Genomic DNA, 50,234 nt, shown 5'->3' with positions numbered 1-50,234 from the left:
GATGGTTTTCAACGTATTCATGCATTTTTTCTGCTGAAATTGGTGAAAGCCATTGTTCAAATGATGTTTTTCGTGTATTCTTATCCATACGTTGGTCCTTTATATTGGATTTGGATAGGTTACTACCGCCAAACCATTATAAAGGATTTTTTCGTGCCTGGAATATATTACAGAAAATTCAGTTTAAATATTAGCGTGGAATTATTTTAATGCGACGCTAGTGATGATATGAGAATAAAACTATTGCCATTAGCTCAAAATAAAATTTGACTGGACACTAAATGGTGTCATATAATTAAGACACCATTTAGTGTCTAATTTATAAGGGAGAGGGGATTTTGAGCGAGAAAAATCTAGAGCGTGATGTTTATGCTGCTATTGCTGATCCAACAAGACGTCAATTAATACGTTTGCTAGCAGATGCGAAAGAATTACCTCTTCACGAATTAACGTCTCAATTTCAAATGGGTCGCACAGCAGTTTCTAAGCATTTGGCTATCCTTAAAGATGCTGATCTCGTAATTGCTCGAAGGGTTGGTAGAGAAACGAGGTATCGGTTGAATGCCGGTCCGTTGAAGGAAATTCAAGATTGGGTATCGTATTACGAAGAATTCTGGAAAGAAAGAATGGCTATATTAAATCTTTTATTGGAGGAAGAAAAATGACAGCAGATGTATCTTTAGATTATCAATTTACAAGTTCAATTGAGAAAGTTTGGAACGCATTAACGGATTCAGACACGCTTGCAAAATGGATCTGGAAAAATGACTTTAAACCAATCGTAGGACATCAATTCCAATTCCGAGCTGAACCCAATGAATGGTGGGATGGAATTGTCAATTGCGAAGTACTTAAAGTGGAAGAACCTCATACATTATCTTACACTTGGGCAAGTGCCGGAGAAACAACTACTGTGACATGGACGTTGACAGAAGGTTCAGATGGAACTACACATTTACATCTTGATCAAAGCGGATTCAGTGAAGCAACGAAAGCTCGTCAAGGAGCAATCGAAGGAGCTAAATACGCTTGGGTTAACAATGGTAATCAGCTTGAAAAAGTGTTAGCAGAACTTTAAAAATATGATTTCTTCATCTTGATACGTGCTTTTCAAGATCAAAAGTAGGTATCAAATAAGAAATGAATAAAATAAACTGTTCTTCAACAATTGGACGCTTTCGGAACAAGGAAAGCGTCATTTTTTTAACTTCTTTCAGCAAATGCTGAAAGAAGTTAAAGCCTCCGGCGGATGTCATAAACATAACAAATCCAGTTGTAGTTGTGCTAACATGACAATACTAGATGGAATGGAGAGAATATCCGATGAAAATAAATCAATTAATTGCTAACAATATCAATCGTTTAGATGTCGTCTTGCCGGAAGATCAATCTTTAGGAATTGCTGGTTTGTCCGGCTCTGGTAAAACTACATTCTGTCAAACAATTGGTGAAGAATCCAAGAAGCGTCTCGTTTCTTTATTGCCAAAGGCTGAATATCAGTATTTATTCCCTACTATTATGGAAACGAATTTCAGTGCCATCAAGATGGAAGAGATGCCTTTAGTCCTTTTTCTCGGGAAATCATCCATTTCTGCCAATCCACGTTCAACGGTTGGTACTCATACAGGTGTTTTTAAAGAGATACGTGAAAAGCTGGCGGATAAGTTTGATCTTTCGCCTGAAGTCTTTTCCTTTAATAATGCATTAGGCTGGTGTCCTGCTTGTAAAGGGCGTGGCACGACTAAAAATGTCGAATGTAAAAAGTGTGAGGGTAAGCGCTATAATCCAGAAGTTGAACACTATAAGCTTGAATTATGGAATCAACCACATAGTATTTCCGATATTAACAATTTAAGTATAGAAGCGATTTATTCTCTTTCAGTGGAATTAGCGATTAGCGAAGAAAGACAACGTATTCTTACAAATATTATGAATATGAATATTGGTTACTTAACGTTAAATCGAATTATGGGGACTTTGTCTGGTGGGGAATTAACACGACTGTACTTAGCAGAGTTTATGGCAGCTAGTGAAAATACCGTGATTATTATAGATGAAATTTCTGTTGGTCTTGATCACCAAACGCTGTTGAAAATTTTAGAGCAGATTAAACAATTAGGTTTCAAAAACCAAATTTGGCTTATTGATCATTCTGATACCGTGCTAAATACAGCAGATGAGCAACTGTTCTTTGGGCCTGGCAGTGGGAAATACGGCGGTAAAATTGTCGAAGTATCACCACGTCCAGAGCCAGTCTATTGGGAACGAAATCAGGCAATACCTACAGACTATTATCAATTTCATGATCTTTACTGTCGTAATATTGAAATGGCTGACATTGAGATTCCTAAAAATAGACTCGTAACTGTTACAGGTGAGTCTGGTTGTGGGAAATCGACTCTTGTCAATGAGTGTATTTCCAAGGATTTCCAAAAACGATATCCAAAAGATAAACTGGTCATGGTAGGACAAGACCGAAATCAGTCGATTACTAGCCGTTCAACGGTTGCAACGTTTCTTGATATTAAAAAGAAAATGACGAAATACAGTGACGACATTGATGATATTTTCCAACGTTCCATTGAGGACATTATAGAGGATCTTCCGAATGAAGACATCGCTCATAAACGCTTAAGTTTATTAATTAAGCTTGGACTTGGCTATTTGACGTTGGAAAGAAAAACACAATCTTTATCAACAGGTGAATTTCAATGTGTTCATTTAGTGTCTGAGCTGTTTTCGAACGCAAGAAACCCCCATACACTGTTTATTTTTGATGAACCTTCCAAAGGTTTATCACAAAATATTTTAAATCAATTCATTGATAGTGTTAGGGACATTCTACAAGATGAATCCGTCTCTATTATGATGATTGAACATAATGCCTATATGATAGACAGCTCTGATTTTATCGTTGATTTTGGGGAGAGACAGCAGGAACCTGTTCGACATCTTGATGTTGTCAGTCATGATGATTATTTCAGTCAGCATAACAGTACAAATAGTGATGCTTCCTTGCATATATCGTCAACACTAGCTTCAAAAAATGGTATTCATTACTTAGAAGACAATCATATTAGCTATTTTAAAAATGCTGAAAACATTTATAAAGGCGGTATTTTAAAAAGTTTATCATCCATGGCTCGTTTAATTTATGGTGAGTACGAATCTGCAACAATTGCACCCGTCGTTGCCATTGATTTAGAAAGACACTTGTATAGTCAGTATAGCTTTTTATACGAAATTGGTGGCCTGATCAACCATATCGTGGCTGCGCATCCGACGAATAAAGATACAAGAAGCTTCGATTTCTTTAGTCAAGAAAATCATTGCCCAAGCTGTTCGGGTCGCTTGGAAATTGAAAAATTTGATTTCGATATAGTCATTCAAGACAAAACTGTGCCATTTTGGGATGGCTTATTACATCCAGACGTGATGGAAGTATTAAACTATTATCAATATCCGAAATTGCAATTCCTTTTTGATGAGATTAAGAATGAACTGGGTCAAGATATTAGTAAAAGCTACAATGACATGACAGATGAAGAAAGACATACATTCCTATATGGTTATTGGGAAAAATCATTTTATGATAAAGCGAGTAAGTCCTCAAAAAAATGGGAAGGTTTTAATTTTATTCTTGGACGTTATATCGTCATTTCGAAATCATTGATTAAAGAGCAAATGAAAGCATCAAAAGAGATGATTGCCTGTCCAATCTGTCAAGGAGCGGTCCTAAACCATAAGAAAAAACTAACGTTTGGAGACACTGATATTCGCGAGCTAATTCATCAACCGATTGATCAGGTCATAAAAACAGCAGGGAACTTACCAGAGCTTGAAAAACTAAAAGCACTTGTTGGTGGCGATATGACTCTTACGGAAGATGTCTCCTTACTTCCTAGAGAAACACAAGTATCGTTGAAAATGCTTGAATTAGATCTAGCAAGCTTCGCCGGTTATGAAATAGTACTAAATAATGTTTTACCATTCTGGGACAAAATTAAAGACAATATCGAAGCAATAAGCAGCAAAAATCTGATTACAATCTGTGATTTTGCCAATATTGACAAAACGAGAGAAACCATCATTGATCAGTATTTCACGAATGGAAAACACAAAAAACTAACGTACGTCTATGAAGCATTTGGCTACAAAAAAATTGTGACACAAATTAATAAAATTAAAGCAAGTCATAAATGTCCATTCTGTAATGGGAAGAAAGTCATTTCAGAAGATAATCTCCATGATGGCGTCTATAAATTATCCGTACCATGTGTTCGTTGCTATGAAAGTGGTATTAATGATGAAGGGCGTAAGGAAATTGTCGATGGTGTAGACGTGCAAACATGGTTAACTGGCAAAGTAAGTGACGTTGTGGTAGAAAGCTTACGAACGGAGGCTGTTGCAGATATTCCAATTTTCAACCGTATTCGTGAGTTGAATAAACGAGATATGATGGCGATTTACCAATGCCTTGAGCAAAATAATTAAAGCAAGCCTTTTGGTTCAGCTTTGATGAGGAACCGTTGATTTTCGCGTAGAGTGACGACGAGTTTGCGCTGAAAGCCCCGCACGAGGAGATTGAAACCAAGCCCGTGGAAAGCGTCCAATCGAAGTGAAAATCATCTATTTTTTATTCATACACATTAATTTATATATTCTTTTGTCGACAAGCTAAACTCATTTGTAATAATAAAATTGCAAATGAGTTTTTATGCTATTCTGAGGAGGAGCTTGAAAAAAGTTTATTAGTATAAAGGGGACAGATATGAATGACCGAATTAATAGATTGGAAAACGAGTGCTCAAGGGCATAAATTTATAGCTTCATTTAGCGGCGGAAAGGATAGTGTCTTAGCTCTCTATAAAGCAATGAAGGTTGGAGAGGCGATTGGACTGATCGTCATGCTGGAGGAAGAAGGTAAACGTTCCAGATCTCATGGAATGCCTCCGGAGCTCATACGTGCTCAAGCTAAATCTATAGGTTTACCCGTTTATACTGCAGCAGCAAGCTGGACAGAATACGAAAATGTATTCATGCACCTTTTAGAAAAAGCTAAAAATCAAGGTGCCGAAATATTAGTAACGGGAGACTTAGATATGCCCGAACATGGCTGCTGGCATGACAAGGTTACGCAGAATGCTGGGTTAAAGCTAGGCATGCCTTTATGGGAAATGAATCATCGTGAAGCTGTCGATGAGTTCATAAACCTAGGATTTGTTACAATCATTGTAACTGTAAATATATCATTAGGAATGCGAGAGGACGATTTAGGGCGACCGTTAACCCATGAATACGTAAAAGAGCTTGAAGCTCGTGGTATCGACCCTTGCGGAGAAGGTGGAGAGTTTCATACAACAGTATTAGATGGACCAATTTTCAGCCATCCTATTCCAGTTCGTAAATGTGAGGTTATTAAAAACGGAGAATATGCTTTTTTACCTTTGGAACTAGACCAAAACTAAAACTTATAAGGTACGCACAGAAGAATATAGTTGCAAATTGGGAAATAATATTGTATTTAACGTGGGACATTGTCTATCTATTTGAGGCCTGTTTCATGTTTTTTCACCTGCAGTAAAGAATGTTTGAATTTAGGACTATTTGTATTTCGTAACGCTAAAGGACTTAGGTTAACCACAGGTATAGTTAACGAACTTTTTCGACATAATCAATCTTGAACATTCGTGTTTGAGTTGTTAAAATGCGATTTCTCCATCGGCTGAACACTTCGCTAATTGCATAAAACACGAACATTTTAGATACCAGTAAAATCTTCAACTGACTGTATAATTTACTATCTCAAAGAGTTGGGATGAAAAATATTAGTACTGTAAATAATGGATATTTTGTTTAGGAAAATATGAAAAGGGTCACCGGAGGATAGTGACCCTTAGTAAATATTCGAAGGGAAAGAATAAGTTTATATTATCCTAAAAATTATGGGCACGGGAGGCGGTATTGGGTATTAATAGAATCCGATGAAGCTAGTGCCGACAATAATCAATAGAATGAATAGAACAACGATTAGCGCAAATGCTGAACCAGTACCATAACCGCCGCCAGTTCCGCAGTAATCAGACATAGTAATTACCTCCTTTCTACAATCTATAATATGAATTGTTGTTAAAAGGAATTGCGATATTTAACTACTCATTAAATTAAAATTTTCAAAAAAAGTTTTAGAAATAAAATAAGATCACTCTTGTAAAAGTGACCTTGAATTATGGTGATAAATGCTAAATATTAAAAGGCAGTGCATACTAGAATGATTGTTTTGATCCTCTTATTTCACAAAAGCCCACTCTAGCTTACTAATGAATAAAATTTAACTAGGTTTAATGTATTCTCCTGTTGAAGCATTAAAGCCCGCTGCTTCTATTTTTGTCTGGTCACTATTCCAACCTATCACTAATAGAAGGGGAACATTTCTCTCTGTATCTTTTCTAAGCATAAAATTATACCCTTTAGCCCAATCTTTACCAGGATAAACACCGCCAATTTTTAGAGCTTTTTGCAGCAATTCAGGTGAATCATACTTAATATCTTTCATTTGTATAAACTCTTTTTTAAGGTAAGGAGAAGTACCATCCCCCGTTAAATCATTTGTATCATCTATTTTTCCGTCATGAATGGTTACTAAAAAAAACTTATTAGTATCTGGCACTCCAAATTGAATATTCCAATGCTTTCTTTTACCGTTACTTCCAATTGACTTCCCAGGCTTATCTAAATCTATATTTATTGCCTGTAATAATTGAGCATTTTTATGCCATTTCAATGCAGGCGGATAGGCTAATTCAATCGCTTGCTTTATTGATAATTCTTGCTGCTCATCGACTTCCACTTGGTCTTCAGTTGATGGTAGTGTACGAGCAGATACTTTCTCAACAGCACCAACTGAAATAAACAAAAGTAAGACAACAAACACTATTTTTTTCATTTTCTCGCCACCTTTTTAGGGATATTGTTTACAAAGTTTATTCATTTATTCTGCGTCGTTCTTAAAACAACAGAATCAATAAGCTATTACTTGTCGAACAATTATTCCAATTATAAAAAGGGATATACTGGATTTTATAGAATACTATTAACCAGCCTATAAAATTTTAAATCAGGAGTGATGAATTTGGAAGTTACTCAAGAACAAAAGTCGTTATTCAGTAAAGTTGGTTATCTCTATTTACCAGCTAACAATATTGATGAAGCAATTGAATGGTACCAAAATAAACTTGGATTTCATCTAAAAACACCGAAGTTTCAAGATGATATTGGTTATGTAGCAGTATTAACACCGCCAGAAGGATATGTTGTATTACTCCTTGTAGAAACAAAGGATCTTACAACAGCAGATTTTTTACGCGACGGTCGCACGTATCAAACGTTTACTTTGAATTGTCCAGACCTTGAATATACACATACATCATTAAAAAATAGTGGTGTAGAAGTTACTGAAATTGTTATGCGAGGGGAAAATGCTAAATACTTTGTCTTTACCGACCCATCAGGTAATCATATTGAGGCTGCTTGGTCTGTATGGGATTAGGAGTAATCAAAAAAACCTTATTTTCAACAGGGAGTTTTCAAATTAATGTTGATTTATAACTTTAACTTTGCGATGTCTGTTCTATAAGAATGCTTTTCAGCACAACAGAAACTAATATTGAGTACTGACGCATATAATTTGATAAAAATCATCTCGCTAGTAAGGGGTGATTTTTTATTGGACATTTTAGTTAAACTCGATTTAAAGATTAAAATAGTGTACTTAAGTTGTTGGTTTTAGTTAGATCAAAAATCATCGAGGGTTGCAGCGAATTTTAACTCAAACCTCGTGGATATTGGAAGAATCCTATGAAATTGATACTATCTATATTCTGTTTTCATTGAAGAAAGCGTGACAAGTAGGGGAGTGTGAAATGATATTGCCTAGAAGCAAAAGAACAAAAAAGGCATCTCATCCATAGATGAAACACCTTTTCTTGAAGTTATTGAGTTAATCGTTGGATAAAAGTATCTAATTGTACAAGTGTGACATTGTCTTCCACGCCGAACATATTGTTACCTTTACCAATCGTAATTTTATTGGATGAGAGAATGGCTACATAATTGTAAGCCCAATGCGTCCTTGGAACATCAACAAATTGTAACGCAGTTCCTTGTTGTTTTAAATGGAATGCTTCCACTAAAACTTTCGATAATTGACCACGTGTTATAGGGGAACCTGCATTAAATTTTCCGTTTACATCACCCGTAAAAACGCCGAGTTTTTTTAGTGCTTCCGCAGCACCTGCATATTTAGACGATGGGCTTACATCAGGAAAACTTGAATTGGTGTTACTAGTATCTAAATGTAATTGATTAGCCAGTTTAAGTGCTACCTCTCCACGCGATGCATAAACGCTAAAGTCGATTTCAGTACCTTTTACTTCTCCCAAATCATTATCAGTGAAGTTTGCAATGCGTTTTGCCCCTACGTAACGAGATCCCCAGTAATAAGGATCATTAATTTTATCGATTTTAACCCCAGAACTTGTAGTAGCTGAAATAAAATTGCTGTCACCTATGTATATGCCAACATGGGAAACACCGCTTCCCGAAGTATTAAAAAACACAAGATCACCAGTCTTCAACTGATCTTTAGCAATCGAAGTACCTTGCTGATATTGAGCTGTAGATGTACGTTGTAGGGAAATCCCTAACTTAGAAAAAACAATTTGTGTATATGCTGAACAATCTACACCCGTCTTAATATCCGTTCCTCCATATTGATAAGGAACACCTATATATGCTTTTGCTGTATTTGTTATATCATCTATTGTTGCCGCTTTCGCATCATGAATACCCATGCCTGTGAAGAACATAAACGATGCGAAAATGGGTAGTAACCATTTTTTCTTCAATTAAACCTTACTCCTTTCAAAAAGCTTTCGACTTTGAATAATGTAAGAATAGCATGAAACAGGCAAGAGTTATTTTTCATTAATATTACCGATTCCCCTTAAACAGCAAAATTGAAACCTTAATTTTAACTGTGTAAAACTTCTGCAATAATCATGGGCAATTTTACTAAAAATAGTTGTAATAATTGGATAGAAAGGGTCTAAAGTGTTAATTTGGATGTTTCATCTAACTGAAAAACCGTTATTTTTCTATAAAATTCATTTTTTCGTATCATCATTACATACTTATCTCACGGTTTTTCTTACTTAGAATGTCTAGGGGAGTATAATTTGAAGGAAAAATCATAGAAGAAATCTATGGTTATTATAGAAATTATAGAATTGATATATAGAAATTCGATTCTAATAATTCTTTATAAGCAATAGTTATTGTTTGTGACTGCGTCTTGCACTCACCTTTGTCTGCATAAAAATTGATAGTAAATAAGGGGATTCATATATTGTGTTAAAACTAGCACATAATAAAATTCGACATGTTGCCTTACAGAATAAAGTTGTATCAGCTCAAGAAGCGGCATCTTGGATAAAAGTAGGAATGAATGGCTTTACGAGGGCAGGCGATGCAAAAATAGTACCACTATCGCTTATAGAAAAAGCACAGCGGGAAAAATTCCAAGTTGATGTTTAAACAGGAGCTTCACTTGGTCCAAAGGTAGATCAACAGATGGCTGAAGCTGGTATTATTTGTAAACGAGCACTCTGGTGATCCAGCAATCTGATGTACAAGGGAAGAGAAATCCGATTCCTTTAAATAGTGCAGGGGAGCGAATCGGAACAGTTGGTATCCCATTAGATACTAGTAAGGTACGTGGCATCGTGCTATCTGAAAAAACAGATGCTCCATCAACAATTGTACAGTCAGATGAGGAAACAATTAAAATGGCAGAGCATTTTGAAGTTGGGGAAGTAGGCGGTTATATATCGAATGAAAACAAAGGGGAAATGTATGGCCTCCAAGCTGTTTTAAACATAGATTGAGGAGAGTGAAAAAACTGGTATTGGTCACTTCAATTATCAATAGCAATCGAAGTTCTTGGAAAAAGTGATTTATGAAATGGATTCATTTGTATAATCAATAGAATTTGCTATCTCAATAAGGACTTCAGAAGTTACTTTATCCGACACATCTCGATCAACACCAAACATATATTGCCAACCATCTCTTTCAAAGACCAACATATTAAAACCAAATCTTGGATTATTTATATATGCTGCATCACTTCCATTTTTTAACTTCAATACTTTAGAAATATACTTTTTGAATGGAATTTTATGCTGAACTGGACGAACATCTATTTTAAAATGATTTTGAGGGAATTGATCACTTATCATTGTTAATTCAAATGTATCATTCATATCTCCATCTAAATTATTAAATCTTCCAAAACGGTGTGTGAAACTTATTGGTGGTACTCTAAGTGGTAGCTTCAGTTCTTTTTTATAATGTTGTTCAAAATCCTTTAACGCAGATTCTACAGTTTTATATCCTATTTTAGGAAAAAATTCTTCAAGTGGTTGTGGGGAATCGCTTGATTGCGCATTTACTGTTTCGTTTATGGATATATTAATTAATGCGCCAGTTAATAACAAAACAATAAGAAACCGTTTTTTCATTTTATCGCTCCTACATGATATTATTAAAGCATATTTTCTCCAATTGAATAGTAACTATTCTTATTTAGTTAAACTGCTCAATTTAAGCGTGATTTTATCTAAGTAAACAATTATATAACGAGTCTGGATAAGAAATCGTGTTCGGCATGGGTGTCAGTGATAACTCTGAATATAAATAATTCGACATCGAAAATAGCAATACTTAAATGTGTGTAATTTTAAATTCTAAAAGCAATTAATTGAGCGAGAAAATCAAAAGACTGGGACATAAGTATATTTATCAGAAAAGCGTGAGAAATCAATGTTTCTAAAATTGGTTTCTCGCGCTTTTTATGGTTTTGACCAGTTATATCTTGGCCTCTTGTAATTTCTAATGAATGCTAATCCCTGTACTGTAGTTTGAAGCCACTGTTTTTTATGCAACCATTCATTAAAGATTGGAATTTGAATATTTTATTCGTTTCTGTCGTGAAACCTGTTCATTTCCTTTATAAAAAATTAAAAATTCCTTAATTAGCAACATTATTTTTGAAATAGTGATAAATTGTAGATAAAGTTAAGAAGTTTCCTGCTTATTTGAATCAATTATGCCTCGGCAAAATTGCGTCCGGAATTGGCTTTGCGCTTAGGCAGCAGATGTTTTTTGTGCGAAAGCGCAGTGCTAACGTAGCGTCAGCAATAGCAACAGCACGAGGGCCAACACGATGTTAATCACTCAGGCGTTTTCGTAGGATGTGAAGTTCTTAGTCTGAGTTCCTCTATTTCAGTTGATGTTTAGACACCCGCTGAAAGAAGTTAAAATTATTGATAAATTTGGAGGCTTTTATGTCATATTTAATCACTCTATTTGAACAACACAGTTACATGATTTTATTTATAGGAATCTTTTTAGAACTCCTGGCGCTTCCTATATCTGGGGAATTTTTAATGAGCTATGCAGGATACTTTGTTTATCAAGGGCACATGAATTATTTTTTGGCAATTCTTACAGTTTTTTTATCTGCAGGGGCAGGGATTACGATGACTTATTGGATAGGGAAGGTAGGGGGCTATAAACTAATTGAGAGGTATGGTAAATATGTACATCTAGGACCCGAAAGATATAGAAAAATAGCTGCTTGGTTTGAACGAACAGGCAGTAAATTTTTAGTTTTTGCTTATTTTATCCCTGGTGTAAGGCATTTTACTGGTTATGTTTCAGGTATTTCAAAAATGCCTTATCGAAAATTTATCATACCTGCATATACGGGTGCCTTTTTATGGGGAATTAGTTTTATTACGCTTGGAAAAGTATTAGGGCCAAAATGGGATACATTCCATCAAGCAGCAAGTAAATATTTTATTATTTTTCTTATAGTTTTGGCTGTTCTGTTAGTAGGCTATATCGTCTTTCGGTTTTATAAAATTCAAATTAAAAACTCTTTTATTCATTTGTTAACATGGTTAACAAACCGATTAAGAACAATAAGGGCCACAGAAATTTTTCTTATATTCCTAACTTCTGTTCTAATTGGGATGGTGATTTTGATGTTTGGGATAGCACAAGAATATTTAGAAAATGATGTTGCCCAGTTTAATCAAATTACCGAATATATTGTTCATTCTTCGGTTTATATGAACTGGATGAGAGGATTTTTAATATTTCAACAGCCTTTCGTATTTACAGGCATTATAGCTGTAACTATCCTAAGTATTTGGATAAAGAAACAGCACAGGTTGCTAGAATATCTTCTACTCATTGTTTCCATATTGGGAGGAATACCTTTTCATGCAATTGTCTTGAAGGCTTTTTCTTTCCTCCGTTCGATTGGTTTCGAGGGAAAATTTCATTCAGCTAATTTTCCTGATTTAAAAGCCACTATGATGATTATCATTTATGGCACATGTATATTTTTACTTGTACGTCACTTAAAAAACAATTATTGGACCATTATTATTCCTTTATTGGGTTTACTCTTATTACTGGGTCTTGCACTAGGGAATATTGTATCGACCAATGTACTTCCCAGTGACGTAGTAGGTGGATATATATATGGAGGAGTTTGGATATTTTTCAACTTCCTATTGTTTGAACTATTTCGACTTATGCTCGGCAAGAATGACGTATAGTTAAATACTTTTATAGATGGAAAGAGACTGAGTATGAAATGAAAGCACATGTTCTTTTAATGTGAAACATAGATAGCTCGTGTCGTCAAAATGGAGCTGGAGTTTTTAACGTCTTACTTAACATAGATTTAACACACACCTATTTAAAATAGTAGAAATGAGGTGATTACGATATGAGAATTCTTGTAGTTGAAGATGAGTTGGATTTACAGGAAGCGATAGCTGAGGGACTTCGAATAGAAGGATATGCAGTTGATACATGTAGTAATGGGGAAGATGCTTATGAACTGGCGTACGTTGAAAATTATGACTTAATAATACTTGACTTAAATCTTCCGAAAATGGATGGTTTAAAGGTTTTAGAGAAGTTAAGAGAAGAAAAAAAAGAATTAAAAGTCTTAATCCTTAGTGCAAGAAGCAGTGTAAATGACAAAGTTAAAGGTTTAGATTTTGGTGCGAATGATTATTTAACAAAACCTTTTGACTTTGCGGAATTGGAAGCAAGAATAAGAAATTTATTAAGATGGAAATTTATTCAAGAAAACAATCTTTTGACTTGCGGTAGGATAAATATAGATCTATCTAAACGCATTGCATTTGTAGATGAAAATGAATTGTTACTTACAAAAAAAGAATTCGCCTTACTTGAATACTTCCTGCTTCATCAAGAACGAGTTATTAGTCAAGAAGAATTTATTGATCACATTTGGGATGGAAATGCCGATAGCTTTAGTGGCGCTATTCGAGTTCACATTGCAACGCTACGAAAAAAGCTGAAAACTCTTTTGGATTATGATCCAATATGTACTAAGATAGGTGAGGGTTATTTTATTATTAAAAATGATGGTGACGCTTGATGTTTAAAAAAATGCCAATTCGGCTACGACTTACTGCAATGATGGTAATTTTATTAACGATTTGTTGTGTAGGGCTTACATTAGTTTTAAATTTTTCTGCTGGTATAATGGCAACAAAAATTGATGCAGTCTCTGTATTACCTGCACAAGAGATTGGTAAAGATAGCAATGTTATTGACAATTTCCAAACGCCATCAACTGACATGATGCTTACACCATCTGAAGATGCACAAAATGCAAGAACGGACTTTCAGTTTGAAAGTATATTTTATATGCTTTTAATCATTGTCTGTGGTGGCGCAGTGACATATTATGTATCGGGCAAAGTGTTAAAACCACTTGATACACTAAATAGTCAAATTAAGAATAGGACTGTGCATAATCTATCAGAAACGATGGACATTCCACCAACTAATGATGAAATTGCTGAGCTAACGCATTCTTTTAATGAAATGACGGATAAGCTAAACGATGTTTTTATGATGCAAAGTCGCTTTTCTGCAAATGCGGCCCATGAACTTCAAACGCCACTTGCGGTTTTAAAAACAAAGGTTGATGTATTTAAAAAGAAACATACCCATTCTACAGAAGAATATGATGCACTGATTTCTGTTTTTGAAAAGCAAACACAGCGATTATCGGAGCTTGTTCGGAGCCTTTTGGATATGACAAATATGAATGATGGATTTGCGAATGAAACTATTTGTGTGAAGGATGTTTTAGAAGATATTGTTTCCGAGCTATCTCATATTGCCGATAAAAAAAATGTCAAATTATTTTTGGATTGCGATGAAAGTGTTGTTCACGGTAATACCGACCTATTTTATCAAGCACTTTATAACATTGTTGAAAATGGTATTAAATACAATATTGACGGTGGTATGGTAATAATTTCTGTTAAAATGAAAAATAAGCAAGTAATAGTTGACATAAAAGATACAGGAATTGGTATCCCTGATGAGGAAAAAAGGAATATCTTTGAGCCGTTTTACAGAGTGGACAAATCACGCTCTCGTGAATTGGGCGGTTCAGGTTTGGGACTTTCTATTGTGCAAAGTATCATAAACAAGCACAACGGAAAAATTACAGTTACAGACAATGAAAATGGCGGTACTTGGTTTAAGATTACTTTAATTTAAATTAATTTAACAGGAAATGAAAAGGCTTTAAGTGGCAGTTAGAACTGTTTATTTAAAGCCTTTTTTCTGCGGATTTTTGAGAAATATTCTTCTTAACAAGGATTTAACATGAATTGTTATAAACTCGTGATATCAAGTAGAAAGGTTGCAGGTAATGCCGATGAAGTCTGAGTACTATCGATAGCAGACTTTCTCTTGTAAAGAAAATAGATGACTAAGTCAGATAGGGGGATCGTAAATATTACAGACGAGCGATGAAAAAAGCTCTAAGGTTACAATGGATATTTTAAGAGCAATTTGAAAAAAAAGAACGGTTATCATTGTTACACATCTTGGGTAGAGGCTAAAACCATTTTAGGAGGAAATTAATATGAAGAAAACATTAACTATTGCTACACTTATGCTAGGGTTATCTGCTGTGGCAGGATCTGCATTTGCTGCGAGCAACTACGACATGAGGGAAACTACTAAATCCAGTGAACCTGTCAACTTAGAAGAAATGGCTAAAGAAAAAAACATCACGGTAGACGAACTGATTGCTCAGCTTGAAAAAGAAGGAAAGCTGACAAAAGCTGCGAGTGTGACTGAATCCGTAAAAGCTGAAGGTACTAGCAAGTCAAATATGTCTGGCACTATAAGTGAAGTCATTAATTCCAGTGAACCTGTCAATCTAGAAAAAATGGCTAAAGAAAAAGGGATCACAGTAGACGAACTGATTGCCCAACTTGAAAAAGAAGGAAAGCTGACAAAAGCTGAAAAAGTAACAGATTCCATGCAAGCAGAAAAAAACAAAAAGTAACATATAGATATAAAAACGAGGTTGGGGAACAAGAATATAATTAAAGTGAAATTTAAAAATCCCACAATAGAAAAGCGCGAGAAAATCAATGTTTCTGAAATTGATTTCTCGCGCTTTTTAAAGTTTTGACTAGGTTTGTCCCAGCCTCTTAATTCACTACTATACAATAAGATAATGTATTAATATCTAAGCCTTTTTTACACTTTGTCGAAATATAAAAACACTGCTAATGATTCCAAGTCCACCAAATAACAAAACCCATTTTTTGTTGAAAAATATCCCATATATCAAGAGTGCACTACTAATAATTCCACTTGAAAATGCACTAAATACGATGGATTTTTTTATTGGTTTAGGGAATCGAATAGAGGTTCCCCAATTTTTATTTCCCCAATTACAAGCCGTGTCCATGATAGTATATAGTTTGTCTAACATCTCTTTTTATCCCTCTTTCATTTGAAATTTAAAATACGAAGAAAGAAAACAAAGCATTGGACAGAGCACCCAAAAAAGTTAACAATGCAATTGATAAACAAACCATTCCGGCAATCTTTTTCGTCTTCAGTGCCCTATTCTTTTTGGATAGTAACATTAACCCTAAGATTAGTAGAACAATTGCTACAATGATATCAAACATGATAAAAAAAGGTGCTGTTCCTTTAAGAAAGTCTATAATACTCCAAAATAAAGTCATTGCTATCCTCCAATTTTATATTTGAAATGGAGCCTCTACTCAAAAATACTTGCTACCAACTGTTTAGTCATAAATTGAAATGCAGCAAAATGATCACAGTTCTGTGAAACTACATCTTTACTCGTAATACTTGAAAGAAGTACGGTGAATGTTGAAAATGCTAATTTTTCAGAAACCTTTAATTTAAGATTTGCTCGTTGGATTGCAGTACGAAAAAGATCACTACTATCAAATATTAGTTTTTCTTTCATTTCCTCCGAAAGTTTACTATAAAATGATGTGAAATCGATCGTTTTTACGTCATAAAGAAATGGTTTGCTTTCGTATTCATAGTAAAGCTCGAGTATTGCTGTTTCAAACCCGGACTTTTCAGGGCATTGTTCAATTCGCTTCATAAAATTTCCATAAATAGTATTTTGAACGTCATACAAAACTTCAAAAAAAAGTTCTTCCTTACTTGAATAAAAATTATAAAAAGTACCCGTTGATATTTCTATTTTTTTACAAAACGCACCAATACTCGTTTCTTTATAACCTTGAGAAATCCAAAATGCCATACACTCATCTTTCAATTTACGTTTAATCAAAATTTTATCTTCTTCAGAAAATACTTTTTTCCCTCTTGCCAAAGGTGAACACCTCCTTTATGAATATATCTCGTGAATATTCATATAATATATTCATATATTACCATCAACAATGATTCTTAACAAGGGATTAAAATATAATTCAGAAAAATTCTGTTAATTAGTTAACTATGTGGGGAAATCCAAACCAAGCAAACTCTTCAACAGATGTTAGGCACCAACGTATTGGTAGAACGCATTAAGTATGGAATTCCAAATATAAAGATGAACTCTACAAGATGCGCAGATAAGAAGATTACTGTTCTTGGAGGGGGGCATTTAACGATCAATACCTTACTGACTATTGCTCAATCAACATGAGAAACCTGCTACAAAACTAGTATGGATTGTGCGCCCAAAAGATCTGAAGAAGAAGACTATGGTGGCAGTAAAGTTTGCAATTACACTGTAATGAAGAATCCATTTGAAGGATATTCTGAAAGAGAAATTCACAGTAAATACGAGTTACTAATTTGGTCTGAGGCAACTTATTTTTATGCTCTAAATTTATTTAGTGATGGAAAAAAAGGTTGCTGTAGACCCACTCGATATTCGTCTGATATCATAGTTGAGTATTAATTGAAGGAAGAAGATTAAGGGTATTTGAGGAGAATTTTTCCCTCATTTTAAATATAAAACTCTTAATCGGAGGAGAAACAAATGGTTAGTGAGAGAGAACAAATTAGTAAAAAAGTTGCATGGATTGCACTTATATCCAACCTAATTTTAATGATAGGTAAAATCTTCTTTGGCCTTTTTGGAGGTAGTGAGGCTGTCTTTGCAGACGGAATTCACTCTGGGGCAGATGTAGTAGCTTCGATTGCTGTGCTAGCAGTTGTAGGTATCTCTAATAAACCACCTGATAAGGATCATCCCTTTGGGCATGGTAAGGCAGAGGTTATTAGTGAAGCGATCGTTGGAATTATTTTAATATTAGTTTCACTATATATATTGGTAGAAGCAATTTTAGCATTTTTGGAAGAACCCAGTGTACCACAGTACAGTGCATTAATTGCAGCGATAATTTCTTATATAGCGAAAGAAATATTATATAGATACTCCATAAAACAGGGTAAAAAGTGGAATAGTAAGGCTATTATAGCGATTGCTTATGATCATAAAGGTGATATTGTTGCTTCCCTTGCAGCATTTATAGGAGTCCTCTTAGCGATTATAGGAAATGCAATTGGATGGACATTTTTGTTATACGCGGACGCTATCGCAAGTGCTTTAGTAGCTTATTTTATTTTTAGAATCGCAATGGAATTAATTAGACCTTCTGTTGATATTTTAATGGAAAAAAGCGTGGATCAGTTTCTTTTAGACGGTTACGAAGCCACTATTCATGAATTTTACCAAGTAAAACGAATAGACAAAATCCGTGCAAGAGAACACGGTCACTATAAGATTCTAGACGTTCGTCTATCACTTAACCATGATTTAACAATTAAACAAGGCCATGATATAGCTCGTGAAATAAAAAATAAAATATTAAATAAATATCCAGATGTAGGGGAAGTCCTTATTCATATAAATCCTTACTATATAGAACCTGATCAACAGTAACTTACAAAAAAGTGCAGTTAAAAACGTTGGTAATAAAGTGCATGGGATAACGCTAAAATGAGAATTGATATTTCGGAGTACACTGACTGAATCCAATGAAACTATATATAATAATAAACGCAGGCGTGTTGATTAGGAAAAAATAAGTTTATTATTGAGCGATAAAAGGATTTTTTCGTTACCACTTTGCCAATATATTTCTATTTTAACTGATTGTAGCGTAGGGCTACTCGACTCCCGCGGGAAAGCGAGTAGCCCGTAGCGGAAATCAGCCTCTTTGGATGTATAAAAATGGTTAATCAACACACCTGTAAATAAACGTAAATAAGACAAAGAGCATGCTTTTTACTACATAAAGTAAGGGCATGCTCTTTTCGTAAAGATTGTTGCTATATTTACTAGGAAGAAGATAATTTCAAAGAAAAAATTATCCCAATAGCCATGATCAAATTTTGTAGAAGTAATTTATGTAATTTAATTTTGTTCTTGATAATGAATGGCCTTTTTAAATTCTTCGGTAGCTAGGATATTGTAAAACATATTTCTACTATTCACGTTCGCTATTGTCCCTGTAATTGTATTGTCTATCCATAAATAGTATTCCTCATCATTTAGTTTGATCTTATATTGCGGAACTATTTTGTTTTCTACTTCACCGAATTCTCTAGCTTTTTTAAATGTTTTCTCTATAATTTTAATATCCTTCGCATCAGATATTAATTGTAATGTGTCTGGTTTTTCTTCTTCGAAATTAATTAATTCTTGAATTTCTATAGTTTTAGTTGTTTCTTTATTACTGTTACAAGCTACTAACCATATAGAACAAATAATTAAAAACAAAATTGTTTTTATTTTCATCTTATCTTCACCTCTATTTATTCTATTTCTTCTTCCATAATCGTTAATATTTCCTCATATAAGTACTTTTCTTAGCTATTTTTATTATACTGTTCTGGTTTACTAAAAATAAAGAAAATAATGCTCATTAGCGCAGGTATGGCATTCATCTTGGTTGAGATTATTGGAAATTTGTAGGATTATTGCATCTTAAGCAACAACCATTTGCTGTACTTTACGAATTTGGGTGGGAGTTCATTAGATGTTCTTCTAGGTGCTTTTATTGGCATTGCTTCTGCAGTAATAATTTACTTTACAGTTCCTAAATTAACTTTAATAACAACCGTAATTACTAAATACGAATTCATTAAAAAAGTAAGCACTAGCAAATTTCATGAAGTTAAAAAATCTAAAGTTTAGATAAGATTAACACAAAATCTGACACTGAGTTGTATTTAAAAGTAAGAGATTTGAACATTTAAAGATAATAATGGGAACTATAATTAAAGTCACATAAAGTTTGGCTATTTATTATGTCTTGGGAGGTTGAGAATGACATTAAAAGAGGAAAATATTACAAGGGTCACCGGAGGATTGTGACCCCTAGTTCCGATTTAAAGGTGTAAGGTTAAATTAGTATTACCTTACAATAGTTATGAGCATTATTGGCGGTATTAGGTATTAATAACCTCTATGCATGAAAGCTGCGCCGACAATAATTAAAAGAATGAATAGAACAACAATTAGCGCAAAAGCTGAACCTGTGCCACTACCATAATAATCAGACATAGCAATTACCCTCCTCTCTATAATTATAATATGGAAATATTTCAAGAGGGATTGCGATAAATATCTACTTAAATAAATTTAATTTTAAAAATAATTTTCCAAAGAGTTAGTAAATGGTTATTTTTTGTATAGTGAACCGTCTAAAAAATTATAAGATGATAGGTTAAAAATAATGTTAACTAAAGGGCATATCCAATCGGGTATGGCTTTTTATTATGTATGGGACAACATTCTGACTGTAAGATTAAAACATCATTACGTGTATGACAGTCTTTCTGCGACTAAGTATATCTAACCGGATGAAAACGGATTTGTTAATACTAATTTACTAATCAAAAAATTGCTTATTTGAACATTTGTAACTATTGAATAATACTATTAAAAATAAATAGCATATTTTCAACAATCCTTATTGACAATGATTATCATTCTCTTTTATATTATTAACTACATTCACAATTTCACACTACTTTTAGAAAGAAGGCATTTTTATTAAAACACGTAGAATCATCTCAAAAATTCATTTATGGCTTAGTATGCTAGCAGGGGTTTTTATAGTACTCATTGGCTTAACAGGAAGTTTGCTAGTCTTTGAACCTGAATTAAACAGCATGCTGCATCCTAATTTGTATAAAGTAACGGAAGGTGAAAAAGTATCGTACCAGGAAGCCTTGCAGGTTGTATCAAAAGCACATCCAAAAGGTAAAATTGATCGTGTATATACTCCAAGTGAACCTAACGCTCGAGGAGTTTACTTATTCCGCCTTAAAGAAGGAAAAGAACAACTAAATATTTTTGTAGATCCAGGAACAGGATACATAAACGGAACATTAGGGGATAAAGCATTATTCAACCTAATATCGGAGTTTCATGAAAAGTTGCTGTTAAAAGATTTCAATGGTGAGAAGATCATCGGTATGATTGGATTTATTTTCTTTTTCATTACATTATCAGGATTATATTTATGGTGGCCAGGGATTAAAAAGTGGGCAAGTGGGTTTATTTTAAGACGTAATGCCAACCCTTATGTACGACAATATGATCTACATAAAGTCATTGGTGGAGTTTCCATTCCGTTTTTATTGGTTGTTTCATTAACAGGAGCACTTTTTGTGTATGATGAAATGATTTTTGGTTGGTTTGGTGGAAAAGCAAAGGTGATGCCTCCAGAAGAGCAGCTTATCTCAAAAGCCCTTCCTAGTGGTAAGCTTCCACTTGATGAATTGTTCAGTAGGGCTGAAAAAGAAGTACCTCAGGGAACAATTATGCAAGTTAGAATGCCCAAAAAGGTTGAAAGTGGAAACCCAGAAGGCGCAGTGGAATTTCGTATCAGCAGTTCATTTGATCCAGGCAATGGAAATGTAAAAGTATGGTTAGATCCGTATAGCGGAAAAGTAGTGGGCAAGCTAGATCCTCATGTTAATAGTGGGCTTATGTATCAAACATGGCACTTTCCATTACATACCGGTAGTTTCGGTGGTTTATTTACTAAAATTTTGTATGCTATCGGTGGTCTTACTCCATCTATACTGATGTTCACTGGTGTCTATATGTGGTGGTATAAGAAAAAGAACAAGAAGAAGAAACAGAAACAGAAAATCGACTCGAGAGCCGTAGTATAAACAAAAGACGTTAATATGAAATCTCTTGAATAATTGTTGCTCTGTTTAACTCATGTGAGGGTATCTACATTAATAAAATAGGAAACTAAGTTTAAAACAACATCTAATTATTGTGAGAAAGATAGCCAATCAAATTTACTTAAGAAGAATCTATTTTAAAATAGATTCTTCTTATTTTTATAGTAAAAACTTTTATTTAGCTGGCTTTTTGGGGCAAAGAATCATGCCCATAGAGGCTCCTTGTCAAGCTACTTATACGCCCCTTATACTTGAAAAGAGCTATTTATTCCCCTTAAAAAAGCTGTCCAATTCTGTTGCCATTCCCTATTCATAAAATAGATGGGCTTTCATATCAAAGCCCATCTATTGAAAGGTGAGTTTAATTACTCTTTAACACGCATTAAACGTAATCCATTTAAAGCTACTAACAGAGTTGCCCCCATATCAGACATTATAGCGATCCATAAAGTTAACCAACCAGGGATTACTAATAATAAGGCGATAAGTTTAATCGCTATTGCAAAGATAATGTTGGCTTTAATAGTATTTAATGATTTTCGACTTAATTTGATAGTGAATGGTAACTTACGCAGATCATCTGCCATTAAAGCAACATCTGCTGTTTCTAATGCAGTATCTGTGCCAGCGCCACCCATAGCGATACCTACAGTAGAAGCTGCTAAAGCAGGAGCATCGTTAACACCATCACCGACCATTGCGACATTACCATAATCTTTTCGAAGTTGTTTGATATAGGAAAGTTTATCTTCGGGCATTAATTCAGCTTGAATTTCAGAAACCCCTACTAGATGACCGATTGCATGCGCAGTCCCTTTATTATCACCAGTCAACATGATTGTTTTCTTAACACCCATGTTATGCAATTTTTCAATAATTTCTTGGCTAGATTCACGTACCTCATCAGCTACAGCAATGACTGCTAATACTTCTTTTTCAGTCCCTAAAATCATGGCAGTTTTGCCTTCATTTTGTAGCTTTTTTATTTTTTCTTCTAAGCTCTCTGGAATAACTACATTTAATTCTTGGAACAATTTAGGGCTACCAATGTAATACAGAGTGCCATTTACTTCACCTTTAATTCCCTTACCAGTAATAGCTGAGAAAGCATCCACATTGATATCTTGGAATGAAACCTTTTCTTCTTCAGCTCTTTTAATAATCGCAGACGCTAAAGGGTGTTGTGAGCGATATTCTAAAGCTGTAATAATCGCTAGAATTTCTTTTGAATCTTTTTGTTTGCTCATTACATCAAAGTTTGTAACTACTGGAATACCTTTTGTAAGTGTACCTGTTTTATCAAAAGCAATTGCTTTAAGCGAACCCATTTCCTCTAAGTAAATGCCACCTTTAATTAACACACCTTTTTTAGCAGCATTACCTATGGCTGAAACAATAGAAATTGGTGTGGAAATAACAAGTGCGCATGGACATCCAACTACAAGAACAGATAAACCTTGATAAATCCAAGTTTCCCAACTACCATCAAAAAAGAGTGGGGGAACAATTACTACAAGCCCTGCAATGACCATAATAATTGGTGTATAGTATTTAGCGAATTTATCAACAAATGCTTGTGAAGGAGCACGTTCACCTTGAGCTTCTTCAACTAGATGTATAATTTTTGAAATCGTTGTATCTTCAACGTATTTTGTAATTTTAACTTCTAATAAACCTTCTTCATTTAGTGTACCGGCGAATACCTCATCATTTACTGTTTTTGAAACTGGTACTGATTCACCTGTAATAGCTGCTTGGTTAACCGCCGAAAGGCCGCTAACAACGACACCATCCATGGCAATTTTTTGTCCAGGTTTAACAATCATAATATCGCCAATCTCGATATCATCTACGTTTACTATGATTTCTTGACCATTTCGTCGAATTAACGCTTCTTTTGGTGCGATATCCATCAATGAACGAATTGATTGACGTGCTTTATCCATTGAGTAACGCTCTAACGCCTCACTAATGGCGAATAAGATAACAACAACGGATGCTTCTGCCCATTCCCCAATAAATGCAGCACCAATGACAGCTACCGTCATTAATGTTTTCATGTCAAAGTCAAAGCGAGTTAAATTTTTGAAACCAACTTTGAAAAGACTGAAACCACCAATTATAATCGAAGCTACAAATAATAGGGTAGTAATAGGGTTTTCTTCACCATTTACGTATTGAGATAGATAACCGAATACGATAAACAAGGTTGCATATAAAAGTGTGCTATGTTTTTTATAAAATGGCACTTTCTTTTCAACTGGCTCATCACTTTTGTCAGAAATCGGTGCTTTTGATTTGTATGAAGGTGTATCAATTGAGACTTTTAAATTTTCAAATGCGCCAGCTTTTTCAAGTTCTGCAATAGTCGTTTCACCTGTTACGGAAATTTTAGAAGCACCAAAGTTTACTTTTGCATTTTGTACTCCAGGAAGCTCTTTTACATTACGTTCAAATTTACCTGCACAGTTCGCACAAGAGAAGCCTTCAACTCTATAAGTTGTATCTGTTTGGGGTGGAGCAACACGTTTTGGTTTTTCTGGCGATACTTTTAAGCTTTCGAAAGCACCTGCTTTTTCTAACTCTTCCACGGTTGCTTCGCCTGTAACTGATATTTTAGATGCCCCAAAGTTCACCTTTGCATCTTGAACACCAGGTAATTCTTTTACATTACGTTCAAATTTACTTGCACAGTTGGCACAAGAGAAACCGTCCACGCGGAATACCTGTTTTTCCTCAGTCATTAGTTTCACCTTCTTTATAATCTTCAAATGCAACACTGATTAGATTCTTAAAATATGGGTCATGAATAGCGTAATAAACCAATTTCCCTTCCTTACGATATTCAGCTAATCCTAAATTTCGTAGTAAACGTAAATGATGTGACGCAGTTGCTGTTGTTGATCCAATAATATTGGCAATATCACAAACGCATAATTCTTCCTCGAGTGTAAGGGCATAGGCAATCTTTACACGTGTATCATCAGAAAGAGCTTTAAAAACTTTTGCAACATCCATTGATTTTTTCTCTTTTAACTTGTCTTGGACATGTTTTACTTTATCCTCATGAATACACGTAATTTCACAAATTTCTTTCATAATTTTTCCTCCTGTGTTCATTCAAACATTCTAATAATCATTTGATTGTATTTATAATATAATCTATCACTCAAATAGTCAAACAGTTATTTGAATGTTTATTTGCATTTTATTATTTTTGAACAGAAAAATTTATGTAAAAGCCTAAAAGTAGACAATTTTATGCAATAGATATGTTGAAAAGGGAAACAAAGCTCATCAATAAAGGACTTACAGAGGTACTAAAGATTTATAAAGAAGGAATCGAAACAGTGAAGGCAACATTTCATTAAATAGGCCCTAAACAAATGACCAGGCACTCATCATAAATGGTGAGTACCTGGCCAACTTTGACAGTTAATGAAACAATTTCAGAACGTCTCAGACCTGTTGTTACTAACAATTTAAACATGATCTCATTTTGCAACGAAAAACGTGATTGGCCGCATTCTAGATAGCCAAATAGCTGTTGCAGATCCGTTAATGTCATATAAACAGGGAGTTTATCATCAGTATTTGGTCATTCAATCCCGTGCGTAAAATCATAATTCAGGTAGTGTTCTTAATATTTGGTGAAAGACTTTAAGGAAGAAATTTTTCGGTTGACCGAACGAGTTTTTTGATTTAATGATCCTAATAAATATTGGATAAAGCGACGTACTTGGTTTTTAGTAATCTCATTTAAACAGGTTGAACAACATGGTCCGTTAAAAAGGATAAGAAGAACTGTACATCGTATTCATAATTCGTGACCGTATTGATCGAGTATTTTTTTCAATCTCAATATACAATACAAATTCATCAATGACAGCATGCAGTTGCAAGTATAAAACCTCCAGATAATGTATAAACGATAATCCATTATTTGTACAAATAAAACCCATTATCGTTCACATGAAAATTATAAGGAACTTCACAAGTGCAATTGAGTGAATTAAGGATTTATTAAGAATCTATTAAGAAATAAGTGAGTTTTAGGAACTAGAATAAATTTATCTTAACAGTGAGAAGAGAATTAATGATTTAAACGAAAGCTCTTAGACCATGTCAAAAAACTAATAAATAAGTATTTTAGGAGGTTTTTATGAAAAAGAAAATAATTATTGCAATTGGTGCTTTTGCTATAACACTGACTAATTTTACAGGAAGTACTTATGCAAATTCGAAAACAGAAGTTTCTGTTACAGCTTCATACCATACAAATCAAATAGCGGAATGGTTAGAAGTGCATGCAAAGCCTTTAAAAACGACTAATCCAACTGCATCTCATAATGATTTAAAACCACTTAAGAATATGGTAGGATCAGCTTCAATCGTAGGTTTAGGTGAAGCTACGCATGGGGCTCATGAAGTTTTTACAATGAAACACCGCATTGTTAATTATTTAGTATCCGAAATGGGCTTTACCAACTTAGTTTTAGAAGAGGGATGGGACAGAGCTTTGGAAATTGATCGTTATGTTCTTACTGGTAAAGGGAACCCAAGCCAACATCTATCACCTGAATTTAACACGCAAGAAATATTAAATCTAATTGACTGGATTCGACAATATAATGCTGATCCAAAACATAAATCTAAAGTGCGTGTTATTGGGATGGATATACAATCAGTAAACAAAAATATTTATAATAATATACTAGAATATATAAAAAGAAACAATCCAGATCTTGTGCCTAGTGTAGAAGAGAAGATAAATGGCCTTATTCCTGTAACAAAGTATATTAATACCTTTGGCGGCCTTACGAAAGAAAATAAAGAAAAATATATTTCAGACGCTAAACACATCAGTGCTTTGTTAGAACAAAATAAAAGTAATCTAAATGGAAAATCCAAAGAGTTCGAATGGATAAAACAAAATGCCCGTATTATTGAGCAGTTTACTACAATGTTAGCATCAACTCCTGATAAACCATCAGATCTTTTTTTGAAACATGATATTGCAATGTATGAAAATGCGAAGTGGACAGAAGAACATTTAGGAAAAACCATTGTATGGGGACATAATGGACACGTTTCGAAAACAAATAGGATTCCTTTTATATACCCTAAAGTAGCTGGGCAGCATTTAGCAGAACATTATGGAAAACGATATGTATCTATTGGAACATCTGTTTATAAAGGACGATATAATGTATATAATAGTAACTATGAATTTGGCCCATATGGAACATTAAAATCAGATGATCCAAACAGTTATAATTACATCTTTGGACAAGTCAAAAAAGACCAATTTTTTATTGATTTACGTAAGGCAAACGGAGTGACAAAAACTTGGTTAAATGAACAACATCCAATTTTTTCCGGAATAACTACCGAAGGCCCTGATATACCAACAACTGTTGATATATCATTAGGTAAATCATTTGACATACTTGTTCAAATTCAAAAAGTGAGCCCATCTCAACTATTGGGTATTGGGTTGTAAAATAGTTATCAATACGCTAGAGCAACTACAATTAATCGATGTGCAGGACATCGCAGCGTTAGATACGCTCATGCTCAGATCAGAGAAGTTTCTGACTATCTTTAAGGTGCCGAAAAAATAATGATTTAAATTATGATAACAGTAGCGCCCCCTAAACAACAGGTGGGCGCTATTTGACGCTTACATTTATTCTTTCTTTACTTTAAAATTGTGCGGCTTTCCTCGGATGAATCATCATCTTTTGGTATAATAACGAATAGATTTTTTAGAACGGAGCGATTGATATGAATGGAGCGCAAAAAGCGTTTTTTGAGGAAAAGGAGCGTTCACTTGGCGTTCGTCTAAATGAAGTGCAGACGCAGGCGGTGTTACAAACGAATGGCCCGCTATTACTATTGGCATCTCCAGGTTCAGGAAAAACGACGACGATTATTATGCGTATTGGCTATATGATTGAGGCGCTTGGTGTGAATCCCTCTCGCATAAAGGCTGTCACGTTTAGTAAGGCATCGGCCGGTGATATGAAGGCCCGTTTTGCAAAGTTTTTCCCGCATTTGCCACCGGTTGATTTTTCGACGATTCATAGTTTAGCATTTCAAGTTGTGCGGCAGACTCTTGAACGTCAGGGCATTTCGTACGGCATCATTGAAGAATCGGACAAGCCTGGTGTTGTTTCAAAAAAACGAGTGCTTCGCGAGATTTTTGAACAATTAAATGGCTCAAAAATTACAGAAGATCAGTTAGACGAGCTACTGACGTACATAACGTTTATCAAAAATAAAATGCTGCCAGAACAAGAATGGGCAATGCCAGAAGTAAAGGTGCCAAGAAAAGTCGAGATTTTACAACGTTATGAGGAATATAAACGTACAGGTAGTGACCGTTTGTTAATTGATTTTGACGATATGCTATTAATGGCGAATGATATTTTTACGAAAAATCGAGAGGTGTTGGCGCAATACCAACGCCGCTACGATTTTTATTTAACGGATGAAAGTCAGGATACATCTCCAGTTCAACATGCGATCATCGCGAAGCTCGTCGCAGTCCATCAAAATTTATGCGTCGTTGCAGATGAGGATCAGGCCATTTATAGCTGGCGCGGTGCAGAGCCAGATTATTTGTTAAATTTCCGAAAGATCTATCCGGAGGCGCATGTTTTACTTATGACGCAAAACTATCGTTCATCTGCAACGATTGTAGAGCCAGCCAATATATTCATTCAGCGAAATAAAAAGCGTTATAACAAACAAATGTTTACGGAAAATCCTGCAGCAGAGCCAATCTCGTTTAAAATCCTAGAGAATTACAATTTACAGGACAAATATTTAGTGGACCAATTGAAAAATCTGTCTAAGCGCGGCTCAACGGCTATTTTATATCGAAATAATACGTCAGCCATTCCGCTTATGGATGCGTTTGACAGAGCAGGTTTGCCTTTCTATATGAAAGATTCCACGATTCGCTTTTTCACGCATTGGGTCGTGGAGGATATTATGAACTTCATGCGTCTAGCGTACAATACAAAAAATATCACGGTATTTGAAAAAGTTTACAGAAAAATGAATGCTTATATTACACCAACGCAATTGAAGGCGCTACAGAAAGTGCCGGAGGATGGCTGTGTTTTCACACAGTTGTTAGAGCATGTTGAGTTAAAGGATTATCAGCCTGAATATATTAAACGGATTCGCAAAACATATGATAGCATTCAATTTGATAAAACGACGCCAACAGCCATGCTCGAGCATATCCGTTATGACTTTGGGTATGAGCGTACCTTAATGAAAATGAGTGAGAATCTCGGATTTAATTATGAAAATTTACTGGATATTGTGGATGTACTTGGTTTAATTGCTCGTCATACGACGACGATGACCGAATTTGCGGGTCGTTTGAAGCACCTTGAAAATTTAGCACGTTCTTCTCATATGAAAAATGAATTGAATGCAATTACATTGACAACATTGCACAGTTCAAAAGGCTTGGAATTTGACCATGTGTATTTGATTGACTTGATTGAGGGAATTTTACCTAGTGAGGCGGAAGAAGAAATCGAAGAAGAAACGCGACTCTTTTATGTCGGTATCACGCGTGCGATTAGCCATTTGGAGTTAATTTCGTATAATAAGCGCTTTAAAACAAGTGTGGTGCCTTCGATTTTCATGAAGGCATTAAAACAAATCGTCTCACCGCAGGAATTGCCAAAGAAAGCGCCGAAAAGTCCGAAGAAAGCACCGAAGCAATATCGTAATGAGCGGACGATTACAACCGAGTCAGCGTTAATCGTTGGTTCAAAAGTAAAGCATGTGATTTTGGGAGAAGGGGAAATATTAGCCGTTACGAGTAGCACGATTGAATTGTCATTTGCTACGGGGTTTAAGAAGTTTTTGACGGATACATGTTTACAGCAAGGCTATTTAGAAACGATGGAAGATTAAATGAAGCGTATTCGGGACTTTTTCGAATGTATAAGCGTCCTCTTGGTCAGTTCCACGTCGCTTACAGAAATACGAAATGGTCCCATCATTCAGTCGAAAAGGTGCCCATATGACAATGCGTGCATCGAATCATTTCACGCAACACTCAAAAAAGAAGAAGTATACCGAACGCGCTACAGCCACTTTGAAACTGCACGTTTGTTTCACACCTGATGCGTATGAGAAAATGTGCCAAGCAGCAGCGTGAAAAGGGGACAAAGAAATCTACCCCTCCACATTTTTCGGGCGCAACTTCTATGCATTTTCCGCTCTATATCCCGAGTAGGCGGTCAAAGGCTCTTTTCACTTTGACGGGCTACTCGGGATGTGGAACACTCCAAAAATGGATGTTGCGCAACACAAAAAATTAACTTGAGTGTGTCTAAAATCTTGACGTAGATCCAATAATTACTTAAAGAGCATGATTTTATTACATAAAGTAAAGGCCATGCTCTTTTTTCATTCTAACAGAAAGAATGCTTTGATCATTTTTTTAGGAAGTAATTTATTTTTATTCTTGATAATTAATGGCCTTTTTAAATTCGTCGGTAGCTAGGATATTGTAAAACATATTTCTATTATTTACGTTTGCTATTGTCCCTGTAATTGTATTGTCAATCCATAAATAGAATTCATCATCGTTTAGTTTGATCTTATATTACGGAACTATTTTGTTATCTACTTCACCGAATTTTCTAGCTTTTTTAAATGTTTTCTCTATAATTTTAATATCTTTCGCATCAGATATTAATTGTAATGTGTCGGGTTTTACTTCTTCGAAATTAATTAATTCTTGAATTTCTATAGTTTTTGTTGTTACTTTAGTACTATTACAAGCTACTAAGCATATAGAACAAATAAATAAAAACAAAATTGACTTTATTTTCACCTTATCATCACCTCTGAATTGATCATATCCCCATATAAGTTAAGTAATTCTTCACTCTGTAATAAGATACCTGCTTTAATCAAACAATTGAATATTCTACATATACAAACTTAATATCAAACTTTAAAAATCTAAAAATTGAAAAAATATCCACAATACCTTAACATGTATTGTAAATGCTTTCATTAAAAAGTGAGGAGGATGCCGGTGTTAAGAGCATTAAAAGTAGGTCTAGTTATTGAGCGGGCGAATAGGAAAAATTTAGTCGCGCTAGTCGCTGTCATCATTATCGTTTTTGGCTTTATGTTTTATATAAATGCACAAGCCCTAGGTAATCAACTTGTCGAGAAAAAGGGTGATTTTTATTCAGCACAAGCTATACTATCAAAGTTTCAAGTTAAAGATGCTTCAGAAATGGGTGACGGAAGCGACTTATATAAAAATTTAACTAAACAAAAAAGTAAAATTGCTTTACAAATAGCAACTTTAACGTTGGACAAACAATCTATGTATTATGAGACTTCACTTCAACTCGCAACATTAAGACAAAAGGCATTCGAATTAGAAGGATACGAAAATGTTGCAGAATTATTACCTTCTAAACTACAAAATTCTATGGACTATCTTTATTTTAAGAGGATGATTGATGAGGGGAAGGATACAATATCAGATTTATTTCAATACATGCCGTTTTTATTATTTTTCTTTCTTCACGTTGGGGCAGGTTGGTACATATTTATTAGCTTCCAGACAAGTTCTATTTTACTAGATGACTTTGAGCATTCTAGTATAATTCAGGGCTTTCCTGTTCGATTTGATTACTATATTTTATCTAAATGTATTATTGCTTTTTTATCCATAGTTACAAGCATTTTGCTCATATTTATTTGCGCAATTCCATTGTGGATCATAAATGGGCTTGGTAACCCTATAGAGCCTGTAGGGATCTATGTAGGAAATGCCACTTTAATATCTACAATTCAATATATTGCGATGAGCATTGGTTATATGATAGTAATTTCAATTTTTGTCATGCTGTTGTCGATTATTTTAAATGTGTTACTGAAAAATATGTATTTAACATTATTTGTACACTTTATTTTATTCTTTTTACCGATGATTTTCCCATCTCTTATTAGTTTAATCCCTTATAATCCTTTTAATTTCATGAACTTCAATGATATTTTACGAGGCTTACCAGTAGATTTAGCGAAGCCTGTTGATATTACTATGAATTTAGGCTTAATCATCATGTCTATAAGTATCATATTAATGTTATTCGTTATTAAAACATTTTTCTCAACAGGAAAAATCAAAAGGGCATAAGGGAGGTATTATAAGCATGTGGAGTTATTTTAAATTTGAATTCAAGCAGTTTTTTACAAATAAGAAAAACTTAGCAATCTATTTTTTGCTTGCTTTTGCAACCTTTTTTTATGTATTTAAAATAGCACCTACTTACAATCCGATTGAAAGTGTTGACTATGATGAAATTGAGGCGCGCTATTTAACACGTCAGGAATTTTTACATCATATGGAAGGACAAGATTTAACTGATGTTCATCCTTCCGTTATTTATGCTATTGAAATTTTTAAGGAAATTAACCCTATCGATAAAAAAAGATTAGAAGCATTAGATGAGGGGAATTTAAAAAAATATGCAGATTTAACTCGTGATTGGTACTACTTAACGAACTCGATTACATATAGGAATGAGGCATTTTCATATAACTCTAAGTATTTTATAAAAAATAACAAGTATGCAGAAGATGATGCCTTTTACGCCTATTTAGAGCAGGCTGTCCGTTATGATACTTATTCGAAAGCAGATTATGAGTTATCATATGAAATTTTTGAACAACGCACAGGGCTTCAAACGTTCGAACGCTTATTAAAGGGAGTACTTCCAATAATATTAATTGTCTGTGTACTTCTTTTATCAATTGATATTGTTAAAAAAGATCGACGTCATCCATCTATTTTAAAGGGATTTCCAATTAGTGATTGGAAAAAGCTACTTGTGAAAATGTTCGTTGCACTACTAGGTAGCATGGTATTATTTGTACCGCTTATAGTTGGCATCTTGATCATAGGCTTACAATCCGGTTTTGGGAATTTCAATTTACCATCTCCTGTGTATGCAGCTCATCTAGATTGGCGTGTGGATGGTAAATTTGAAATGATGACATTAGGTACGTTTTTAGTACAATCCTTAACTTTGCTTGTTACCTGGTTTATCGCCATTATCAACGTTGTGCTATTAAGCAGTATTATTTTCCGCAGCGAGATGGTAAATTTCGCTGTTGGTTTGCTCCTTATTTTTGGCGAGAATTTTTATTCCAGCCGTTACGTCGGCTATTTTTGGGATGTTCAAAACTTACCGACATCTTACATTCAAGTCGGACAAATTATTTCAAAAAGGCGAAATTTTTATTATTTGAACGATCAATTAGATTTTACTTTAGGATTACAGTTGTTACTCGGACTAGCAGGGGTTGTCATTTTTTTAATGATACTTATTGCATTAAATAAGCGATTTAAGCTAATTAAATAGGAGGCGAAAAGATGCTTGAGGTTCAAAATATTACCGTGCAATTTAGGGAAAATATAGTGTTAAATGATATTTCAATGACATTTGAAAAAGGTGAAATGATCGGGCTCGTTGCACCAAATGGAACGGGGAAATCCACATTTATGAATGTGTTAATGAATTATGTGAAACCTATGAAAGGAAAGGTAGTATTTAAAGATGGCCTAAGTTACTCGAATAAATCAAATGAAGTAAAAATTCATAAATTCGTGTCGATGATGCCAGACCAGAGTGACTTGTACAATCACCTAAGTGGGCGCGAGCATTTGAATATGTTTGCAACAATGTGGCAATCCGATTTAAAACTGATTGACGAAACAATCGAAGCATTAAATATGGGGCATTATGTGAATAAAAAAACAGGCACGTATTCCCTTGGTATGCGCCAGCGTTTATGCTTTGCCATGCAAATTGTCTCAAATACAGAAATTATGATGATGGACGAAGTAATGAACGGACTTGATCCAAATAATGTAGAAATTATTTCGAAAATATTAGTAAAGAAAAAGGCTGAAGGTAAGATTATTATTATTGCCTCCCATTTACTTGATAATTTAGAGAAATACGCAGACCGAATTTTCTTATTTAACGAAGGAAAGCTAGTTGATACCAATCAAGTAATAGAAGGATTTAGTCAAGCGCATATTAAAACTATTCGAGTGAAAAATATGGAGAATGATACCAAAAAACAACTTCACGAGCTATTTCCAAACATAAAACTTCAAACACTTACAAACGGAATGTCACTACTTCATTTACCAAGTTCTGATCCAAGTTTATTAAGTTCGCTTACATCTTTTTTAGTTGAGAGAAATGTGGTGGATTTTGCATTTGGGAAAGTTACATTACATGATTTGTATTCCATGTATTATCATGAAGATAGCAAGCCATGATCCGTTAAAAAGGTTAAGAAGAGTTGTAAATCGTATTCATAACTAGTGACTGTATTAATCGAGTAATTTTTTTAATCTCGATATACAAAACAAATTCATCAATGGCAGCTTGCAGTTGCAAGTATAAAACCTCCAGATAGCGTATTAATCAATAATTATTATCAGTACAAAATCATCCCATTATCGTAAAAAAGGAGAGTTATCGTTCACAAGAAAATTATAAGGAACTTCAGAATTGCAAGTCGAAAAGTTGTATAGTTGTTGATGGATAAGATCAATCTCAGTTGGATAAAATATTTGTGAACTTAAAAAGTTCAAATTTCAAGGATTGGGAGGACTATATATGTCATCTGAAATGGGAGAAATACATCGTACTGGTCAAGACATTAACGACGAAATAGTACATTTTGGTGGGCAAGCTGAAAGTATTTTTAGTTCATTGGCTGAACAAGGTCGACTTTCAATACAAAAGAAAGCAGACGAATTAGCTGCACAGTATCTTGAAAGTAATCCTAATCCAGACTATTATGATTGTGTTGAAATTGTAGCAGAGGGAGTTTTGACAGCAGGGAACGAAATTAAGGCTAGCAGTGGCTCTTGGGGAGAATCAGTAGAAGCAGCTCTTGGGGCTGGTGTTCAAATGCCAGCAGCAAAAATAGCTTGTAAAAGAATAACGATGTTGTCTTAACATTAATTTTTGAAAAAGCGTAGGCGTAAAAAGCTTATGCTTTTTGATATTTATTGATTTCTTTTATCAAGATAACAAATCTATATAAAAAAATGTCTGCTAATGAGGGAAGCTGACATTTCTATGTGGGAATTCTGGACATAACGTTGTTATTTACGTTTGTTCATAGTTTGCGTATCGGACTGACAAGTGCAATAATTATTTCAACGAATTTTGTAGCTGATGCAAAAATAAAAATTGAAATCGGATTATAATCAGAAATCATACCTCCTACTAATGCACCTTGAGGCATTGCAAGTCGTGTAAGCACGCGTGAAAATCCTAAAACTCTTCCTTGCAAATTGATAGGTACAGTTTCCTGCTGTACAGATGCTACAATAATGTTCCAAGCGATATTACATACCATAGCTATTCCAAATGCAATGCCTGGTGCTAACCAAAATTTACTCCATATTGCTTAGGTTAGTCCAATTGCACCTATACCTAATAAAGCTGGAATTAGAATCCCGCGTCTAAATCGCTTAGATATTTGATATTAAATAATAGTTTTTAGTACTTCATAAAAAGAGATGACCTTAAAAAAGAAAAAGAGTTTTTAGAAGATGACCAGGCTTTTATCTATATTTTCACAAACTTTGGCGAAAAGATTAGAAACCTTGTAGATGTAGCGTTGGGTGTATTAGATGAACATTATGAAAGGGGTACGCCAATAACTATGATTGTAGAAAGGAAACTTTAAGATGTTAGAAAATGTTTAATCGCCACTCGAAAAACAACAATCAAGTTAAACAGAGCATACTTTTTAAATAAGGAAATTCGTAATTAGTAGTGGAATGTAACTTATAAAAACTATATTCCACTAAATATTCGAAAGAAAATGTTCAGCAAGGAAAGATAAATCTTGCTGAACAAAACTTTAAATATGATGAATAATAATTTTACTAATCCAAACAGCAAAGATAACCCAAATAGTTATAAAAAGAATGCCAACAAACCAATTCTTTGGTTTTTCTGATTGTTTTAATTCTTCCGCAGCTTCTTTATTATCTTCAATTACATTATGTGGAATTAGTTTTAAAGCGAGGGTAATTCCCAGGGGTACAATTATCAAATCATCAAGATACCCTATAACAGGTATAAAATCTGGGATTAAGTCTATTGGGCTAAAAGCATATGCAACTACAAGCATTGCCAAAAGCTTAGCATACCATGGTGTTCTGGGATCTTTATAAGACAGATAAAGTACAAATAAATTTTGTTTTAATTTTTTTGCAAAGGCTTTTAATTTTGATATTAAACTATTGTTCATTGAAAATCTTCCCTTTCTTTACTATGAAGTATAAGTTATCTAAGTAGAAAGGGGAATAAATACTAATGAACAATATTAGAGTCGTGTCAGAAAGCAGGAAAGAAAATATGTTTAGAGTTTATGACGACCGTACAAATGAAACGCTTTATCAAAACAAAGACAACATCGAGTGTGTTGTATTGGAAAAACTGTGTAGTAATAATTAAGTCGTTTAAAATTTTGAAGTGTTAAACATGCGTAAATACATTCAAAATAAAAAACAAGCAACCAATAAAATTGATTGCTTGTTTTTTGTACAGCAGTTTGTTAAATATAACCCACAATTGAAGGGATACATAACAATACCCATTTATTTAAATGAAATTTTGAGGAACACATTCACGAACACCAGAATTTCTCAATGAGTTAAATAAAGCTGCACTGATTCTTAATAAAACATTGTTATCAGTGCCATTTTCTAAATCATAGATTACAAAGTATGAATTATCGACTGTAAAAATACATTTTCGTTCTAATTTAAATCCAGGGGGTACAGGTGGGAGTTGAAAAGCTGGTACAATCACAGGTGTATCTCCTTCAGCTCTGATAAAATTGAAAGTTTGTTGGTCAATCTCATAGATATTAACTGGATCAATCTCTACACCGTTAGCTGGAATTGTAATTTCATCTTCAACTAATAGGAAAAAGCGTTCGTTTCGAAAATTGAAAAGACTTCTCGCTCCAATTACAAATGATGCCATTCTATATTCACCTCCTCTTCTATACAATATTTTATTCATATCAAATACAGTTGTTTGGACAAAAAGGAAGGTGGAGTGAAGAATAGTTTCTGGACCGACGTCATTAAAAGCTAATAGTAAGGGTGAGATTGGATTATGAATATCATAGATGGATGGAGATTAACTGAACAATATGAAGAATGTTTAGCAGAGGTAATATATAAGGGTATTCATATAAGGGTATTCCACTACTTATTATGAATACCCTAAAAAAATTTGCCCTTTTTGAAAAGGGCGTAATTCATCCAAATACTAAGTCCACTATATTTTGTTAAATACGCCCTTATTTTTAGTATATATAACACAAAAACGTACGTGATGCTATTGGCAAGCGTATTGAACAATTTGTAGCTGAAAAAAATTCATATTTATGAACCAGCAATGTGTTGTTCTACGGGCTTATGTGGACCTTCTATTGATCCAGAGTTATTACGTATGTCATTTGTAATGAATAATTTAAAGAAAACAGATAAAGAAGCTGAACGATTTAATCTAACAAATGAACCGAATGCCTTTGTAGAAAACGAAGCCATCAATCAACTTCTAATGTCAGAGGGAATGGATGTATTACCTGCAACATTTGTAGATGGAGAGTTACTTTGTAAAGGAAAATATCCTACTAATGCACAGTTTTCACAGTGGTCAGGACTTTCAGAAGAAGAACTATTACAAAAACCAAAAGTACGCTTGTCACTAAAAGGAGATGCGTAAAAATGGAACGCTTTACAAGAAGCAAATTCCTAGACAACCCTTTCCTATTTTTTATAGGAAAAGGGGGCGTTGGAAAAACATCAGTTGCTTGTAGCCATTGCAAATGAAGAGAAAAAGGTGCTGCTAATTAGTACGGACCCAGCATCCAACTTACAAGATATTTTCGGTCAATCGCTTTCTAATACCCCGACTAAAATAGATGGTATCGATAATTTATTTGCATTAAAATTAGACCCTGAACAGGCAACACAACATTACATACGACGGGGAATGAGTTAAAGGATCTTCGCTTAATACTTTTAGTAAATTATGTACAATCAAAAAACACGTAAGGCTTTTATTGTGCGTTGTGAGAGCAATCGAGATGGATAACGGTACATGTTACTGAATCTCGATACGTCTCATAGCGTTATCATTATTGTAAAAATTAGAGAATTACATTTTAATAAAGACAACATTTAATTATTAAAATTAAGGGAGAAATATTCAGCTTATCAAAAATCTAACTATTTCGCAGTTGAAGCATTATGAAAAAACAAAAAGTACCTTTATTCAGATGCTTTTTAAGCAGATAAAGAAAAAGTATTAGAATGTTACATTAAGCAGCTATATAACCAAAGTGCAATAATAAAATTTCATTGCTATGTAAAATGAAATATCTGAAAGAAATTGTTCAGGAAGGATGACTCTTGCTGAACAAAACTTTAAATATGATGAAAAATAATTTTACTAATCCAAGCAGCAAAGATAATCCAAATAATTATAAAAGAATGCCAATAGTTGGGAGGTAAATTATTTATTTTGCTCGATTACTTCAATGCTTGGATTACCAAAAGCGTAATACCCATCTTCTTTATAGTCATTTTCCCAAAACGGTTGCATAAGTATAACTTCTTTTCTTAATTAACTGTAAACTCTCTTAGCATAGAAATTATAACATGGTAAAATATTGATTGATATATATGGTAAATAACGTGATGAACTATATTCAAAAATCTAATGTCAGGAGCGAAAATACATATGGCGAGGAAGAGAAAAACGTTACCGAAAAATTTTAATGAACTAATTGAAGCAGGTGATATTGCGGCATTACAAGAGGTATTTACAAAGTGCGAGCTAGATGCATATGGTGGTTATAGTAAAACAACAGCCTTAAGTTTTTTCAATGTACCGGATGAATTGGTTCGCTGGCTCGTGGAACAGGGGGCAAATATAAATGCGAGAGACAATTACAAAAGTTCGGCTTTACATAATCAGGCAATAAGTTGGCGGGGGAATATTGAATTGCTTCTTGAGTTAGGTGCAGATATAGAAGCCTTGGATTATCAAAACGAAACACCTTTATTTGCTGCGGCTGCTTTTTTTAAACCAAATGCGGTGCGCACATTGGTTTCTAAAGGCGCAAATATTAGCGCGGTAAATATGATGAATGAGACGCCTTTGGACAAAGCTTTAGCAGTATGTAGAAATATAAATATTGTTGATCTAGTGGAAGTTTCTGAGATTTTTCTGAGCGCAAATATAGCTGTAACGCCGGAAATGAAAAATTCTATTAAGCGAATTGGAAAAGACTTTGAATTTCACAGAGAAGGTTTTAATAAAGAATATTTGAACGAAACGGATGAGGCACTTTCCCGTCTTTATGAGCTATTTGATGTTCCACCAGTAGAGAAGCGAAAAACGCATGATGGTACGTCTCCAATAACAGTATGTACAAAGGGCTGGCAGGCGCAACATAATGAACTTTGGAATTTACTAATTCCTTCGCAAGGACATGCGCAAACTGTACAAGGAGAGGTTATTCGTATTACTGGTAAAGTCTCATACGAAATTTTAGATAACGGTGGCATCAACTGGGATAATGATTTTCGTAAAATGCTCAAAAGTTTGAACCATTACTTTAGCATAGGTACGCCATTACATCCCGCTGCACTTCAGGAGTCTATCACTTTAGCGAAAGAACTTCACAAAGGCGATGGAGATGAGGAACCTGCGAGACTATGCGAGTTGGCAGTGCAATGGGTACTTAGCAATCCGAATCCGATTATTTTAGAACAGCCTGAATATAAGCGCTAACATATTTAACGAATCCAATAAGCATTTTTATAAACAATAATATCCCCTTTTCTAAGCACTTAACGGCTAAGAAAAGGGGATATTATTTTAATTCAATAAAAGGGATCTTTTAGTGTTCATTAGTCTTTATTTGAATCTATTCAAACAATGGAACTTTTTGATCTATCCCACAACAATGAACAAGCATAGCGTGTAATTGCCCCCTATGATGATAAACATGAGCTAATATTTCTAATAACCATTCATATCGTGAGTATGTAACTCCCCAATGAGAAGTAAGTTTATCTTGTAGATCGACCTCTGTATAATTCATATATTTTGCTTCTAATGATTGATAATTTTTTAAAAATGCATCTTTTATTTCATTTTGTTTTTTACAAATTGGTCCGTTAATCAGCATGTTATATACGAAAAGGCTCCGGAGATGCGTACACAATCTAGACTGTAATAGCCCCAAGCAAACGTTAGTACAAATAGCTACACTAAGTAAAGAATAGGGCATAACTTAAAGGTGGTTACAAATTGTTTTATTTTTTACCTTGATAAAGTATGATAACCACGATTATCTAAGGCCCCCCATTAATAAAGTCTAAGCATTAGAAACAAATTTTGATAAAACTAGTACTCAAGGATTAAAACCGTTGAAATTAGGCTCCGCACTTTTGGTTGTATTGAAAGGACCTACACCACTATATACCCAAAGGAGTAACTATTCTTCAGAACCACCTTGGTGACCTGCATAGTTGCCCTCACCGGGATCAAGATCAATGACTATGCGGTGCGGAACAGCCAATGCATATTGATGCTCGCAGCGCCAACGCATCTCCTCTGTAAAACCAATCGTTTCTCCATCTGTAATAATATCACCTTGATTAAACAAATAATAAGCAAAGTTAGTCAAGCATTCTGCAACCTCATTGGTATCCATATCATAGAAGTGGCATTGCACATCAGGAATGCCTAGTGCAGCAAGCCCAATGGAATCCATGAGACCTTCTTGGCGTTCACTGCCAGTACCCTCAACATTGTAGAACCGAATGTTCAATGCTCCATACAACATTTCGCCCTCATCAATAGCAGCCAAAAACACGGATGGCTCGACCAACTTATTGCTTTCTCTAAAATAAATCGCAGCGCAAGGGACCGTTTCCACTATTGCACGAAGAACATTCGTATATAGCTCCAATCTTTTTTGGGGCTCCAGTCCAGATGCCATCATATCGACAAGTAACAATGCGTAACTACACTCTTGCAACGTTTGGCCTGCTTCATTCCAATGCCAACTTTGCTGCAAAGCGGCTTCGTAATCAGATATCGGACCTACATTCATGCCAGTAAGCATTGTTTGTGCAGGCATTTCTCCTTTTGCATATTTCACCATATAATTCAAATGAAAGAAGTGAAGCATTTCGCCTTTCTCATGTTGCTCATAGGGCTCCCATACTGCCAGCGACCCACTCTTTTCATTTTGTGGTTGATCTGTTTTCCCCATGTATTGTTCTATCTTGCTGTAGAGTAGTTCGCGGTCCACTACTGGCTTTTCTTTAAACAGCAGTTCAATAGCATAAACTCTAGCAAATCCGAAGTCTTTCTCCTGCTCTATGATTTCATTCATAAGGCACTCTCCTTCATTCTGTATTGTTTTCTTAATCATATATTGATGTGTTCATCAACTTCATCAAGAATACACGAAAGATTACCAACCGCCCATCATACTTTTTCCCTATCATTACCAATTGTGAGTGTCTATTTGTTTTACATCAATCAATTTTTTATATAAAAAATTGATTGAGTTTAACATATGTTTTTGAAATAATTGGTATTATGCAAAAGGACGAGATTGTTGGCGATTCTAGAGAAAATGAAATTTTATTGAAAAGGAGCGAACTTCAATGTTACCAATTGAGTATCGTATTGAAAATGAAGATGATTTAAAAACATAGGAATAAACCGTATTTGATACCAATAGTTTGATTAATAATGCTGTATATGCGGAATTTCATATTCCACAATCGGGCGCGATAAGCGTCTCTGTAAGTAAAGCATTCTCAACTATCTAAAAAGATCATTAAACAAAAGGTAGTATCCTTGAAAGAAATTAATTGAAAAGAAGGGGATTGAAGCAATAAAAAATTGTTAGATATGATTGTTCGTAATTAATCCTTACAAAAGATAATTAACGAACTATTTTGCATTAAACAATTCAAAACATTCGTATTAAGGAGATGAAAATGCTATTCGTCCATCGGCTGAACTTTATTCAGTTTGAACAGAAAATTGGATAGTTTTACCGTATGACATAATACTTGGATTATGTTTAGTGTCAATGCAGAGTAAACATGTGGAGAAACGTAGATTAAGTGAATTAGTCGATAAAGTATTAATAATATTCTACAAATCTTCGTTGCTAGAGGAATTGGCGAGTCGATTCAGAGGAGATTTGAAGGAGACAGCTTTGTCCATTAAGCAATCGTATGAAGAAATATATATGCAGGTACAAACCTAATACTAATGAAGGGTCAAGATGATTGGCTCCTTCATTTTCTTTTGTCAAGCACTATATAAATGCAATTATATTTTATGTTACAATAGATTCGCAGCATCCAGTTGATTCCTTTTTAGGAAGGAGGTGTACTGCTGTGTCTTATCCATCACGCGTTAAAAAGGCCAAGGCTGAAACGAAAAAGAAAAAAAGCGACTGGGAGCCACCCAATCGCCGTGTACTGCTGTAGATCCATCACGCATGAATCTTACTATCTTCATTGTATGCAAATAGCACAAACATGTCAATGAATTACTTTAATCTATGCAACAAAACTCCATTTTATGCATAGATATTATGGACAGCTTAAATTGTCTTTTTAAAATTTATTATATATTCATACTTAATTCCGTTGAGGCCAATATTATATTGGGATGTCTTATTAACAGCTATTATGTACTTAACATAAGCATTTATGTTGAAAAAGGCATAGAAAAATAGCAACAATCTTTGTAAAATGCTCTTTTCGTACAGATTGTTGCTATAATAGCCTTGATCAAATCCCTCGCCTCAGATATTAATTGTGATGTGTCTGGTTTTTCTTCTTCGAAATTAATTAATTCTTGAATATAAATAGTCTTTGTTGTTTCTTTATTACTGGTACAAGCTACTAACCATATAGAAAAAACAATTAATACCAAAATTGTTTTGATTTCCACCTCATCCTCACCACTTTTTCTCTAATCGTTGAATTGAATATATCCCTATAATAAGTACTTCTTCACACTGTAAAAAAACACCTGCTTTATTCAAACAATTAATTATACTACGTAGTCAACATCAAGGAACAAAAACCTATATTAAAAGAACCTTTGGGAAGTGGGGATTGAAGTGATATATAGGTTAGAGACGATTGTTTACAATAATCCTGACAAAAGATAAAAAACAAACTATTTCACACAAAACCACACAGAATGTTCGTATTTAATCATTAGAAATGCTATTCGTCCATCAGCTGGATAGTTCATCAATCAAATAAAACACGAATATTGTATTAAAAGTTAATTAAACCTGAATAATAAAGCCTGTTTTCTAAAATTGTTGCTCTCTTGACCGAAGAACGTTATCGTCTTTAGTTGAACTTATTGTACGTAAGGCTCAAAATATTTTAAATATAGTACTTCACACAGAATGCAGGGTGTTTCCTTATGTTTTTTCAGAAGAGTTTTTTGGAATTATGGATGCAAATGGATCAGGCAAGACAACATTGCTTAATTCCATTGCAACTATCTAAAGCCAACAGTTGGACAAATCATATTGGAGGATAAGAATATATCTTTATTTAAAGGGTCAAAACAAATAAAATTTAGAGAATGTAAGATAGAATGCTTATTACAAGAATATGAATTGATCGATAACTTAACTGCTAGAGAAAATACCGTTGTCCATACATGGTAAAACTCATAGAAAGCAAGAAGAGCAACTTCAAAAATTAACTAAACAATTTGATATTGAGCCTGATAGTGAGCCTGTAATTTAAGTCTCAGTTGTCAGGAAGTCAGAAGCTGAGAGTCGCTGCAGCAAATGCTTTGATTTCAATCCAAGCATTGTATTAACAGGCGATGCCAACGGAAACTTTGGATACAAAAAATGCAAAACCTTTTAATGGGTAGTTGAAGTATTCAAACTCTTTTCCATGCAAATAATTTTAGTTTACATAATATAAATACCTTAGTCACAACTTTTTAATTATCGGATGTTTCTCATAATTTATCGTTCAAAAGGGGATTATTCGTTTAAATAATGTTAATTATCGTTCAATGTAGATTTGTCCAATATTCATAAAAATTATTAATAAGAAAGATAAGCTTAGTTGGTTGTGCAGAATCATATAGTTCATTGAAGAATAAATATATATTGATGATTCTAAAACGGGAATACTTGAAGAGTCGAACATACAAATTTGTCTGTTCGACTCTTTTTTACACATTATATAGAACCAATGGATAACTTTTTTTATATTGTTGAATTGACTGAGAAAAGATTACTAAAGGATTGGAAGAAGTGACAAGTAATAAATTTGATACCCTGAATTTTTAAAAAGTATTTAAAAAAGGTGTTGATTATGATCTTGCAAAATCTAATAAAAGACAAAAGTGAAGCAGTCTAGGTTCATTTAAATAAATTTAAACAAGTGTTAATGAACACTTTGAGGAAAAAAATAAAAAGGGTCACTTGGGATAGGAGTGACCCTAAGTAACAAAATTCGGAGGTGTAAGGCTAAAATAGCTTTACTTTACTATCAATATGCCGTGATAGAGTAGTTTGTATAGTTCAAAGCCTGAGAAATAGATTTAAAAATAAAAAAGCTTTGATATGATTCATAATTAACTTACCAAAATTTAAAGAATGACTTATTTTAACTTTTTATAAATTTTATAAATTTAATCCAAATCTCTTTAATTCAATGAAAATTCCTTCCAATTGTTTTCCTTTGTCTGTTAACGTATATTCCACACGAGGGGGAACCTCCGGGAATACCTTTTTATTCAATATCCCATGATCTTCTAGTGTCTTAAGACGGAGTGAAAGTGTTTTCGGGCTAATTCCATTCATTGATTTCAATAGGTCACTGAATCGCATTGTTCCTTCTATAAGTAGATCGCGAATAATTAAAAAAGTCCATTTAGTTCCAATCACGTCAAGCGTTTTAGCAATGGGGCAAGTCTCACCTGGTGCACCTTTGGTCAACACTACTGGCTCAATAACACTCATCTGAAACATCCTCCCTAAAAAATTTTTGACTAATTTATCTTATCATATCACAATAGTATACTTTCAGAAACTTTATGAATTAAATATCACTACTTCCATAAATGAAGTTACTGTATTTATAATATCGTTGTACTTATAATTTCATCCCTTATTGAGGAGGTGATCAAAAATTATTGCAAGAAATCAACGAAACTAGCTACCGTTGATTTCTTTATTAATCAATGCTTTTGCTATTGGTACGTTATCATGGGTATTCTTCCAGATGTAGCAAATGATTTGATTTTCACCTTAAGTGCAGTAGGGTTATCGGTTACAGCCTACACGCTAGGCGGTTTTTTTAGAGGTAACAGAATTGAAGGAGCTAGATAAAGATGAAAAATATACTTATTATTAACGGGCACCAGAAATATAGTTCAGCAGAGGGGAATTTGAACCAAACATTGATGGACAAGTTGGTCAGTTTTTTAAGTGAAAAGAACAGTGTAAAAACAACAATTGTTCAAGATGGATATAAAATCGAAGAAGAACAACAAAAATTTATTTGGGCTGATATTGTCATTTACCAAACACCTATCTATTGGTTCAGTGTTCCTGGCTTATTGAAGACGTATATGGATGAAGTATATGCTTATGGATTATTTTTCAAGGGTGCTGATCAGTATGGAAAAGGCGGGTTATTGACTGAAAAGAAATATATGTTTTCGACTACCTGGAATGCTCCTGAAAAAGCATTTAACGATCCAAGTCAATTTTTTGAAGGAAGCGGCCTAGAAGATGCATTAAGCCATTTACATCGTATACAGAAATTTCTCGGTATGAAACCTTTAAAGAGTTTCTCTTGTTATGATGTAGTCAAAAATCCGAAAGTTGAAAAGTTTGTATCTGAACTTGATATACACCTGCAAGAGGTATTGAATTTTTAATCTATTAAGTAAACCCATAGGAGGGTAAAAACATGTTAAAAAATAAAAAAGTTGTAATTATCGGTGGAAGTTCTGGAATTGGTTTGGAATCAGCAAAACAGCTAGTAGCTCAAGGGGCAGAAGTAATTATTGCCAGCCGTTCCGAAGATAAATTACGGATTGCAAAAGAGCAACTAGGAGTTAGTGCAACGACTTTTACTCTAGATACAACACAAGAACAGCAAGTACAGTCTTTCTTTGAAAAAATCGGCCAGTTCGATCATCTTGTGATAAGTGCGGCAGAAACATCCGGCGGGTCATTCCTCCAAACGGATACAGCCCAAGCTCGACAACTGTTTGAAAATAAATTTTGGGGACAATATTATGCAGCGAAATACGGTGCTTCGAAAATATCACCAAACGGTTCAATCACTTTATTCTCTGGGGTTGTAGCCTACAAGTCTATGGTTGGTTCAGCAATGCTAGGTGCAGTCAATGCGGCAGTTTCGAATCTAGGCCAGACTTTGGCATTAGAACTTGCTCCAATCCGAGTAAACATCGTTTCACCTGGTATAATTGATACACCTTCCCGTAGCAAAATGCCAGAAGAAGCACGTAATAACTTCTATAATGCAGTTGAAAACAAACTCCCTGTGAAACGAATAGGAAGAGCTGAAGATGTTGCACAAAGCGTACTATACTTGCTACAAAATAGTTTCGTGACTGGAACCGTTCTTCATGTAGAAGGCGGTCACATTCTAACTTAAGCGAGCAGCTCAGGAAAATATATCCCATAAACAAGAAAAAACGCAATTCTTTTTGTAGAACTATACGAAAGGATGGTATTTTTTAATCTTCCCATCTCCATTGGGCTTAAAAGGCACTCTAACACGTTTTCCTTATTTTGTTGTAACATCAGTTATGCAGTGTAAAAAGGGTAGGTGGGAAGCCTGCCTTTTTCAACACATCTTTAAAGATGACATGTAAACCCCGCGGATCTAATGCTTTACGATTTTTATTTAGAAAAACAGGTTCTGTTGGATAAATTTGACATGATCTTAAAGAAGCTTTATAGGATGCCAGAAGCGGCATTAAGTGTGGATGAAGGGGCAATATACGTTCTTTTTTCCCTTTTCCATCAATTCGAATCGTTTCATTTATCAAATCAACTTGTTCCCATGTTAATGTAACAAGTTCAGAACGTCTTAGACCTGTTGTTGCTAATAATTTAAACATTAGCTCATTGCGCATCGAAAAACGTGATTGGGCGCGTTCTAAATAGTCAAATAGCTGCTTTAGATCCGTTAATGTCATTTAGACCGGAAGTTTATCATCGGTCTATGGCGATTCAATCCCGTGCGTAAAATCATTAGCAAGGTATTGTTACTTTAAACAATATTTGTGAATGATTTTATTGAAGAAATTTTTCGGTTTACCGAACGAGGTTTTTGTTTTAATTATCCTAATAGATATTGGATATAGCGACGTACTTGGGTCTTGGTGATCTCGTTTAAACAGGTTGAACAGCCATGATCCGATAAAAAGGTTAAGAAAGTTGTAAATCGTATTCATAACTAGTGACTGTATTAACTGAGTAATTTTTTTCAATCTCGATATACAAAACAAATTCATCAATGGCAGCTTGCAGTTGCAAGTATAAAACCTCCAGATAGCGTATTAACAATAATTATTATCAGTACAAAATCATCCCATTATCGTAAAAAAGGAGAGTTATCGTTCACATGAAAATTATAAGGAACTTCAGAATCACAAGTCGAAAAGTACAGATATTATGAGTAGTTGAAGTATTCAGGCCCTCTTCTGCGCCAAATTATTTTAGTTTACATAATATAAATACCTTGGTCACAACTTTCTAATTATCGAAAGCTTCCTATAATTTATCGTTCATAAGGGAATTATTCGTTTAAATAATACTAATTATCGTTTAATGTAGATTTGTCCAATATTCATAAAAATTATTCAAAGAGTGATGAACTTAGCTTGGAGGGTTTGAGGTTGGCAAATTAGTCAACTCCTTAAATTTTCACTACATGGATCAGCGAAGAAAAAGGGTAGCCAAAGCTACCCTTTTCAATTTAGTTTTATTCCACAATCGCGCACTTTTATTTCTATTTTTTTATATCTATATATTCATTTGTTTAAGTGTTCATTCTTAGAATATACGTATTCCAATTCCTATGACGAAAATAGCTGCAATAAAGAAGAAGGGAATGAAAACGATTCTAATGCCTGACCGCATAAAAATTCCTCTTGATGAATCAACGCCTACTAGTATTCCTCTTTGAACTCTTCCATGGATATCTCTGACTTCTACAGCCCGACCTTGGTGTCTAACTAGCTGACACATAGTAACCCTCCTTTCAGAAGAAAATTTTACTTAGGTTCCTACAATAATGAGTAGAACAAACATTACAACAATTGATGCAAAAGAAGTTGTATTTACTTCTCACATATCACCTCCTTTAGAGCATGTAATTTAATATATGAGTTATAAAAATAATGTTATGGAATAATTGTCGATAATCACACGGGATTTTTTGAAATGTAAGACCAAAAAAGTATGTCACTCTTTTAAATGATAGAAGAGAACATGTCAGCAAATAATCGTAAAATAATGCCCACCAGTAAAACCAAGAGGGGATTAGGTTATTATTTAGAAAACTTGTTAAAGACTATACAATTGATTGGCAGAGTTGTTGATCGTGGAAGTCTATTGTCATTTATACAATTATATTTGTATTGGAATATTTACTAACGTAGATAAACTAAGCATCGTTTTACAAAGAAAAAACCAGGCACTCATTAAAAAGATGAGTACCTGGTCTTGAAAATTGGATTAATTGATATTAAATCAGTTTATTCTCTCATTTTCCGGCTCTAAATGAATGAGAGTATTAGCTTTATGAAAGTTCCTCTGAATCTTTTCCTCTATACGATCACATAAATCATGTAAGGTTTCAATGTTTTTATTCGACTCTACAACTAAATGAAAATCTATATATTCTTCTGCACCAGATCGTCTTGTTCGAAAATCGTGATATTCAATATATTCACCTTTAAATGATTCAATAATTCGAATAATCTGTTCTTCTTCTTCTTTTGATAATCGAGCATCCAATAAAGGAGGAAAGGCTTCTTTCATCATTTTGAAAGCTTCCATCATAATATAACATGCTAATACTATCCCAATGATTGGGTCCAAAATGTACCAGCCAGTTAAATGGACAATCAATAAACTCAAGGCAACACCTAATGATGTATAGACATCTGTTAGTAGATGCAGTGCATTTGATTTCATGGCAACGGAGTTGGTGTTCTTTGCAGTTCTATAAACAATCCTTGATACAAAAAAATTAATCAAGGCGCCCAATAACATGACCAGTATTCCTAGAACTGGGAGTTTGATTGGTGTAGGAGTGATAATTTTATGAACACATTCATAAATAATCCAAATTCCAGCAACAAAAATTAGAAGTGTTTCAATTGTCCCTGATATATTTTCAACCTTTCCATGTCCGTAGGGGTGCTCTTTATCCGCTGGTTTATTGGAAATTCGTACGGAGAGAAAGGCAATAAAAGAAGCAAGTAAGTCTAGGAGAGAATGAATTGCCTCTGATAAAATTGCCACAGAACCTGTAAACAATCCAACAATAATTTTTAGGATGACGACAGTGGTATTACTAATAACTGATAAAAAAGCAATCTTTGAAGAGTTCACTTTAATATACCTCCAATAAAACATTGTAAATTTATCATAACAAGTGAACATCGTGTGGGTCTACGGCAACGTTTTTTCCTATTTACTAGTAATTAAATAGGGAGAAAAAATGTTGAGTATAGCAAAACTTTTTGAAAGAAAACAATAAGGACCAAGATTTTATTGTATATAATAAATCCTGGGTTTTTGCGTTTTAAATGTAATATGTCTTGAAATAGGGTTTTCAGTCATTATGTTCTCATAAGAAAAGGCTTTTAAGTGAAAGAAAAATGCTATCTATCTCTGCGTCGTGCAATTTTTAAAAGAAATGGTTATTGATATTGGCAGGGATTCGCTGGTGATGTAGAAGAGGGGGACCTCTATCTTAATTAGGGGGTTGAGAATGACATTGAACGAGGAAATATTAAAGGGTCACCGGAGGATTGTGACCCTTAGTTTCGATTTGAAGGTGAAAGGTTTAATTAGTATTACCTTACAATAGTTATGAGCATTAGAGGCGGTGCTAGGTATTAATACCCTTTAGTCATGAAAGTAGCGCCGACAATAATTAAAAGAATGAATAGAACAACAATTAGCGCAAATGCTGAACCTGTGCCAGAACCAGAACCAGAACCATAATATTCAGACATAGTAATTACCCTCCTCTCTATAATTTATAATATGTTAAATTTACAATAGGGATTGCGATAATTATCTACCCAATAAATATCACTAGTGTCGCATTAAAATAATTCCACACTAACGTTTAAACTGAATTTTCTGTAATATATTCCAGGCACGAA

The 50,234-nt window shown here is 34.2% G+C and carries 50 protein-coding genes and 3 pseudogenes; 28 read left to right on the top strand and 25 right to left on the bottom strand.

The window, feature by feature from the left end; genetic code table 11:
• From AMS59_RS26495 to AMS59_RS20785, 5 genes are all read left to right on the top strand, one after another.
• A partial coding sequence (locus AMS59_RS26495; RefSeq protein ID WP_053485630.1) for a hypothetical protein occupies window positions 1-210 on the top strand: 210 nt, incomplete at its 5' end.
• A gap of 128 nt (window positions 211-338) precedes the next feature.
• Window positions 339-665, top strand: coding sequence for a helix-turn-helix transcriptional regulator (locus AMS59_RS20800; RefSeq protein WP_053485629.1), 327 nt, complete (start codon window positions 339-341; stop codon window positions 663-665).
• The gene (locus AMS59_RS20795; protein WP_053485628.1) at window positions 662-1,078 is read left to right on the top strand and encodes an SRPBCC domain-containing protein; all 417 of its coding nucleotides are present in this window, start codon (window positions 662-664) and stop codon (window positions 1,076-1,078) included. Before AMS59_RS20800 ends, AMS59_RS20795 begins: the two co-directional genes overlap by 4 nt.
• A gap of 245 nt (window positions 1,079-1,323) precedes the next feature.
• Window positions 1,324-4,494 carry an ATP-binding cassette domain-containing protein gene (locus AMS59_RS20790; RefSeq protein ID WP_053485627.1) on the top strand — a complete coding sequence of 1,057 codons (3,171 nt, stop codon included), beginning with the start codon at window positions 1,324-1,326 and terminating at the stop codon, window positions 4,492-4,494.
• Window positions 4,495-4,775: 281 nt separating this feature from the next.
• A complete protein-coding gene (locus tag AMS59_RS20785; protein WP_053485626.1) occupies window positions 4,776-5,468 on the top strand; it encodes a diphthine--ammonia ligase in 693 nt (230 codons plus the stop codon).
• Between the two features lie 503 nt (window positions 5,469-5,971).
• Here AMS59_RS20785 and AMS59_RS26750 read toward each other — a convergent pair.
• Both AMS59_RS26750 and AMS59_RS20780 read right to left on the bottom strand, forming a co-directional pair.
• Window positions 5,972-6,088: a YjcZ family sporulation protein gene (locus AMS59_RS26750; RefSeq protein ID WP_082337616.1), complete on the bottom strand. Its 117-nt coding sequence runs from the start codon at window positions 6,086-6,088 to the stop codon at window positions 5,972-5,974.
• Between the two features lie 243 nt (window positions 6,089-6,331).
• Window positions 6,332-6,946, bottom strand: a complete 615-nt coding sequence (locus AMS59_RS20780) for a hypothetical protein (protein WP_053485625.1) — start codon at window positions 6,944-6,946, stop codon at window positions 6,332-6,334.
• 186 nt (window positions 6,947-7,132) lie between these two features.
• On the opposite strand from AMS59_RS20780, the gene AMS59_RS20775 reads away from it, so the two are divergent.
• Window positions 7,133-7,549 carry a VOC family protein gene (locus AMS59_RS20775; RefSeq protein WP_053485624.1) on the top strand — a complete coding sequence of 139 codons (417 nt, stop codon included), beginning with the start codon at window positions 7,133-7,135 and terminating at the stop codon, window positions 7,547-7,549.
• A 442-nt stretch (window positions 7,550-7,991) separates the two neighbouring features.
• On the opposite strand, the gene AMS59_RS20770 is transcribed toward AMS59_RS20775, so the two are convergent.
• Window positions 7,992-8,906 (bottom strand): C40 family peptidase, encoded by a 915-nt coding sequence (locus AMS59_RS20770; RefSeq protein ID WP_053485623.1) that lies wholly within the window; start codon window positions 8,904-8,906, stop codon window positions 7,992-7,994.
• A gap of 502 nt (window positions 8,907-9,408) precedes the next feature.
• On the opposite strand from AMS59_RS20770, the gene AMS59_RS20765 reads away from it, so the two are divergent.
• On the top strand, window positions 9,409-9,594 hold the full coding sequence (locus tag AMS59_RS20765) for a hypothetical protein (RefSeq protein ID WP_053485622.1): 186 nt from the start codon (window positions 9,409-9,411) through the stop codon (window positions 9,592-9,594).
• Between the two features lie 74 nt (window positions 9,595-9,668).
• Window positions 9,669-9,944, top strand: a complete 276-nt coding sequence (locus AMS59_RS20760; protein WP_053485621.1) for a hypothetical protein — start codon at window positions 9,669-9,671, stop codon at window positions 9,942-9,944.
• A gap of 69 nt (window positions 9,945-10,013) precedes the next feature.
• On the opposite strand, the gene AMS59_RS20755 is transcribed toward AMS59_RS20760, so the two are convergent.
• A complete protein-coding gene (locus AMS59_RS20755; protein WP_053485620.1) occupies window positions 10,014-10,580 on the bottom strand; it encodes a hypothetical protein in 567 nt (188 codons plus the stop codon).
• An 825-nt stretch (window positions 10,581-11,405) separates the two neighbouring features.
• On the opposite strand from AMS59_RS20755, the gene AMS59_RS20750 reads away from it, so the two are divergent.
• The 4 genes from AMS59_RS20750 to AMS59_RS20735 all read left to right on the top strand — a co-directional run bounded on the left by AMS59_RS20750 (window position 11,406) and on the right by AMS59_RS20735 (window position 15,484).
• Window positions 11,406-12,689 carry a DedA family protein gene (locus tag AMS59_RS20750; RefSeq protein WP_053485619.1) on the top strand — a complete coding sequence of 428 codons (1,284 nt, stop codon included), beginning with the start codon at window positions 11,406-11,408 and terminating at the stop codon, window positions 12,687-12,689.
• 173 nt (window positions 12,690-12,862) lie between these two features.
• Window positions 12,863-13,546: a response regulator transcription factor gene (locus AMS59_RS20745; protein ID WP_053485618.1), complete on the top strand. Its 684-nt coding sequence runs from the start codon at window positions 12,863-12,865 to the stop codon at window positions 13,544-13,546.
• Complete coding sequence (locus AMS59_RS20740) at window positions 13,546-14,685, top strand: cell wall metabolism sensor histidine kinase WalK (RefSeq protein ID WP_053485617.1); 1,140 nt, start codon at window positions 13,546-13,548, stop codon at window positions 14,683-14,685. Before AMS59_RS20745 ends, AMS59_RS20740 begins: the two co-directional genes overlap by 1 nt.
• 370 nt (window positions 14,686-15,055) lie before the next feature.
• A complete protein-coding gene (locus tag AMS59_RS20735; protein WP_053485616.1) occupies window positions 15,056-15,484 on the top strand; it encodes a hypothetical protein in 429 nt (142 codons plus the stop codon).
• A 186-nt stretch (window positions 15,485-15,670) separates the two neighbouring features.
• Here the strand turns inward: AMS59_RS20735 and AMS59_RS20730 are convergent, their stop codons facing one another.
• The 3 genes from AMS59_RS20730 to AMS59_RS20720 are packed head-to-tail and all read right to left on the bottom strand — an operon-like array spanning window position 15,671 to window position 16,807.
• Window positions 15,671-15,919, bottom strand: a complete 249-nt coding sequence (locus tag AMS59_RS20730) for a hypothetical protein (protein WP_053485615.1) — start codon at window positions 15,917-15,919, stop codon at window positions 15,671-15,673.
• A 28-nt stretch (window positions 15,920-15,947) separates the two neighbouring features.
• Window positions 15,948-16,178, bottom strand: coding sequence for a hypothetical protein (locus AMS59_RS20725; protein WP_053485614.1), 231 nt, complete (start codon window positions 16,176-16,178; stop codon window positions 15,948-15,950).
• A gap of 35 nt (window positions 16,179-16,213) precedes the next feature.
• Complete coding sequence (locus tag AMS59_RS20720) at window positions 16,214-16,807, bottom strand: TetR/AcrR family transcriptional regulator (RefSeq protein ID WP_053485613.1); 594 nt, start codon at window positions 16,805-16,807, stop codon at window positions 16,214-16,216.
• A gap of 657 nt (window positions 16,808-17,464) precedes the next feature.
• Between AMS59_RS20720 and AMS59_RS20715 the strand changes: the two genes are divergently transcribed.
• Window positions 17,465-18,370 carry a cation diffusion facilitator family transporter gene (locus tag AMS59_RS20715; RefSeq protein WP_053485612.1) on the top strand — a complete coding sequence of 302 codons (906 nt, stop codon included), beginning with the start codon at window positions 17,465-17,467 and terminating at the stop codon, window positions 18,368-18,370.
• Between the two features lie 474 nt (window positions 18,371-18,844).
• Here the strand turns inward: AMS59_RS20715 and AMS59_RS20710 are convergent, their stop codons facing one another.
• Both AMS59_RS20710 and AMS59_RS24525 read right to left on the bottom strand, forming a co-directional pair.
• Entirely contained in the window at window positions 18,845-19,228 is a 384-nt protein-coding gene (locus AMS59_RS20710; RefSeq protein ID WP_053485611.1) for a hypothetical protein, read from the bottom strand.
• A 660-nt stretch (window positions 19,229-19,888) separates the two neighbouring features.
• The gene (locus AMS59_RS24525) at window positions 19,889-19,996 is read right to left on the bottom strand and encodes a YjcZ family sporulation protein (protein WP_082337611.1); all 108 of its coding nucleotides are present in this window, start codon (window positions 19,994-19,996) and stop codon (window positions 19,889-19,891) included.
• Window positions 19,997-20,481: 485 nt separating this feature from the next.
• On the opposite strand from AMS59_RS24525, the gene AMS59_RS20705 reads away from it, so the two are divergent.
• Complete coding sequence (locus AMS59_RS20705) at window positions 20,482-21,618, top strand: PepSY-associated TM helix domain-containing protein (protein WP_369814346.1); 1,137 nt, start codon at window positions 20,482-20,484, stop codon at window positions 21,616-21,618.
• Window positions 21,619-22,001: 383 nt separating this feature from the next.
• On the opposite strand, the gene AMS59_RS20700 is transcribed toward AMS59_RS20705, so the two are convergent.
• The 3 genes from AMS59_RS20700 to AMS59_RS27080 all read right to left on the bottom strand — a co-directional run bounded on the left by AMS59_RS20700 (window position 22,002) and on the right by AMS59_RS27080 (window position 25,390).
• Complete coding sequence (locus tag AMS59_RS20700) at window positions 22,002-24,380, bottom strand: heavy metal translocating P-type ATPase (protein ID WP_053485609.1); 2,379 nt, start codon at window positions 24,378-24,380, stop codon at window positions 22,002-22,004.
• Window positions 24,373-24,738, bottom strand: a complete 366-nt coding sequence (locus AMS59_RS20695) for a metalloregulator ArsR/SmtB family transcription factor (RefSeq protein ID WP_053485709.1) — start codon at window positions 24,736-24,738, stop codon at window positions 24,373-24,375. The genes AMS59_RS20700 and AMS59_RS20695 overlap by 8 nt, the downstream gene beginning before the upstream one ends.
• Before the next feature lie 538 nt (window positions 24,739-25,276).
• The gene (locus tag AMS59_RS27080; protein ID WP_369814345.1) at window positions 25,277-25,390 is read right to left on the bottom strand and encodes a hypothetical protein; all 114 of its coding nucleotides are present in this window, start codon (window positions 25,388-25,390) and stop codon (window positions 25,277-25,279) included.
• 408 nt (window positions 25,391-25,798) lie between these two features.
• Between AMS59_RS27080 and AMS59_RS20690 the strand changes: the two genes are divergently transcribed.
• The 3 genes and pseudogenes from AMS59_RS20690 to AMS59_RS25550 all read left to right on the top strand — a co-directional run.
• Window positions 25,799-27,139, top strand: a complete 1,341-nt coding sequence (locus AMS59_RS20690; RefSeq protein ID WP_053485608.1) for an erythromycin esterase family protein — start codon at window positions 25,799-25,801, stop codon at window positions 27,137-27,139.
• A 284-nt stretch (window positions 27,140-27,423) separates the two neighbouring features.
• Complete coding sequence (locus AMS59_RS20685) at window positions 27,424-29,580, top strand: ATP-dependent helicase (protein WP_053485607.1); 2,157 nt, start codon at window positions 27,424-27,426, stop codon at window positions 29,578-29,580.
• A 76-nt stretch (window positions 29,581-29,656) separates the two neighbouring features.
• Window positions 29,657-29,781 (top strand): annotated as a pseudogene (locus AMS59_RS25550) (IS3 family transposase); the annotation flags it as partial.
• Window positions 29,782-30,277: 496 nt separating this feature from the next.
• Here the strand turns inward: AMS59_RS25550 and AMS59_RS26485 are convergent.
• Complete coding sequence (locus AMS59_RS26485; protein WP_234007868.1) at window positions 30,278-30,508, bottom strand: hypothetical protein; 231 nt, start codon at window positions 30,506-30,508, stop codon at window positions 30,278-30,280.
• Between the two features lie 201 nt (window positions 30,509-30,709).
• Here AMS59_RS26485 and AMS59_RS20675 point away from each other — a divergent pair, with 201 nt between their 5' ends.
• The 4 genes from AMS59_RS20675 (at window position 30,710) to AMS59_RS20660 (ending at window position 34,679) form a co-directional block, all read left to right on the top strand.
• Complete coding sequence (locus AMS59_RS20675; protein WP_199777807.1) at window positions 30,710-31,834, top strand: ABC transporter; 1,125 nt, start codon at window positions 30,710-30,712, stop codon at window positions 31,832-31,834.
• Between the two features lie 16 nt (window positions 31,835-31,850).
• Window positions 31,851-33,062: an ABC transporter gene (locus AMS59_RS20670; RefSeq protein ID WP_053485605.1), complete on the top strand. Its 1,212-nt coding sequence runs from the start codon at window positions 31,851-31,853 to the stop codon at window positions 33,060-33,062.
• 11 nt (window positions 33,063-33,073) lie between these two features.
• Window positions 33,074-33,991, top strand: a complete 918-nt coding sequence (locus tag AMS59_RS20665; RefSeq protein WP_053485604.1) for an ABC transporter ATP-binding protein — start codon at window positions 33,074-33,076, stop codon at window positions 33,989-33,991.
• A gap of 343 nt (window positions 33,992-34,334) precedes the next feature.
• The gene (locus tag AMS59_RS20660; protein WP_053485603.1) at window positions 34,335-34,679 is read left to right on the top strand and encodes a hypothetical protein; all 345 of its coding nucleotides are present in this window, start codon (window positions 34,335-34,337) and stop codon (window positions 34,677-34,679) included.
• Window positions 34,680-34,842: 163 nt separating this feature from the next.
• Here AMS59_RS20660 and AMS59_RS20655 read toward each other — a convergent pair.
• Both AMS59_RS20655 and AMS59_RS20650 read right to left on the bottom strand, forming a co-directional pair.
• Window positions 34,843-35,208 (bottom strand): annotated as a pseudogene (locus tag AMS59_RS20655) (MFS transporter); the annotation flags it as partial.
• Window positions 35,209-35,595: 387 nt separating this feature from the next.
• A complete protein-coding gene (locus AMS59_RS20650) occupies window positions 35,596-35,988 on the bottom strand; it encodes a YkvA family protein (protein ID WP_053485601.1) in 393 nt (130 codons plus the stop codon).
• Between the two features lie 65 nt (window positions 35,989-36,053).
• Between AMS59_RS20650 and AMS59_RS26480 the strand changes: the two genes are divergently transcribed.
• The gene (locus tag AMS59_RS26480) at window positions 36,054-36,194 is read left to right on the top strand and encodes a hypothetical protein (RefSeq protein ID WP_156304728.1); all 141 of its coding nucleotides are present in this window, start codon (window positions 36,054-36,056) and stop codon (window positions 36,192-36,194) included.
• A gap of 147 nt (window positions 36,195-36,341) precedes the next feature.
• Here AMS59_RS26480 and AMS59_RS20645 read toward each other — a convergent pair whose 3' ends face one another.
• Entirely contained in the window at window positions 36,342-36,728 is a 387-nt protein-coding gene (locus AMS59_RS20645; protein WP_053485600.1) for a hypothetical protein, read from the bottom strand.
• A 390-nt stretch (window positions 36,729-37,118) separates the two neighbouring features.
• Here AMS59_RS20645 and arsD point away from each other — a divergent pair, with 390 nt between their 5' ends.
• From arsD to AMS59_RS20630, 3 genes are all read left to right on the top strand, one after another.
• Window positions 37,119-37,478 (top strand): arsenite efflux transporter metallochaperone ArsD, encoded by a 360-nt coding sequence (gene arsD, locus AMS59_RS20640; protein ID WP_053485599.1) that lies wholly within the window; start codon window positions 37,119-37,121, stop codon window positions 37,476-37,478.
• A gap of 69 nt (window positions 37,479-37,547) precedes the next feature.
• Entirely contained in the window at window positions 37,548-37,757 is a 210-nt protein-coding gene (locus tag AMS59_RS20635) for an ArsA-related P-loop ATPase (protein WP_053485598.1), read from the top strand.
• Window positions 37,758-38,498: 741 nt separating this feature from the next.
• Window positions 38,499-39,554, top strand: coding sequence for an ankyrin repeat domain-containing protein (locus AMS59_RS20630; protein ID WP_053485597.1), 1,056 nt, complete (start codon window positions 38,499-38,501; stop codon window positions 39,552-39,554).
• A gap of 136 nt (window positions 39,555-39,690) precedes the next feature.
• On the opposite strand, the gene AMS59_RS25540 is transcribed toward AMS59_RS20630, so the two are convergent.
• The gene (locus AMS59_RS25540) at window positions 39,691-39,867 is read right to left on the bottom strand and encodes a hypothetical protein (protein WP_234007866.1); all 177 of its coding nucleotides are present in this window, start codon (window positions 39,865-39,867) and stop codon (window positions 39,691-39,693) included.
• 396 nt (window positions 39,868-40,263) lie between these two features.
• Window positions 40,264-41,169: a DUF4261 domain-containing protein gene (locus AMS59_RS20620; RefSeq protein ID WP_053485595.1), complete on the bottom strand. Its 906-nt coding sequence runs from the start codon at window positions 41,167-41,169 to the stop codon at window positions 40,264-40,266.
• Window positions 41,170-41,895: 726 nt separating this feature from the next.
• Between AMS59_RS20620 and AMS59_RS25535 the strand changes: the two genes are divergently transcribed.
• A complete protein-coding gene (locus AMS59_RS25535; protein WP_156304727.1) occupies window positions 41,896-42,060 on the top strand; it encodes a hypothetical protein in 165 nt (54 codons plus the stop codon).
• Window positions 42,061-42,509: 449 nt separating this feature from the next.
• Here AMS59_RS25535 and AMS59_RS20615 read toward each other — a convergent pair whose 3' ends face one another.
• Entirely contained in the window at window positions 42,510-42,755 is a 246-nt protein-coding gene (locus AMS59_RS20615; RefSeq protein WP_053485594.1) for a hypothetical protein, read from the bottom strand.
• Window positions 42,756-44,472: 1,717 nt separating this feature from the next.
• Entirely contained in the window at window positions 44,473-44,811 is a 339-nt protein-coding gene (locus AMS59_RS20610) for a helix-turn-helix domain-containing protein (RefSeq protein WP_053485593.1), read from the bottom strand.
• Window positions 44,812-45,182: 371 nt separating this feature from the next.
• On the opposite strand from AMS59_RS20610, the gene AMS59_RS20605 reads away from it, so the two are divergent.
• Together AMS59_RS20605 and AMS59_RS20600 are read left to right on the top strand one after the other, a co-directional pair.
• On the top strand, window positions 45,183-45,734 hold the full coding sequence (locus AMS59_RS20605; RefSeq protein WP_053485592.1) for an NAD(P)H-dependent oxidoreductase: 552 nt from the start codon (window positions 45,183-45,185) through the stop codon (window positions 45,732-45,734).
• 32 nt (window positions 45,735-45,766) lie between these two features.
• Window positions 45,767-46,480 (top strand): SDR family oxidoreductase, encoded by a 714-nt coding sequence (locus AMS59_RS20600; RefSeq protein WP_053485591.1) that lies wholly within the window; start codon window positions 45,767-45,769, stop codon window positions 46,478-46,480.
• A 148-nt stretch (window positions 46,481-46,628) separates the two neighbouring features.
• Here the strand turns inward: AMS59_RS20600 and AMS59_RS26475 are convergent, their stop codons facing one another.
• From AMS59_RS26475 to AMS59_RS24515, 5 genes and pseudogenes are all read right to left on the bottom strand, one after another.
• Window positions 46,629-47,027: a tyrosine-type recombinase/integrase gene (locus AMS59_RS26475; RefSeq protein WP_082337607.1), complete on the bottom strand. Its 399-nt coding sequence runs from the start codon at window positions 47,025-47,027 to the stop codon at window positions 46,629-46,631.
• A 232-nt stretch (window positions 47,028-47,259) separates the two neighbouring features.
• Window positions 47,260-47,367 (bottom strand): site-specific integrase, encoded by a 108-nt coding sequence (locus AMS59_RS26470; RefSeq protein WP_234007865.1) that lies wholly within the window; start codon window positions 47,365-47,367, stop codon window positions 47,260-47,262.
• A 744-nt stretch (window positions 47,368-48,111) separates the two neighbouring features.
• Window positions 48,112-48,171, bottom strand: a pseudogene (locus AMS59_RS27075) (YjcZ family sporulation protein); the annotation flags it as partial.
• A gap of 414 nt (window positions 48,172-48,585) precedes the next feature.
• On the bottom strand, window positions 48,586-49,452 hold the full coding sequence (locus AMS59_RS20585) for a cation diffusion facilitator family transporter (protein ID WP_234007864.1): 867 nt from the start codon (window positions 49,450-49,452) through the stop codon (window positions 48,586-48,588).
• 509 nt (window positions 49,453-49,961) lie between these two features.
• A complete protein-coding gene (locus AMS59_RS24515; protein WP_082337598.1) occupies window positions 49,962-50,081 on the bottom strand; it encodes a YjcZ family sporulation protein in 120 nt (39 codons plus the stop codon).
• Window positions 50,082-50,234 lie beyond the last annotated feature (153 nt).

Origin of the sequence: Lysinibacillus sp. FJAT-14745 (assembly GCF_001275675.1) — a bacterium.
Classification (GTDB): Bacteria; Bacillota; Bacilli; order Bacillales_A; family Planococcaceae; genus Lysinibacillus.
This window is presented reverse-complemented; position numbering and strand designations above follow the sequence as displayed.

What these genes read in the sequence shown, in the direction of transcription:
- AMS59_RS20650 (WP_053485601.1), bottom strand. Translation starts at nt 35,988, where the DNA reads ATGAACAATAGTTTAATATCAAAATTAAAAGCCTTTGCAAAAAAATTA.
- AMS59_RS20630 (WP_053485597.1), top strand. Translation starts at nt 38,499, where the DNA reads ATGGCGAGGAAGAGAAAAACGTTACCGAAAAATTTTAATGAACTAATT.
- AMS59_RS20610 (WP_053485593.1), bottom strand. Translation starts at nt 44,811, where the DNA reads ATGAGTGTTATTGAGCCAGTAGTGTTGACCAAAGGTGCACCAGGTGAG.
- AMS59_RS20600 (WP_053485591.1), top strand. Translation starts at nt 45,767, where the DNA reads ATGTTAAAAAATAAAAAAGTTGTAATTATCGGTGGAAGTTCTGGAATT.
- AMS59_RS20670 (WP_053485605.1), top strand. Translation starts at nt 31,851, where the DNA reads ATGTGGAGTTATTTTAAATTTGAATTCAAGCAGTTTTTTACAAATAAG.
- AMS59_RS26750 (WP_082337616.1), bottom strand. Translation starts at nt 6,088, where the DNA reads ATGTCTGATTACTGCGGAACTGGCGGCGGTTATGGTACTGGTTCAGCA.
- AMS59_RS20715 (WP_053485612.1), top strand. Translation starts at nt 17,465, where the DNA reads ATGGTTAGTGAGAGAGAACAAATTAGTAAAAAAGTTGCATGGATTGCA.
- AMS59_RS20750 (WP_053485619.1), top strand. Translation starts at nt 11,406, where the DNA reads ATGTCATATTTAATCACTCTATTTGAACAACACAGTTACATGATTTTA.
- AMS59_RS20665 (WP_053485604.1), top strand. Translation starts at nt 33,074, where the DNA reads ATGCTTGAGGTTCAAAATATTACCGTGCAATTTAGGGAAAATATAGTG.
- AMS59_RS20740 (WP_053485617.1), top strand. Translation starts at nt 13,546, where the DNA reads ATGTTTAAAAAAATGCCAATTCGGCTACGACTTACTGCAATGATGGTA.
- AMS59_RS20675 (WP_199777807.1), top strand. Translation starts at nt 30,710, where the DNA reads ATGCCGGTGTTAAGAGCATTAAAAGTAGGTCTAGTTATTGAGCGGGCG.
- AMS59_RS24515 (WP_082337598.1), bottom strand. Translation starts at nt 50,081, where the DNA reads ATGTCTGAATATTATGGTTCTGGTTCTGGTTCTGGCACAGGTTCAGCA.
- AMS59_RS20785 (WP_053485626.1), top strand. Translation starts at nt 4,776, where the DNA reads ATGACCGAATTAATAGATTGGAAAACGAGTGCTCAAGGGCATAAATTT.
- AMS59_RS20605 (WP_053485592.1), top strand. Translation starts at nt 45,183, where the DNA reads ATGAAAAATATACTTATTATTAACGGGCACCAGAAATATAGTTCAGCA.
- AMS59_RS20660 (WP_053485603.1), top strand. Translation starts at nt 34,335, where the DNA reads ATGTCATCTGAAATGGGAGAAATACATCGTACTGGTCAAGACATTAAC.
- AMS59_RS20710 (WP_053485611.1), bottom strand. Translation starts at nt 19,228, where the DNA reads ATGAAAATAAAAACAATTTTGTTTTTAATTATTTGTTCTATATGGTTA.
- AMS59_RS20790 (WP_053485627.1), top strand. Translation starts at nt 1,324, where the DNA reads ATGAAAATAAATCAATTAATTGCTAACAATATCAATCGTTTAGATGTC.
- AMS59_RS20725 (WP_053485614.1), bottom strand. Translation starts at nt 16,178, where the DNA reads ATGACTTTATTTTGGAGTATTATAGACTTTCTTAAAGGAACAGCACCT.
- AMS59_RS24525 (WP_082337611.1), bottom strand. Translation starts at nt 19,996, where the DNA reads ATGTCTGATTATTATGGTAGTGGCACAGGTTCAGCTTTTGCGCTAATT.
- AMS59_RS20685 (WP_053485607.1), top strand. Translation starts at nt 27,424, where the DNA reads ATGAATGGAGCGCAAAAAGCGTTTTTTGAGGAAAAGGAGCGTTCACTT.
- AMS59_RS20795 (WP_053485628.1), top strand. Translation starts at nt 662, where the DNA reads ATGACAGCAGATGTATCTTTAGATTATCAATTTACAAGTTCAATTGAG.
- AMS59_RS20620 (WP_053485595.1), bottom strand. Translation starts at nt 41,169, where the DNA reads ATGAATGAAATCATAGAGCAGGAGAAAGACTTCGGATTTGCTAGAGTT.
- AMS59_RS20690 (WP_053485608.1), top strand. Translation starts at nt 25,799, where the DNA reads ATGAAAAAGAAAATAATTATTGCAATTGGTGCTTTTGCTATAACACTG.
- AMS59_RS20730 (WP_053485615.1), bottom strand. Translation starts at nt 15,919, where the DNA reads ATGTTAGACAAACTATATACTATCATGGACACGGCTTGTAATTGGGGA.
- AMS59_RS20700 (WP_053485609.1), bottom strand. Translation starts at nt 24,380, where the DNA reads ATGACTGAGGAAAAACAGGTATTCCGCGTGGACGGTTTCTCTTGTGCC.
- AMS59_RS25540 (WP_234007866.1), bottom strand. Translation starts at nt 39,867, where the DNA reads ATGAATTATACAGAGGTCGATCTACAAGATAAACTTACTTCTCATTGG.
- AMS59_RS20645 (WP_053485600.1), bottom strand. Translation starts at nt 36,728, where the DNA reads ATGGCATCATTTGTAATTGGAGCGAGAAGTCTTTTCAATTTTCGAAAC.
- AMS59_RS20745 (WP_053485618.1), top strand. Translation starts at nt 12,863, where the DNA reads ATGAGAATTCTTGTAGTTGAAGATGAGTTGGATTTACAGGAAGCGATA.
- AMS59_RS20780 (WP_053485625.1), bottom strand. Translation starts at nt 6,946, where the DNA reads ATGAAAAAAATAGTGTTTGTTGTCTTACTTTTGTTTATTTCAGTTGGT.
- AMS59_RS26480 (WP_156304728.1), top strand. Translation starts at nt 36,054, where the DNA reads ATGAACAATATTAGAGTCGTGTCAGAAAGCAGGAAAGAAAATATGTTT.
- AMS59_RS20755 (WP_053485620.1), bottom strand. Translation starts at nt 10,580, where the DNA reads ATGAAAAAACGGTTTCTTATTGTTTTGTTATTAACTGGCGCATTAATT.
- AMS59_RS20735 (WP_053485616.1), top strand. Translation starts at nt 15,056, where the DNA reads ATGAAGAAAACATTAACTATTGCTACACTTATGCTAGGGTTATCTGCT.
- AMS59_RS26475 (WP_082337607.1), bottom strand. Translation starts at nt 47,027, where the DNA reads ATGACATTAACGGATCTAAAGCAGCTATTTGACTATTTAGAACGCGCC.